The 56,582-nt window shown below is 59.8% G+C and carries 52 protein-coding genes (1 of these 52 only partly in view); 31 read left to right on the top strand and 21 right to left on the bottom strand.

Translation table 11 applies throughout. The features are described from left to right. Positions 1-228: 228 nt before the first annotated feature. Both J1W56_RS13755 and J1W56_RS13750 read right to left on the bottom strand, forming a co-directional pair. Entirely contained in the window at positions 229-2,670 is a 2,442-nt protein-coding gene (locus tag J1W56_RS13755; protein ID WP_223613843.1) for a GcvT family protein, read from the bottom strand. Beyond that, a complete protein-coding gene (locus J1W56_RS13750) occupies positions 2,667-3,563 on the bottom strand; it encodes a phosphotransferase (RefSeq protein ID WP_223613842.1) in 897 nt (298 codons plus the stop codon). Before J1W56_RS13750 ends, J1W56_RS13755 begins: the two co-directional genes overlap by 4 nt. A 175-nt stretch (positions 3,564-3,738) precedes the next feature. Between J1W56_RS13750 and J1W56_RS13745 the strand changes: the two genes are divergently transcribed. Further along, positions 3,739-4,545 (top strand): DeoR/GlpR family DNA-binding transcription regulator, encoded by an 807-nt coding sequence (locus J1W56_RS13745; RefSeq protein WP_223613841.1) that lies wholly within the window; start codon positions 3,739-3,741, stop codon positions 4,543-4,545. 28 nt (positions 4,546-4,573) lie between these two features. Beyond that, a complete protein-coding gene (locus J1W56_RS13740; RefSeq protein ID WP_223613840.1) occupies positions 4,574-5,143 on the top strand; it encodes a methylated-DNA--[protein]-cysteine S-methyltransferase in 570 nt (189 codons plus the stop codon). Here J1W56_RS13740 and J1W56_RS13735 read toward each other — a convergent pair. Continuing rightward, positions 5,140-6,525 carry an aminotransferase-like domain-containing protein gene (locus J1W56_RS13735; protein WP_223613839.1) on the bottom strand — a complete coding sequence of 462 codons (1,386 nt, stop codon included), beginning with the start codon at positions 6,523-6,525 and terminating at the stop codon, positions 5,140-5,142. The genes J1W56_RS13740 and J1W56_RS13735 overlap by 4 nt on opposite strands. A gap of 198 nt (positions 6,526-6,723) precedes the next feature. Between J1W56_RS13735 and J1W56_RS13730 the strand changes: the two genes are divergently transcribed. Beyond that, positions 6,724-7,116: a DUF983 domain-containing protein gene (locus J1W56_RS13730; RefSeq protein WP_223613838.1), complete on the top strand. Its 393-nt coding sequence runs from the start codon at positions 6,724-6,726 to the stop codon at positions 7,114-7,116. A 40-nt stretch (positions 7,117-7,156) separates the two neighbouring features. Here J1W56_RS13730 and J1W56_RS13725 read toward each other — a convergent pair whose 3' ends face one another. Further along, positions 7,157-7,897, bottom strand: coding sequence for an SDR family oxidoreductase (locus tag J1W56_RS13725; protein WP_223613837.1), 741 nt, complete (start codon positions 7,895-7,897; stop codon positions 7,157-7,159). A gap of 99 nt (positions 7,898-7,996) precedes the next feature. On the opposite strand from J1W56_RS13725, the gene J1W56_RS13720 reads away from it, so the two are divergent. Then, a complete protein-coding gene (locus J1W56_RS13720) occupies positions 7,997-8,602 on the top strand; it encodes a TetR/AcrR family transcriptional regulator (RefSeq protein WP_223613836.1) in 606 nt (201 codons plus the stop codon). A 57-nt stretch (positions 8,603-8,659) separates the two neighbouring features. On the opposite strand, the gene rpsP is transcribed toward J1W56_RS13720, so the two are convergent. The 5 genes from rpsP to J1W56_RS13695 form a co-directional block, all read right to left on the bottom strand. Beyond that, the gene (gene rpsP, locus J1W56_RS13715) at positions 8,660-9,100 is read right to left on the bottom strand and encodes a 30S ribosomal protein S16 (RefSeq protein ID WP_105734266.1); all 441 of its coding nucleotides are present in this window, start codon (positions 9,098-9,100) and stop codon (positions 8,660-8,662) included. A gap of 18 nt (positions 9,101-9,118) precedes the next feature. Next, positions 9,119-9,427 carry a chorismate mutase gene (locus J1W56_RS13710; RefSeq protein ID WP_223613835.1) on the bottom strand — a complete coding sequence of 103 codons (309 nt, stop codon included), beginning with the start codon at positions 9,425-9,427 and terminating at the stop codon, positions 9,119-9,121. A gap of 2 nt (positions 9,428-9,429) precedes the next feature. Further along, positions 9,430-11,001 (bottom strand): signal recognition particle protein, encoded by a 1,572-nt coding sequence (gene ffh / locus J1W56_RS13705; RefSeq protein WP_223613834.1) that lies wholly within the window; start codon positions 10,999-11,001, stop codon positions 9,430-9,432. 244 nt (positions 11,002-11,245) lie between these two features. After that, positions 11,246-11,542 carry a BrnA antitoxin family protein gene (locus tag J1W56_RS13700; protein WP_223613833.1) on the bottom strand — a complete coding sequence of 99 codons (297 nt, stop codon included), beginning with the start codon at positions 11,540-11,542 and terminating at the stop codon, positions 11,246-11,248. Continuing rightward, positions 11,535-11,810, bottom strand: a complete 276-nt coding sequence (locus J1W56_RS13695) for a BrnT family toxin (protein WP_223613832.1) — start codon at positions 11,808-11,810, stop codon at positions 11,535-11,537. Before J1W56_RS13695 ends, J1W56_RS13700 begins: the two co-directional genes overlap by 8 nt. A gap of 349 nt (positions 11,811-12,159) precedes the next feature. On the opposite strand from J1W56_RS13695, the gene J1W56_RS13690 reads away from it, so the two are divergent. After that, entirely contained in the window at positions 12,160-12,981 is an 822-nt protein-coding gene (locus tag J1W56_RS13690; protein WP_223613831.1) for a lytic murein transglycosylase, read from the top strand. 60 nt (positions 12,982-13,041) lie between these two features. Here the strand turns inward: J1W56_RS13690 and J1W56_RS13685 are convergent, their stop codons facing one another. The 4 genes from J1W56_RS13685 to J1W56_RS13670 form a co-directional block, all read right to left on the bottom strand. Further along, positions 13,042-13,452 (bottom strand): Cif family virulence factor, encoded by a 411-nt coding sequence (locus J1W56_RS13685; protein ID WP_223613830.1) that lies wholly within the window; start codon positions 13,450-13,452, stop codon positions 13,042-13,044. Between the two features lie 3 nt (positions 13,453-13,455). After that, a complete protein-coding gene (locus tag J1W56_RS13680; RefSeq protein WP_223613829.1) occupies positions 13,456-14,124 on the bottom strand; it encodes a carbonic anhydrase in 669 nt (222 codons plus the stop codon). A gap of 146 nt (positions 14,125-14,270) precedes the next feature. Further along, on the bottom strand, positions 14,271-15,155 hold the full coding sequence (pdxY, locus tag J1W56_RS13675; protein WP_223613828.1) for a pyridoxal kinase PdxY: 885 nt from the start codon (positions 15,153-15,155) through the stop codon (positions 14,271-14,273). 47 nt (positions 15,156-15,202) lie between these two features. After that, positions 15,203-15,463: a hypothetical protein gene (locus tag J1W56_RS13670; RefSeq protein WP_223613827.1), complete on the bottom strand. Its 261-nt coding sequence runs from the start codon at positions 15,461-15,463 to the stop codon at positions 15,203-15,205. 139 nt (positions 15,464-15,602) lie between these two features. On the opposite strand from J1W56_RS13670, the gene J1W56_RS13665 reads away from it, so the two are divergent. The 5 genes from J1W56_RS13665 to J1W56_RS13645 all read left to right on the top strand — a co-directional run bounded on the left by J1W56_RS13665 (position 15,603) and on the right by J1W56_RS13645 (position 24,047). Next, complete coding sequence (locus J1W56_RS13665) at positions 15,603-16,223, top strand: LemA family protein (RefSeq protein WP_374042703.1); 621 nt, start codon at positions 15,603-15,605, stop codon at positions 16,221-16,223. A gap of 60 nt (positions 16,224-16,283) precedes the next feature. Next, positions 16,284-17,099, top strand: coding sequence for a TPM domain-containing protein (locus J1W56_RS13660; RefSeq protein WP_223614130.1), 816 nt, complete (start codon positions 16,284-16,286; stop codon positions 17,097-17,099). Between the two features lie 8 nt (positions 17,100-17,107). Next, positions 17,108-17,740: a TPM domain-containing protein gene (locus J1W56_RS13655; protein ID WP_223613826.1), complete on the top strand. Its 633-nt coding sequence runs from the start codon at positions 17,108-17,110 to the stop codon at positions 17,738-17,740. Between the two features lie 107 nt (positions 17,741-17,847). Then, positions 17,848-22,641 carry an NAD-glutamate dehydrogenase gene (locus tag J1W56_RS13650; protein WP_223613825.1) on the top strand — a complete coding sequence of 1,598 codons (4,794 nt, stop codon included), beginning with the start codon at positions 17,848-17,850 and terminating at the stop codon, positions 22,639-22,641. A gap of 38 nt (positions 22,642-22,679) precedes the next feature. Then, positions 22,680-24,047 carry an MFS transporter gene (locus J1W56_RS13645; RefSeq protein WP_223613824.1) on the top strand — a complete coding sequence of 456 codons (1,368 nt, stop codon included), beginning with the start codon at positions 22,680-22,682 and terminating at the stop codon, positions 24,045-24,047. Here J1W56_RS13645 and purH read toward each other — a convergent pair. The 4 genes from purH to htpX all read right to left on the bottom strand — a co-directional run bounded on the left by purH (position 24,037) and on the right by htpX (position 30,022). After that, entirely contained in the window at positions 24,037-25,653 is a 1,617-nt protein-coding gene (gene purH / locus J1W56_RS13640) for a bifunctional phosphoribosylaminoimidazolecarboxamide formyltransferase/IMP cyclohydrolase (RefSeq protein WP_223613823.1), read from the bottom strand. The genes J1W56_RS13645 and purH overlap by 11 nt on opposite strands. Before the next feature lie 126 nt (positions 25,654-25,779). Further along, entirely contained in the window at positions 25,780-27,489 is a 1,710-nt protein-coding gene (locus J1W56_RS13635; RefSeq protein WP_223613822.1) for a heparinase II/III family protein, read from the bottom strand. 185 nt (positions 27,490-27,674) lie between these two features. Further along, on the bottom strand, positions 27,675-29,054 hold the full coding sequence (locus J1W56_RS13630) for an RsmB/NOP family class I SAM-dependent RNA methyltransferase (protein ID WP_223613821.1): 1,380 nt from the start codon (positions 29,052-29,054) through the stop codon (positions 27,675-27,677). Then, positions 29,051-30,022 (bottom strand): zinc metalloprotease HtpX, encoded by a 972-nt coding sequence (htpX, locus tag J1W56_RS13625; RefSeq protein WP_223613820.1) that lies wholly within the window; start codon positions 30,020-30,022, stop codon positions 29,051-29,053. The genes J1W56_RS13630 and htpX overlap by 4 nt, the downstream gene beginning before the upstream one ends. A 115-nt stretch (positions 30,023-30,137) precedes the next feature. Between htpX and J1W56_RS13620 the strand changes: the two genes are divergently transcribed. Beyond that, positions 30,138-30,371, top strand: coding sequence for a DUF1674 domain-containing protein (locus J1W56_RS13620; RefSeq protein ID WP_223613819.1), 234 nt, complete (start codon positions 30,138-30,140; stop codon positions 30,369-30,371). A 10-nt stretch (positions 30,372-30,381) separates the two neighbouring features. Here the strand turns inward: J1W56_RS13620 and J1W56_RS13615 are convergent, their stop codons facing one another. After that, complete coding sequence (locus J1W56_RS13615; RefSeq protein ID WP_223613818.1) at positions 30,382-31,782, bottom strand: MATE family efflux transporter; 1,401 nt, start codon at positions 31,780-31,782, stop codon at positions 30,382-30,384. 192 nt (positions 31,783-31,974) lie between these two features. Here J1W56_RS13615 and J1W56_RS13610 point away from each other — a divergent pair, with 192 nt between their 5' ends. The 3 genes from J1W56_RS13610 to J1W56_RS13600 all read left to right on the top strand — a co-directional run bounded on the left by J1W56_RS13610 (position 31,975) and on the right by J1W56_RS13600 (position 34,178). After that, positions 31,975-32,289, top strand: a complete 315-nt coding sequence (locus J1W56_RS13610; RefSeq protein ID WP_223613817.1) for a type II toxin-antitoxin system RelE/ParE family toxin — start codon at positions 31,975-31,977, stop codon at positions 32,287-32,289. Beyond that, positions 32,270-32,557, top strand: a complete 288-nt coding sequence (locus J1W56_RS13605; RefSeq protein ID WP_223613816.1) for an addiction module antidote protein — start codon at positions 32,270-32,272, stop codon at positions 32,555-32,557. Before J1W56_RS13610 ends, J1W56_RS13605 begins: the two co-directional genes overlap by 20 nt. A 355-nt stretch (positions 32,558-32,912) precedes the next feature. Next, complete coding sequence (locus J1W56_RS13600; protein ID WP_223613815.1) at positions 32,913-34,178, top strand: SAM-dependent methyltransferase; 1,266 nt, start codon at positions 32,913-32,915, stop codon at positions 34,176-34,178. A gap of 39 nt (positions 34,179-34,217) precedes the next feature. Here J1W56_RS13600 and acs read toward each other — a convergent pair whose 3' ends face one another. Beyond that, positions 34,218-36,170 carry an acetate--CoA ligase gene (gene acs, locus J1W56_RS13595; protein WP_223613814.1) on the bottom strand — a complete coding sequence of 651 codons (1,953 nt, stop codon included), beginning with the start codon at positions 36,168-36,170 and terminating at the stop codon, positions 34,218-34,220. 296 nt (positions 36,171-36,466) lie between these two features. Between acs and J1W56_RS13590 the strand changes: the two genes are divergently transcribed. Further along, positions 36,467-37,009: a YcbK family protein gene (locus tag J1W56_RS13590; RefSeq protein ID WP_223613813.1), complete on the top strand. Its 543-nt coding sequence runs from the start codon at positions 36,467-36,469 to the stop codon at positions 37,007-37,009. Between the two features lie 10 nt (positions 37,010-37,019). Here the strand turns inward: J1W56_RS13590 and J1W56_RS13585 are convergent, their stop codons facing one another. Further along, entirely contained in the window at positions 37,020-37,685 is a 666-nt protein-coding gene (locus tag J1W56_RS13585) for a YggS family pyridoxal phosphate-dependent enzyme (RefSeq protein WP_223613812.1), read from the bottom strand. A 119-nt stretch (positions 37,686-37,804) separates the two neighbouring features. Here J1W56_RS13585 and leuS point away from each other — a divergent pair, with 119 nt between their 5' ends. The 11 genes from leuS (at position 37,805) to J1W56_RS13530 (ending at position 50,128) form a co-directional block, all read left to right on the top strand. Beyond that, positions 37,805-40,435: a leucine--tRNA ligase gene (gene leuS / locus J1W56_RS13580; protein ID WP_223613811.1), complete on the top strand. Its 2,631-nt coding sequence runs from the start codon at positions 37,805-37,807 to the stop codon at positions 40,433-40,435. Then, on the top strand, positions 40,422-41,003 hold the full coding sequence (gene lptE / locus J1W56_RS13575) for an LPS assembly lipoprotein LptE (RefSeq protein ID WP_223613810.1): 582 nt from the start codon (positions 40,422-40,424) through the stop codon (positions 41,001-41,003). Before leuS ends, lptE begins: the two co-directional genes overlap by 14 nt. Positions 41,004-41,024: 21 nt before the next feature. Beyond that, the gene (locus J1W56_RS13570) at positions 41,025-42,185 is read left to right on the top strand and encodes an AAA family ATPase (protein ID WP_223613809.1); all 1,161 of its coding nucleotides are present in this window, start codon (positions 41,025-41,027) and stop codon (positions 42,183-42,185) included. Positions 42,186-42,333: 148 nt separating this feature from the next. Beyond that, entirely contained in the window at positions 42,334-43,341 is a 1,008-nt protein-coding gene (gene tauA, locus J1W56_RS13565; protein WP_223613808.1) for a taurine ABC transporter substrate-binding protein, read from the top strand. Between the two features lie 112 nt (positions 43,342-43,453). Continuing rightward, entirely contained in the window at positions 43,454-44,227 is a 774-nt protein-coding gene (locus J1W56_RS13560; protein WP_223613807.1) for a taurine ABC transporter ATP-binding protein, read from the top strand. Beyond that, a complete protein-coding gene (gene tauC / locus J1W56_RS13555; protein WP_223613806.1) occupies positions 44,224-45,075 on the top strand; it encodes a taurine ABC transporter permease TauC in 852 nt (283 codons plus the stop codon). The genes J1W56_RS13560 and tauC overlap by 4 nt, the downstream gene beginning before the upstream one ends. A 220-nt stretch (positions 45,076-45,295) precedes the next feature. Then, a complete protein-coding gene (locus J1W56_RS13550) occupies positions 45,296-46,252 on the top strand; it encodes an aliphatic sulfonate ABC transporter substrate-binding protein (protein WP_223613805.1) in 957 nt (318 codons plus the stop codon). Positions 46,253-46,311: 59 nt separating this feature from the next. Next, positions 46,312-47,481 carry an FMNH2-dependent alkanesulfonate monooxygenase gene (gene ssuD, locus J1W56_RS13545; protein ID WP_223613804.1) on the top strand — a complete coding sequence of 390 codons (1,170 nt, stop codon included), beginning with the start codon at positions 46,312-46,314 and terminating at the stop codon, positions 47,479-47,481. After that, on the top strand, positions 47,478-48,257 hold the full coding sequence (locus J1W56_RS13540) for an ABC transporter permease subunit (RefSeq protein WP_223613803.1): 780 nt from the start codon (positions 47,478-47,480) through the stop codon (positions 48,255-48,257). The genes ssuD and J1W56_RS13540 overlap by 4 nt, the downstream gene beginning before the upstream one ends. A 9-nt stretch (positions 48,258-48,266) precedes the next feature. Further along, positions 48,267-49,067 carry an ATP-binding cassette domain-containing protein gene (locus tag J1W56_RS13535; RefSeq protein WP_223613802.1) on the top strand — a complete coding sequence of 267 codons (801 nt, stop codon included), beginning with the start codon at positions 48,267-48,269 and terminating at the stop codon, positions 49,065-49,067. Positions 49,068-49,117: 50 nt separating this feature from the next. Beyond that, positions 49,118-50,128, top strand: coding sequence for an isopenicillin N synthase family dioxygenase (locus tag J1W56_RS13530; protein WP_223613801.1), 1,011 nt, complete (start codon positions 49,118-49,120; stop codon positions 50,126-50,128). 107 nt (positions 50,129-50,235) lie between these two features. Here the strand turns inward: J1W56_RS13530 and fsa are convergent, their stop codons facing one another. Further along, positions 50,236-50,889 (bottom strand): fructose-6-phosphate aldolase, encoded by a 654-nt coding sequence (gene fsa, locus J1W56_RS13525; protein WP_223613800.1) that lies wholly within the window; start codon positions 50,887-50,889, stop codon positions 50,236-50,238. Positions 50,890-50,980: 91 nt separating this feature from the next. Between fsa and J1W56_RS13520 the strand changes: the two genes are divergently transcribed. From J1W56_RS13520 to J1W56_RS13500, 5 genes are all read left to right on the top strand, one after another. Next, positions 50,981-53,164, top strand: a complete 2,184-nt coding sequence (locus J1W56_RS13520; protein ID WP_223613799.1) for a primosomal protein N' — start codon at positions 50,981-50,983, stop codon at positions 53,162-53,164. Between the two features lie 42 nt (positions 53,165-53,206). Further along, positions 53,207-53,596 (top strand): AGROH133_08824 family phage infection protein, encoded by a 390-nt coding sequence (locus J1W56_RS13515; RefSeq protein ID WP_223614129.1) that lies wholly within the window; start codon positions 53,207-53,209, stop codon positions 53,594-53,596. Positions 53,597-53,829: 233 nt separating this feature from the next. After that, positions 53,830-54,390 carry a F0F1 ATP synthase subunit delta gene (locus tag J1W56_RS13510; RefSeq protein ID WP_223613798.1) on the top strand — a complete coding sequence of 187 codons (561 nt, stop codon included), beginning with the start codon at positions 53,830-53,832 and terminating at the stop codon, positions 54,388-54,390. Continuing rightward, a complete protein-coding gene (gene atpA / locus J1W56_RS13505) occupies positions 54,390-55,919 on the top strand; it encodes a F0F1 ATP synthase subunit alpha (protein ID WP_182548638.1) in 1,530 nt (509 codons plus the stop codon). Before J1W56_RS13510 ends, atpA begins: the two co-directional genes overlap by 1 nt. A 19-nt stretch (positions 55,920-55,938) precedes the next feature. Further along, a protein-coding gene (locus J1W56_RS13500; protein WP_223613797.1) for a F0F1 ATP synthase subunit gamma crosses the window boundary here: on the top strand, positions 55,939-56,582 show its 5' portion. The gene runs 235 nt beyond the window's last position; only the first 644 of its 879 coding nucleotides appear in the window; its start codon is at positions 55,939-55,941; the stop codon falls past the right edge of the window.

Here is a 56,582-nt window from a genome sequence, read left to right as displayed (position 1 = left end):
CTTGGAATCAGGCCACGATCGCCGATGACGGCGCAAACAATCGACTGTAACTGTCGTCGCTGGGCATAAGAGATAGACTCCGGTTTGGTGATACGCGGTTGAAAATATATCAGCTGCGTGCTGCCATTTGGTCCCCTCTACGGGGAAAGTCAACCCCCCGGAAATTATGCCGCAGGGCGTTGATTTGCTGCTGTTTCAGCGGGCTTGCCTGACGGGGCGCCGGACGCTTCACGCCTTTACTTTTGCGTTGTGCGGATCATAGAGTGGCTCGAGATGGATCGCGGCGGGAAAGCGCTCATTGGCGACGACAAGTTCATAGGTTCCCCCGGTCAGAAAGCCATCCGTGACACCCTCGGCATGGCGCACATAGCCGAAGCCGATGGGCTTGCCGAGCGTATAGCCAAAGCCGCCGCTGGTCAGGTACCCGACCGCCTCGCCGTTGCGCAGGATTGTTTCGCGCCCGAGGAGAACCACGTCCTCGCTCGCGACGGTAAAGCCGACGAAGCGCTTTTTGAGTGGTGCTGCCTGAATGGCCTCGCTGGCCTTCCGGCCGAGAAATTCCGTATCCTTGCGCAGTTTGACGGCCCAGCCCAGTCCCGCCTCGAAAGGCGCGTCATTGGGCGTGATGTCGGCGCCCCAGGCACGGTAACCCTTTTCCAGCCGCAGGGATTCCAATGCCCGGTATCCGACCGGCTTGATACCGAAATCGGCACCGGCCTGCATCAGGGCATCGAAGACGGCGCCGGTCGCGGCAATCGGGATGTGCAGTTCCCAGCCGAGTTCGCCGACATAGGTGACACGCAGGGCGCGGACCGTTGCTCCGGCAATGGTGATTTCCCTGACATGACCGAAGGGGAAGGCGCTGTTGCCAACATCGGTATCCGCGACACGGGCGAGAACATCCCGCGCCTTCGGCCCCATCAGGGAAAGCGTGCCGAAATGCTCGGTGATATCGGTGAGGCGCGCGTCCAGCCCGTCGCCGATATGCTCCCTGATCCAGGCAAAGTCATGGGTGCGGAAACCGGTGCCAGTGACGATATAGAACTTGTCTTCGGCAAGCCGCGCGACCGTGAGATCACACTCAATGCCGCCGCGCGTGTTGAGAAGCTGTGTATAGGTCAGGCGCCCGACAGGCTTGGCGACATCATTGGCGCAGATGTAGTCCAGTGCCTTTAACGCGTCCTTGCCCGTCAGTTCATATTTGGCAAATGACGACTGGTCGAAAATACCGACGTTTTCACGCACCAGCGCATGTTCCTTGCCGACCTGGTCAAACCAGTTCTGCCGGCCCATGGAATAGATATCAACGGGCTCTGTTCCCACCGGGGCAAACCAGTTGGGTCGCTCCCATCCAAGCTTTGAACCAAAGACCGCGCCATGCTCCTGCAGGCGCTTGTAGAGCGGCGAGACGATGGCTGGCCGCCCGGACGTGTATTCCTCGTGCGGGAAGCCGATCGTGTAATGCTTGCCATAGGCCTCCAGCGTGCGGTCCCGGACCCATTCACGGTCGCGATGCAGATTGGAAAAGCGCCTGATGTCGACGGTCCACAGATCGAGAGGCGCTTCGCCATCGATGACCCACTGCGCGAGGACCCAACCGGCACCGCCGCCCGAGGCGATGCCGAAGGCGTTGAAGCCTGCGCCGACGAACATGTTGGAGCATTCCGGAGCCCGGCCAAGGATGAAATTGCCGTCCGGCGTGAAACTCTCGGGGCCATTGATCATCTGTTTGACGCCGACGGTTTCGAGCGCCGGAATGCGTTCGATGGCCTGCAGCATATGCTGCTCGAAATGATCGAAATCGTCGTCGAACAGGCGGAACTGCCAGTCCTCCGGCACATCGCCGGTCACCCAGCCCTGCGGATTGGGCTCATAGCCGCCCATGACCAGCCCACCCACCTCCTCCTTGAAATAGGTGCGCCGATCGGGATCGCGGATTGTCGGCGCGTTGGAGGACAGGCCATCGATCTTTTCCGTGATGATGTATTGGTGCTTGACGGGCTGCAGCGGCACATTGATCCCTGCCATCGCCCCGACCTGGCGTGCCCATTGCCCGGCACAGTTGACCACCTTTTCACAGGCGATATCACCCTGATCCGTCTTGACCTTGACGATGCGTTCGCCGTCCATCTCGAATCCGGTCACGCGGATGTTTTCGATGAGTTTCGCGCCGTTCATGCGGGCGCCGCGCGCCAGCGACTGGGTGATGTCGGACGGGCTTGCCTGTCCGTCTGTCGGCAGCCAGCTTGCGCCGACCAGATCGTCGACCCGCATCAGCGGCCATATGGCCTTGACCTCCCCAGGCGAAAGCAGGTGCATCTCCATGCCGAAGCTGCCGGCGGTCGTCGCCAGCCGGCGGAACTCGGTCCACCGGTCCGGATTGGTGGCAAGGCGCAGGCAGCCGGTCATTTTCCAGCCCGTTGCCAGACCGGTTTCTTCGTCGAGGCGCTTATAGAGATCGACGGAGTATTTCAGGACGCGCGTGATCGATGCGGAGGAGCGCAACTGACCGACCAGGCCTGCCGCGTGCCAGGTGGAGCCTGATGTCAGTTGCCCCTGTTCGAGCAGAACGACATCGGCCTTGTGATCTTTGGCGAGATGATAGGCGGTGGAGCAGCCGATGATGCCGCCGCCGATGACGATGATCTGGGCGTGACTGGGCAGGGTCATGATTTGTTTCCATAGGTGGTTCGAAACCGGTCGAGCGCCTGATCCAGCCGCTCCAGATTTTCGTGGGTATAGGCGACGTAATCGACGCCGGGTGCGTTGAGATACAATTCCGATACCATCGCCCACATCGCCTCGCGCAGCAGCGAGGCACATTGCATGGCGGCATGGGCACGTTTCAGCGCGTCATCCGGCGCAGCCCCGAAATAGGCGGTGAGAAGCACTTCCGATTCGTCGTCGCTCAGGCCCGCATTGGAGGCGATGCCGGCGAGATCGAACATGGCCGTGGAAAATCCGGCATATTCGAAGTCGATCAGCCAGAGGCGTTTGCCGTCATCGAGGATATTGGCGGGCAAAAGGTCATTGTGGCTGAAGATGATCGGCAAGGGCATCTGTGCCGCCTCCATCTCCGTGGCTATGGCGAGGTAGTCGTCCAGGTGGCCGGCCATGCGGCTTCTGCCGTCCTTGAGGGTGCGGGCATAATCGCGGATCACGTGGAACACCCAGAACATGAAAGCGGGGCCGGTGACGTGCTCCGGCATTGCCGTGTGAAACCGTCGGATCAGCTCTGCAACACCCACAATGTTGGTGCGCACGTCCTGGGAATCGTAGGTTTTCGCCCCGAGAAACGCCGATACCATGATGCCGTCATCCGCATGAAACAGTTCCGGCGCGAAACCGGCGCGATGGGCCGCCTTTGCCGTCATCGCTTCGCGGTCACGGAAGACATGGTGGAAGGGATAATCCTTGCCGAAGCGCACCACATATTTGCGGGTGTCATCCTCGACGACATAGCTCTCATTGCTGATCCCGCCCTTGAGCATCGATATCCGGATGTTGCCATGCCAAAGCGGCAAGGCAGCAATTCGAGCTTCACTGGTCTGGGTCTGCGGCATGGGGCAATCCAGAAAACAAGGGCCCGGATTGGGCGCTCAATGCAGCAAATCTCATCCGCATGTCTGGCGTTGTCAATCCAGATTTGTGAGATTTTGTGGTTTTTATGACTGCTTTATAAGATTTATGTGGTATTACTATCGAAGGGCTCGTGAACTTGCGGGATTGAAGAGGTGTTTGATGAGTTCCAAACGGCGTGGCGAGATTGCCAGAGTGCTGCAGGACGAGGGCACAATCTCGATTGCGGATCTCGCACAAAGACTGGGTGTCTCGCTTGAAACGATCCGACGCGACGTCAAACCCCTGACGGATGAAGGGGTGATCGTGCGCACCCACGGCGCCGTGGGATTGCCGCAGCATCTGGGGGAAGCACCGTTCGAGCGGCGCATGCGGGAGAACGCCAGCGCCAAACGGGCAATTGCCCGGCATGTGGCGGGCACGATCCGCAGCGGAGATTCGATCATGCTCGATACGGGGACGACCACCAGCTTTCTGGCGCGCGAACTCCTGCACCACCGTAACCTGACGGTCGTGACCAATTCATCCGACATTGCCCGGACGCTGGCGACCGTCAACGGCAACAAGGTGTTCATGGCGGGAGGCGAATTGCGCAGCGACAACGGAGCGGCGTTCGGTGCTTTTGCCATCGACTTTGTCAGCCGGTTCAACGTTGCCCATGCGATCATCTCCATCGGCGCTATCGACGCGACGCACGGGTTGATGGACTATAATCTGGAGGAGGCCGAGTTCGCGCGTATGGTCCTGTCGCGCGGCGGACGTTCGGTTGTGGTAACCGACGCTTCCAAGTTCGGCCGGCATGGTCTCGTTCAGGTCTGCGATTTCACCGGTTTCGACGAGCTGGTGACGGAAACATCCCCGCCCGCCGATATTCTGCAGGAGCTTGGCCGGGCCGGAGCCAAGGTCAACATCGTCGGTGAAGGCGCTCGGCAAGAAACGGGTGGCGGTCAAGTCGCGGGCGGATAAAATCACCCGGGTGAGTCGGGAGAGGATCGTGACAAAGACCCTGCGCTACAGGCATATACAGACACCCATCGGCCCCATGATAGCCATGGCGAATGATGAGGGGCTGTCTCTGCTGGAATTCGCCGACCGGCCGGCGCTACCCGCGGAGCTCAACGAGCTGGAGCAGCGCTATCGCTACACGATCATACCGGGCGAGCATCGCTATCTCGATCAGATCGACGGGGAAATGACCGCCTATTTCAACGGCGTGCTCACGCGGTTCGAGACGCCGCTGTTTTTGCCTGCCACACCGTTTCAGCGTACGATATGGTCGATGCTTCTCGCCATTCCCTACGGCGAAACGCGGACCTATGGCGGCATGGCGCAGGCGCTTGGCAGGCCGAATTCGAGCCGGGCTGTGGGAGGAGCAAACGGGCAGAACCGCATCGCCGTTGTCGTTCCCTGTCACCGGATCATTGGCGCGGACGGATCGCTGACCGGCTATGGCGGCGGCCAGCCGCGCAAACGCTTCCTTCTCGATCTCGAACATCGGATGGCGGCCCAGACATCCGGACAAACGGTGTTTCACCCGATCACGGCGCAGGGAAGCTTTCTTTAAACAAGGATTCCGGTTGCGAAACGCGGCTCGTGCAGCAGCCGGTCGAGCAGGACCAGTGCCTGCTCCAGTCTCGGCCTGTTCGGCGCTGCGCCCAGTGACAATCGCACCGCTTCGGGGTGGGTGGGTGCTATGCTGAAGGCCGAAGCGGGGACGATGCCAATGCCGGACCGGCGGGCCAATGCGGAGAATTCCGCAGCACTCCACTGAACCGGCACATCGAGCCACAGGTGATGCCCGGCGGGATGGGCGGCAAAATGCCAGTCCTTCAGCACTTTCCGTGCGATTGCCTGCCGGGCGCTGCTTTCCTCACGAATGGCCGCGGCGATCCCGTAAAGACTGCCGTCATTGATCCAGGCGGTGGCGATGGCCATCAGCAGTGGCGATGCGGTGGGGTTGCTGGCGCGCAGGCTGGATGCGAGTTTCAGCACATCCAGCGCGGAAGGGCAGACCACATAGGCGACACGCAACGCCGGCGTGACACATTTCGACAGCGTGGCGATGTGCCAGGTGATGTCGGGCGCTATCGAGGCGATGGCCGGCAGCGACGCATCGAGAAGTTCCGCATACGGGTCATCCTCGATGATCATCACGTCATTGCGCTGGGCAATGCTGACGATTATCTGCCGGCGCGAAAGCGGCATTGTCACTGTCGTCGGATTGTCGATGGACGGGCAGAGGTAGATAGCCTTCGGTTTCAGGGTTCTGCAGCAACTCTCGAACACATCGGGAATAATACCGTTCCTGTCCGTGGCGAGCGGGTGCAGGGGAATATCGAGCGCCGAGCACACGGATTTCAGGCCGGGATAGGTGAGAGTTCCGGTGCAGATGGAGCCGCGCCCGGCCAGAAGACTGCAAATGGCAAAGAGCGCGCTTTGGGCTCCGCCTGCGACCAGCAGCCGGTCGGCCGACGGGGCTGCGCCAAAACGCGGTGCCAGCCATTTTGTCCCGGCGGCCCGCGCCGCTTCCGTCCCGGTGCTTTCCTGGTAGCTGAGAAAATGGCTTGAAGCGCCGTTGAGCACATGACTGACACCGTGGATCAAGTGACTGTGGAGATCCGCTTCCGGGGGCTGCGGCGGAATGATCATGGTGAGGTCGAGATCCGTCAGAAGCGACGCCATGCCCTGGACCGGCGGTGTCAGGGCACCCTTTATGATCGTGCCTGAACCGACTTTCGCTTCAATGAGGTCGAGGCGGCGCGCTTCGGTCATCGCCCGTGTGACTGTGGTCAGATCGATTCCAAGCTCTTTTGCAATCGCGCGCTGCGGCGGCAGCGCATCGCCGGGTTTGAGGATGCCGGAACCAATGTCTGCGACCAGCGCATCGACAATCCCCTGATGCTTGTAGCGGGAACTGGCGGCGATACGGGGTTTCCAGATGGTCATGATGGACTCTTTGTATGGGCTTAAGCCATACAATTACCCATGATCTGCCATTGAGACAAGGACAAATCTTCCGTGTGACAAAGCGTCATGCTTGTTTATCCGCATACAATCCGTATATTTCTCTCAGATAGTATGCTGATTGTATGTGTATTTATAAAGAATAGCATACAATGAGGCTTCACTCGAAAGGCATCAGCCATGTCACAGACAGGCCACTACCACCCGACCGACAATCCGATGAAGACCGGCATTCTCGGCCGCTGTCCGCAATGTCAACAGGGGCGGCTGTTCCACGGATTTCTCAAGCTTGCTCCCTCCTGCGAGGTTTGCGGGCTCGACTATGCCTTCGCCGATCCGGCCGACGGTCCGGCGTTTTTTGCCATGACCATCGTGGCTGTTCCAGCCATGCTGTTCGCGCTCTGGCTGCAGACGACCTACGAAGTCTCAATCTGGGTGCATCTGTTCACCACACTGCCCCTGACCCTGTTCGGCAGCCTTATCCTGCTGCGGCCGCTGAAGGGCTGGCTGGTATGTTCGCAATTCTTCCACAAGGCCGAAGAAGGCCGCCTGGTGCGCAAGGGCGAGCAGTAAGAACGGCCCAGGCAAAGTAGGCCGGGGCCGCTCCCATCGATCAGGTGTTGGCGCCCCCGTCGATTGTCAGCGACGTGCCGTTGATGAAACGGCCTTCCTCGCCGGCAAGAAATGCCACCAGACCGGCGATGTCCTTGGCTTCGCCGAAGCGCGGAATGGCCATGCGGGCGCGCTGGCCTTCGGCATGATCGCCATCGGCAGGATTCATATCGGTATCCGTCGAGCCGGGATGGACGATGTTGGCGGTAATCTCCCGCGGTCCGAGATCGCGCGCCAGTGCCTTGGTCAGGCCGATCAGAGCAGCCTTGCTGGTTGAATAGGCAATCAGACCCGGGAAGGGAACGATTTCAGCCAGGTTGCTGCCGATGCTGATGATGCGTCCGCCAGCAGGCATGAATGCTGCGGCTGCCTTTGCCGCCACAAAACTCGCGCGGACATGAATCGACATCACCCGGTCGAATTCTTCCAGTTCCAGTTTATCGACAGTGTCCATCGTATAGACCCCGGCGCTGTTCACAAGAATGTCCAGCCGCCCAAGTCTGGCGTGGGCTTCATGCACCGCAGTCTCAACAGCCTTCGCATCGAGATTGTCCGCCTTGATGGCGATTGCCCGGCGTCCAAGCTTCTCGATGGCCTTGACCGTCGCGTCCGCCTTGTCCGGGGCGCTGGTGTAGGTGATGGCGATATCGGCACCGTCTTCGGCTAGTTTGAGGGCAATGGCTGCGCCGATACCGCGGCTTCCGCCGGTGATGAAGGCGACTTTAGGAGAGAGGCGAGACATCGATTTTCCTTTATGTAATGATTGATACATAAATAACTGCCACTCTTGCACCGAAGCGTCAAGCGATTTATGTATTGATTGTTACAAAAGGAGATTGCCATGTTGCCGAAGGGCCGGCCCCGCGCCTTTGACCGTGATGCCGCACTGGAACGCGCGATGCGCGTTTTCTGGCAGAAAGGCTATGACAGCGCTTCCATGAGCGATCTGACGGAGGCCATGCAGATCAATGCACCAAGCCTTTACGCGGCTTTCGGCAGCAAGGCTGGCCTGTTCAGGGCGGCGGTGGAACTTTACACGAATCAGGTGGGGCGGCGTATCAAGAACGCTTTGCCGACAGCGGCGACGGCAAAGGAAGGTATTGCCGATTTTCTCAAGCAAACCGCAATTTCGCACACGCATCCTGGCCAGCCGCATGGATGCATGGTCGTGTTGGGGGCGTTGCATGGTGAGGAGGGTGCGGACACACCGTGTTCTCTCTTGCGCGAACGCCGCCTCGAGAATGTAGTGCTTCTGCGCGAGCGGCTGGAACGCGGGGTGCGCGAAGGTGAGCTTTCCCCAAAGGCCGATCTGCAGCAGATCGCCGAGTTCTACGCCACCGTACAGCATGGGATGTCGATCACCGCCCGCGACGGGGCAACGCTGGATCAGCTGGTGAAAACTGCTTATGCGGCTATGGCAGCCTGGGAGGGGCTGACTGCCGGGTAAAACAAAAACGGGCGACCGTGAGCCACCCGCTTTGCAGTCTTGGCGATGCAGTAAAGCTTACTCGCTGGCAGCAGCTTCTTCAGCCGGTGCTTCGGCAGCGGCCTTGGCGGCTTCTTCAGCGGCCTTTGCGGCTTCAGCTTCAGCGGCAATCTTTGCCTTCGCGTCTTCTTCGGCCTGCTTGGCCATGGCAACGCGTTCCTGAGCCTTCTTGCCCGGAAGACCCTTTTCAGGGTTGCTGCGCGTGTCGCGCTTGGCAATGCCAGCCTGATCGAGGAAGCGCAGAACGCGGTCGGTTGGCTGCGCGCCGTGGCCGATCCAATGCTGGATGCGGTCAGCGTCGAGCTTGACGCGATCGCCGTCCTTGGGAAGCATCGGGTTCCATGCGCCAACCGTTTCGATGAAACGGCCATCGCGTGGTGCACGAACGTCAGCAATGACGATGTGGTAGTAAGGGCGCTTCTTGGAGCCGGCACGTGCCAGGCGGATTTTCAGTGACATAGGGTATTCTCCTGTTGGTTAGTTCGCGGCGTTTTCTTTGGCCGCAGTTGTTTCGTGATGTCTGATCACTTCCTTGACGATGAAGTTGAGAAACTTCTCGGCAAAATCCGGGTCGAGGTCGGCCGACTGGGCGAGGGCGCGCAGACGTTCGACCTGTTGTTTTTCGCGCGCGGGATCAGCGGCTGCGAGGCCGTTTTTGGCCTTCAGCACACCCACGGCTTTGGTGCAGCGGAAACGTTCCGCCAGCATGTGGATCAGCGCCGCATCGATGTTGTCGATGGAGGCACGCAGTTCGAGCAATTCTTTTGGCAGAGAGGAAGACGTCATGATTATCCCTTCTTCTTCGGCAGGCCGGGAAGCCCGCCACCAAGGCCGGGCAAGCGCGGGAGGCCGCCGCCCAAACCACCACCGAGGCCACCCGGAAGACCGGGAAGACCACCACCCTTGCCGAAGCCTGCGGCTTCCGCCTGCTTCTGCAAGGCCTCAAGCTGTTTCGGATCCATCTTTGAGAGGTCAGGCATGCCGCCCATACCACCCATGCCGCCGAGACCCATCTTGGCACCAAGACCGCCCATCATCTGTTTCATGATGCCGCCTTTGCCCTTGCCGCCCATCGCCTTCATCATATCCGCCATCTGGCGGTGCATTTTGAGAAGCTTGTTGATGTCGGCGGCATTGGTGCCGGAGCCCTTGGCGATGCGCTGCTTGCGCGAATGTTTGAGCAAATCCGGATTGGTGCGCTCGGCCGCAGTCATGGAGGAAATGATCGCGAGCTGGCGCTTGAAGATGGAATCATCGAGGCCGGCTGCGGCCATCTGATCCTTCATCTTGCCCATACCTGGCATCATGCCCATGATGCCGCCCATGCCGCCAAGCTTCTGCATCTGGCCGATCTGGTCTGCCAGATCGTTGAGATCGAACTTGCCGGATTGCATCTTCTTGGCCATCGCTGCGGCTTTTTCCGCATCGATGTTTTCTGCTGCCTTCTCGACCAGCGAAACGATGTCGCCCATGCCGAGAATGCGGTCGGCGATACGGCGGGGGTAGAATTCCTCCAGCGCATCCATTTTTTCGCCGGTGGCAATCAGCTTGATCGGCTTGCCGGTGACGGCGCGCATCGAAAGCGCGGCGCCGCCGCGGCCGTCACCATCCATGCGCGTCAGGACGAGACCGGTGATGCCGACACGTTCGTCAAAGGAACGGGCGAGGTTGACGGCGTCCTGACCGGTCAGGGCATCGGCGACGAGCAGGATTTCGTGCGGATTGGCCTTCTTCCTGATGTCGGCCATTTCGACCATCAGCGGCTCGTCAATATGCGTGCGGCCCGCAGTATCGAGAATGACGACGTCATGGCCGCCGAGCTTGGCAGCCTGCACGGCGCGCGCGGCGATCTCGACCGGTGTCTGGCCGGCGATGATCGGCAGCGTGTCGACGCCGGTCTGCACGCCTAGCTGGCGCAACTGTTCCTGGGCGGCCGGACGGCGCGTGTCGAGCGACGCCAGCAGCACCTTCTTCTTCGACCGTTCGGTCAGGCGCTTGCCGATCTTGCCGGTGGTTGTGGTTTTACCGGAGCCCTGCAGGCCGACCATCATGATGACGACCGGCGCCGGGGCATTGAGATCGATAGTGACGCCTTCGGCGCCGAGCATGTCGACGAGTTCGTCATGGACGATCTTGACGACCATCTGGCCCGGCTTGATACTTTTCAGGACTTCGGCACCAACCGCCTTGGCGCGAACCTTGTCCGTGAATGAGCGGACAACATCGAGGGCAACGTCAGCTTCGATGAGGGCCCGGCGCACTTCGCGCAAAGCCGCCGCGACGTCGGCATCCGACAACGCGCCACGGCCGGTCAGGCCATTCAAAATCGAACCTAGTCGTTCCTGTAAGCTCTCAAACATCCGTTTTCCTTTATCCTTCCGGGAACCGTTTCCCCGAGAGGTAAGCATCCTCCGCGCCAAAGCCCATAGTTAAAATGCGGCTCAAAGCAAAATTGCACCCGAGGGCGCATCGCGCTGTCGGGTGTTGACCTCCGGGATCGTCGAACCCTTGCGGGGTCCCGGTCGGCTGCTCGGAGTTTGGAACTCGTCGCGGATTGATGGGCGGCTTAAACAGGAAATGCGGCTCAAAGTCAAGACAAGGGCATTAGGCGCGTTTTTTCAATCCTGCCGCTTCGCGCAAGGCCTCGTCGATGCGGCTCTGCCAGCCGGGACCTCCGGAACGGAAATAATCGAGCACATCGGGGCTGAGACGGATGGAAACCGGCGTCTTGGTTGTCTCCGCGACCGGCCTGCCGGGCTTGCGCCCGCTCAATTCGGTAACGAGAACTGTATCGGGATCCTCCAGCGCAGCCTTGGTCAGCGCGGCATCTTCTTCGGGAGTAATCTTATCCAAAGCCGCTTGAATGCGTGCTCTGTGTGCGGCGCGTTGTTTCTCAGTCATATTCGTTTGCATATCTTTTGATCTCGGTGGTTGTCGATCGACGCAAGGAGATAACTCTGATCTGGTCACCACGTTCGGTATAAACAAGCGTAAAAAGGGTATGTCCGATGAAGCCTATCGCCACGATTCGCTCTTCTGCGTAGTTTTCCCGATCGTCCAAGCTTTCCAAAGCCGTGCTGAACTGAAATCGCTTTGCAAGTTCGAAATCCACGCCATGCTTGCGCAAATTGCTCCTGGCCTTTTCGTCATTCCATTCGAATTTACGCATGAAAACCGCTGCGGTCAATAATTAATGTATATACAAAAATATAAACGGCTCGGCCGGAAAATTGCAGCCATTTTACAATGAAAGCGGAGCGATGCTGCTTATCAATACGTCTAAAGCCGGCCGCCGAATCAGGTTGTATGTAGCAATTCTAGGTTGTGACGAGTCCAGTGCTTCTGGGCTCGCTCACGGTCTTCAAAATGCCTTCGAGTAGCGTCAAAAGCCCGAAACCGGGTCAAAATAAACGGAATTGGCGCGGTTTCGCCAAATGTCGCCGGATTCTGCCAGATGACAGCGGATCAGAAAAATGGCAGATAGGTTCAAAGAAGATTCAACTTTTAAGGAGATTTCCATGGCATTTGTTGCCAAAGCCAGGTTTTTTGCAGGAGTCGCCGCAGCGGTTTTTCTGACTGCGGGTGCAGCGCAGGCCGCCGCCCAGTGCGGCAACAACTCCGCCGGATTTCCGGCATGGGTTCAGCAGTTCAAGCAGGAAGCCCAGTCGCAAGGGATCGGCAGCAAAGGCCTTACCGCGCTCAACAACGTGACCTATTCCACGAAGACGATCGCGCTGGATCGCAATCAGAAGAGCTTCAAGTACTCGCTCGAAAAGTTCCTGCAGGTTCGCGGCGGCCAGACCATCGTCTCGCGCGGCAAGAAGCAGAAGGCGCAGAATGCGGCGCTCTTTGCCAGCATCGAAAAGCGTTATGGCGTGCCAGCCGGCCCGATCATTGCCATCTGGGGCATGGAAACGGGCTTTGGCGCCTATATGGGTGACCAGCACACACTGTCCGCCGTATCGACGCTTGCTTATGACTGCCGTCGCAGCGACTACTTCCGCCAGCAGCTTTATGCGGCTTTGAAGCTGATCGATCATGGTGATCTGGCACCTGATGCGCGCGGTGCTTTGCACGGCGAAATCGGCCAGACCCAGTTCATGCCCGCCAACGTGCTGAAGTACGGTGTTGATGGTGATAGCAGCGGTCACATCGACATGGTGCGCTCCAAGGCCGATGCCCTGGCATCCACTGCAAATTTCCTGGTTGGTCATGGCTGGCAGCGGGGCGCCGGCTATCAGCAGGGCGAGCCGAATTTCGCAGCGATTCAGGGTTGGAATGCTGCCACGGTTTACCAGCAGGCGATTGCGATCATGGGTGCGCAGATCGACGGCAAATAAGGCCTTCCTTCCGCTCTATCACGTTCAAGAGGCCGGTGTGTTCGCACCGGCCTTTTGTTTTTAGAAGCCTTCACAGGTCTCGCCGATGGCGCCTTGGGCACTGGCGCTGATCTTGCCATCGCGGAAGCTGAATATCTCGCGTGTATAGGTGGTGTTTTCGGGGAATTCGTAGCAGACGAGCATGGTCATCCTGCCGTTCTCCATCCCCTCAAGCCGATGCTTCACCTTGGTGTCTTTTGCCGCACTCTCCCATTCGGTGAGCGAAGCAAGGAATTCGCTTTTGTTCAGCTCGACTTCCTGGTCTTCCAGCACAATTGTTGCATCATCCGTCAGAAGATCGGCGAATTCGGCCCGGTCAACCGTTGCAAGCGCCTTGTACCAGCGCTCGACAAGAATCTCTGGTGCATCCTCGGCAAGCGAAGGCACCACGAGGCTGAAAAGCAGCGCGACGGCGATCACCAGTTTCCGCATGGGCTACTGTCCCGGCTGCAGGTCGACCAGTTCAGGGTCCGGGCGCAGGAAATCCCCGGTTTCAGGGTTCATCACCCAAAGCTCACCGGTCGAGATATCGAACCAGGCACCATGCAGGGTGAGGCGTCCCTTCTTTTCCAGGATATCGACACAGGGAAAGCTGCGCAGGTTCCTTAGGGAGTAACGGATGGAAATGCGCTCCAGCGCGGTCTGGCGTTCGAACGGGGTCATCAGCTCGTTGGCGGCGACCGCTTCGGCGGCGGGGGCCACGAGGCTCATCCATTTGCCGATGAAGTCACCGGGTGAAAGCGGCTTGCTTTCCGTATCGAGCGCCGCCTTGATGCCGCCGCAACGGCCATGCCCCAGAACGACGATATTTTTCACCTTGAGGCTTTGCACGGCAAATTCGAGCGCGGCCGACGTCGCGTGGTACTCGCCGTCCGGCTCATAGGGCGGCACCAGATTGGCGACATTGCGGATGACGAAAATCTCGCCGGGGCTGGTGTCGAAAATGATTTCGGGGGCGGCGCGGGAGTCGCAGCAGGCGATTACCAGCGTTTCAGGGGTCTGGCCTTGTTCGGCCAATTGGCGGTAGCGCAGGGTTTCATTGGCATAACGCTGCGCCATGAAGGTGCGATAACCGGTGAGCAGTCTCTCAGGAAGCATGGTCATGATGGTGCATTAATCCCGATTGAAGGGAAGATCAATTGGTCTTGTGTCGGTAGACGCAATGCTGAAATGCGAGACCCCAGAATAGGGCCATTTCACGGCATGTCACCGGAATTGCGGAACCACGCCCCGTGTCGAAACGGCGCAGGTCAGGCCCGGATGCCTTTGCTCGGGTGCGTAAGGCGGCGCATCTGGATCATCGCCATCGGACTGGACAGGCTGGAAGCATCCGCTTCCAGCATCAATTCGTCGGCGCCGCGCTTGGCCGAACGCGCCATGATCTCAAAGACCGACGCGGTGGTCCGCTGCAAAATCTGCTCGTGGTCGAGGCCAGCCAGCATGCGCGCCAGGAAGAGTGCCGACGTCAGGTCGCCGAGCCCGTTCGTCGGGCCGGTGACAAGGCGGTGCTCTGCCAGCATGGCGAAGGAATGGGTGACCAGAAGATTGCCCGTGCCGCCAGCCAGCATCGGATGGGCCGAGGTTACCAGCATCGTGCCGGGACCGGCATGCAGCGCCGCCTGCATGATCGACTTGTTGTCGGGAAGGTCGGCTCCGGCGAGCCAGGCCAATTCGAAACGGTTGGGCGTGGAGATATCGGCGAGAGGCATCAGCTCATCGCGAATACCGATGGCCGTGGCTTCGGGAACATAAAGGCCTTTCGTGTCGCCGATCACGGGATCGCAGAGGTAAAGCACATCCTTGTTCTGGCTTTTGACCTTCTTGACGAGGCGGGCGACGGATGCCGCCTGTGCGGCATTGCCGAGATACCCGGTCATGATGGCGCGCACTTCGCCCAACCACGGCGCGCGCTCCAGATCGGCGATCAGATCGTCGAACTGCTGGGGTTCCGGCACAATGCGCTTGGCTGGCCCGTGCCCGGGATGCCATGGCAAGACGACCGTGGGTACTGCCCAGACCGGATGTCCGAGAGTCTCAAGCGCAAACACCGCAGCACGGTTGCCAACGGAACCGCGCACCACGTGGCTTGAAATGACGATGACTGCATTGGAGGAGGGAGCAACAGAACCGGTCATGGGAATACTCGTAAAGGAGTTCGGAAAAGCGGGATGAGTGCGCAGACTCAGCTTTTGCCGGTAACAGAACTGATCAACCAGATAAACATGGCGAGCAATACAAGCAATCCCAGAAACCGGCCGATGCGTGTCCCCCAGATTTCTATCGGATCGCTGGCATCGGCATCTTGCGCGGTGAAATGCCCCTTGGTTCTGGCAACGGTGCGGTCGATCACGGTTCCGCTGCCGGCATTGGACTCGTGGTTGACGCGTTCCAGAATCCGCGCCGATTCTGTTACAGTCTGACGTTCTTTGTCATTGGCAGCCATGGCGATTCCGCTTGATCCCTGTTGCAAGGCAGCATAGCGCTTTGCCAGTTCCTTTTGCAGCAAAAAATGGCTACGCTCGGCCTGCTTCGTTCCAAAACGGCCAACCGGTCAGGAAAATGAGTGTTGAGGAGAGGGTTTTATGCAGAAAATGGCGTCGTCGTCCGGCTTTTTGCCACGCAATGTTTTTTCGGTTCTTGCGCTTGCCATCCTCATGCCGCTGCTTTCCGCATGCGGCTTCAATACGATTCCAACCAATGAAGAGCAGGCCAAGGCCGCATGGAGCGAGGTGCTCAACCAGTATCAGCGCCGTGCGGACCTGATCCCGAATCTGGTCGAAACCGTCAAAGGTTATGCGGCTCAGGAAAAGGACGTGTTGACATCCGTGGTCGAGGCACGCGCCAAGGCAACGTCGGTGCAGGTGACACCCGATACGCTGAAGGACCCCAATGCCTTCAAGGCGTTCCAGGACAATCAGGCCAATCTCACCGGTGCCCTGTCGCGGCTTCTGGCGGTTGTCGAAAACTATCCCGACCTCAAATCCAACCAGAACTTCCTGGCATTGCAATCGCAGCTGGAAGGCACGGAAAACCGCATAGCCGTTGCCCGCCGTGATTATATCGAGGCGGTGCGCGTTTATAACACCTCGCTGAGAACCATGCCGACGATCATCTGGACGTGGATCTGGTACACCGGCAGCCAGCCCTATCAAACCTTCACCATCGACGATTCCGCCAAGCAGACGCCTCAAGTCAAATTCTAGGCTTTCAGAATGCGCACCATGCGCCAAAGCGCGGTCAATACGATGCGACGTCCCATCTTGATGCGGATTTCGCATGGTCTGCTGTTGATTCCGGTTCTGCTTGGGCTGTTGCTGGGCGGCGCCTTTGCGGCTGCGCTGCCAGCCCTGACGGGACGCGTGGTCGACGGCGCAAATGTCATCGATGCGGCAACGCGGGATGCCATTACCCAGAAGCTGGCGGCATTCGAGGCGAAGTCATCCGACCAGGTCGTCGTCGTGACGGTTCCAAGCCTTGATGGAGAGGCGATCGAGCCCTATTCCAACAGGCTTTATCGCGCCTGGACGCTTGGCCAGAAGCAGGAAAACAACGGTGTCCTCCTGGTCGTTGCTCCCAGTGACCGCAAGGTGCGTATCGAGGTCGGTTATGGGCTGGAAGGAACGCTGACGGATCTGTTGTCCAGGCTGATCATCGAGAACGCCATTATTCCGGGCTTCCGTTCGGGCGACTATTCCGGCGGCATAGCGCGCGGGGTCGACGATATACTGACCGTGCTCTCCGGCGATTCAGCCGAACTCCAGGCACGGGCCAAGCGGAATATCCAGAAGGAGTCCTCCAACATCGACTGGTTCGGGGTGATTTTCATCTCGATCTGGGTGCTGATCTTCTTCGGTGGTTTCGGCATGGCGATCATGGCTTCGGTTTTCGGCCAGAAGATCGGGCCCGGTCGTTACAAATGGCTTGGCATGACCATCGATACACGATCCTCCTCGGGCGGCGGTTCCGGTGGAGGATGGTCATCGGGTGGTGGCGGTTGGTCTTCCGGCGGTGGCGGTGGCGGCGGCTTTTCCGGCGGCGGCGGTTCGTCGGGCGGCGGCGGCGCTTCGGGAAGTTGGTAGGAGAGAGCATGTCAATGATGAGCGACGAGGATCACGCCCGCATTGCCGAGGCGATCCGTGATGCGGAAAGCCGGACAAGTGGCGAAATCTACGCGGTGCTCGCCCGCCGCAGCGACAGCTATTTCTTCGTCGCCGGTTTTGTGGTCACCGTTGCCATCCTCATTGCAGCCGTCGTGGTTGCACTGGCGGCACACTGGTACTGGTTCACGATTTCACTGCCGCTGTTCGGTCTGGCCATTCTCGCAGCGTTTCTCACCGCTATCCTGCTGATCCGGCTGGTGCCGGGCCTTGGCATGCTGTTCGTGCCCAAGCGCATCCTCTATCAGCGCGCGCACCTCAATGCGGTTCAGCAATTCCTGGCGCGCAATGTTCACCTGACGGAAAAGCGCACCGGCATTCTGCTCTTCGTGTCCCTGGCCGAACACTATGCGGAAGTCGTGGCAGATGCGGGCATCAATGCGCGTGTGCCACAGGAGGAATGGAACGGTATTGTCGCAATCCTGACAAACCATGCGGCGCTGGATGATCATGCCTCCGGCTTTCTCAAGGCCATTCGGCATGCGGGGCAATTGCTTGAAACACACTTTCCGGCAGGTCCCGACAACGTCAACGAGCTCGATGACCATCTGGTGGAACTGTAGCCTGTCCAAATGTCATGCGAATTTTACGTCCGACGTGCAGTTTGCAGTCGAAAATGCAATTTCAGTGGCTATGATGAGCCAAAATGCCTGTTCAGGGAGAGAATCTGATGGCTTCAACAACAAAATCGGGCGCGAAAGCCGCTCTGAAATCAAAAACAGCAAAAGCCACGAAAGAAAAGAAGCAAGCACCCGGTTTGTTTGAAGAACTGCTGTTTGCGCGGGCGCCGGCAGAAGACCTTGCTGACTACGATGCAGGGGCGCTGAGAACGTCTGCCAGGCTTGCCGAGGATGCACTGAGCCGGTTCAAATCGGGAAAGCCCCTGATCGACCTTTCCGATGGCAGCACGGTTTCCCGTGATGGCAGGCCGGTTACGGTCGTCACCCTGATCAACGATAACATGCCCTTCCTGCTCGACTCGGTTCTGGGCGAGATCAGCGAACGGGTTAGCTCGGTCTATCTGGTGCTGCATCCGGTGATGGACGTGGACCGGAAAAGCGGCGCGGTTATCGGTGCTGCAGGACCCGACAAACCGGGCAAGGATGAAGCCCGCGTCTCCGTGATGCAGATTCATGTGCCGGCACTGGATGCACCCGTACGTGAAATCATGGTTGAAGCGCTCAATCTCGTGCTCAAGCAGGTGCGCGAAGCGGTGAATGACCGTGCCGCCATGGTTGCGCGTCTCGGCGATGCGATCGAAGCCTACAAGACCGGCAAGACGCCGATGAAGAAAGCCGCCGCCGAAGAGGCGGTCGAATTCCTCGAATGGCTGCGCGACAACAATTTCACCTTCCTCGGCGTGCGCGAATACGATTATCAGGGCGACGGCAGCCAGGGCGAACTGGAGCGTTCGGGCAAACCCGGGCTTGGTATTCTGCGTGATCCCGATGTGCGCGTGCTCAAGCGCGGCAACCAGGGCGTGACGACCACGCCGCAGATCATCGCGTTCCTCACCGGTCCCGAGCCGCTGATCGTCACCAAGGCGAACACCAAGTCGCTGGTGCATCGCCGCGGCTACATGGATTACATCGGCGTCAAGACCTATGACGCCGATGGCAAGGTGAGCGGCGAATTGCGCTTCGTCGGCCTTTTCACCTCCGGGGCCTATACCCGTTCCGTGCTGAAGATCCCCTATCTGCGTTCGAAGACGGAAAGTGTCATCAGCCGCCTCGGATTCAACCGCGAGGATCACTCGGGCAAGCAGCTGATCAAGGTACTTGAGAGCTATCCGCGCGACGATCTTTTCCAGATCGACGTCAAGACACTGACCCGCAATGCCGAGATCATTCTGGCCCTGGGCGAGCGCCCGCGTGTGCGTGTCCTGCCGCGTATCGATCCTTTCGGCCGGTTTGCTTCCATCATCGTCTACGTGCCGCGCGAACGTTACGATTCCATCGTGCGCGAAAAGGTTGGTTCCTATCTCGCGGCAACCTATGAGGGACATGTTTCCGCCTATTATCCGGCATTTCCGGAAGGCAATCTGGCGCGTGTCCATTTCATCATCGGCCATGCGGAGAATGACTTCCCCAAGGTCAAGCGCGAGGCTTTGGAAGAAACCGTCCGGTCGATTGTCCGCACCTGGGAAGACGCAGTCGCCGAAGTTGGCGACCGCAGCGGCCTGGCGGAGTTCTCGTCGCTCGCCGCGGTATTCCCCGATTCCTACCGCGAAAACTTTTCGCCGGATGAAGCGCTGATCGATGCCAGCCGGATTGCCGGACTGTCGCGGACCAATCCGCTGTTTGTTGATTTCTACCGTCACCGGACCGATGGCGCCAATGCGGCGTCGCTGAAAATCTATCACTACGGCTCGGCCGTCGCCCTGTCCCAGCGCGTGCCGCTGCTCGAGAACATGGGCTTCCGCGTGATCAGCGAGCAGACGTTTGCCTTGCCTGCTGCCGATGGCAGCCCGCTTTTCGTGCATGACATGGAATTGGTCAGCACATCCGGGTCCTCCATCGATCTCAGAGACAATGGCGACCTGTTCGAAGATGTGTTCCGCAACATATGGGGCGGCGCTTCCGACAATGACGGCTACAATGCGCTCGCATTGACCGGGCAGTTGACGGCACGCCAGATCATCATCCTGCGCGCCTATGGCCGTTATCTGCAACAGGCCGGTATTCCCTATTCGCAGGATTACATCGCCATTGCGCTCAACCGCTACCCGGCGATTGCCAAGCAATTGTTCGATCTGTTCGAGCAGCGGCTCAATCCGAAAAAGGGTGCGGCGACGCAATCGCACCGCAAACAGGCAACGATTCGCGCTGCCATCGAAGAGGCACTGCAGGGTGTGCCGAGCCTTGACGATGACCGCATCCTGCGCCGTTTCCTCAATCTGATCGAATCGACATTGCGCACCAATGCCTTTGCGCCGGAAGAGGATGGCAGCGAACGTGTGACGCTGGCCTTCAAGCTCGACCCGCGCGCGCTCGATGATCTGCCGGAGCCACGGCCCTATCGCGAAATCTTTGTCTATGGCCCCGAAGTCGAGGGTGTCCACCTGCGCTTTGGTCCGGTCGCCCGCGGCGGGCTGCGCTGGTCGGACCGGGCACAGGACTACCGCACGGAAGTGCTGGGCCTCGTCAAGGCACAGCAGGTCAAGAATGCCGTCATCGTGCCGGTTGGCGCCAAGGGCGGGTTCTATCCGAAGCGCCTGCCGACGGGCGGCGACCGCAATGTGATCTTCGAAGCGGGGCGTTCGGCCTACATCACCTTCATCGCGACACTGTTGTCGGTGACCGACAACCTGCACGGTGAAACCGTTGTGCCGCCGGAAAATATCCTGCGGCTGGACGGGGACGATCCCTATTTCGTCGTGGCTGCCGACAAGGGCACGGCGACGTTCTCCGACACCGCCAATGCCATCAGCCAGGCGCATGATTTCTGGCTGGACGATGCCTTTGCGTCGGGCGGTTCGGCCGGCTACGACCACAAGAAGATGGGCATTACCGCTCGCGGTGCCTGGGAAGCCGTGAAACGGCATTTCCGCGAAATCGGCACGGATATCCAGAAAGTACCGTTTGTGGCGGTTGGCGTCGGCGACATGTCCGGCGACGTCTTCGGCAATGGCATGCTGCTGTCACCGCAGACGAAACTCGTTGCTGCGTTCGACCACCGCGATATCTTCATTGATCCGGAGCCTGACGTCAAAGCCAGCCTGAAGGAGCGGCAGCGCCTGTTCAACCTGCCGCGTTCGAGCTGGCAGGACTATGACAAGTCGAAGATTTCGGCTGGCGGCGGCGTGTTCTCCCGTTCGCAGAAGTCGATTACCCTGTCGAAGGAAGCCGCCAAGGTGATCGGCCTTGCCAAGACCACGGCAACGCCGTTCGAAATCATGACGGCCATCCTGAAAGCACCGGTCGATCTCCTGTGGTTCGGTGGCATCGGCACCTATATCCGCTCCAGCTTCGAGACGGATGCCGAAGTGGGCGACCGCGCCAATGACGCCATCCGCATCACCGGGCTTGATGTGCGGGCCAAGGTGATCGGTGAGGGTGCCAATCTTGGCGTGACGCAGAAGGCGCGCATCGAGTTCGGTCTCGCCGGTGGGCGCTGCAATTCCGACGCCATCGACAATTCGGCCGGTGTGAACACCTCTGACGTCGAGGTCAACATCAAGATTGCCCTTGCGCAGGCCATGCGTTCGGGAAAACTGCAGCGCGACAAGCGCGACACGCTGCTCGAATCGATGACGGACGAAGTAGGGCATCTCGTCCTGCGCAACAATTATCTGCAGACGCTGGCACTGTCGCTGGCGCAGCGGCGCGGGTTGACCGATCTTGCCTATCAGTCGCGGTTCATGAGCGAGCTGGAAGCCCGGAAGCTGTTGAACCGCAAGGTGGAAACCCTGCCGGATGACAAGGCGTTGGCCGAAAGGCAGGCTGATGGCATAGCACTCAGCCGCGCCGAACTCGGTGTCCTGCTCGCCTATGCCAAGATCGTGCTGTCCGACCAACTGCTGGCCAGCAACCTGCCGGATGATCCCTATCTGGAACGGGGATTGCTCGATTACTTCCCGAAGCAGATGAAGGAAGGCTACGGCGAGGAAATCCGCACGCATCGTCTGCGCCGGGAAATCATTGCGACCCAACTCGCCAATGATGCCATCAACCGCGGCGGCCCGACCTTTGTCAGCCGTCTTGCCGATCTGACGGGGCAGTCGGCACCGGATATCGTCCGGGCCTATGTGATCGTGCGTGACGGTTTTGAGGTCGATGGGCTGTTCGCCGATATCGATGCGCTCGACAATGCTTTGCCGGGTGATGTGCAGAACGGGTTCTATGCCAAGGTGGCGCAGATGCTCAACTGGACAACGGCGTGGGTCCTGCGCAACCGGACCGGCGGTATCGGCCTGGAGGCGGCAATCAAGGAAATCAAGTCGGCCCGCAGCACGCTGCAGCCCAAACTGGAGAAGCTGCTGCCGCTGTCCATGAGCAGCCAGCTGCGCGACGATACGGCCTATTACGCCGGGCAAGGTGCACCTGCGGCCTTGGCGGCTCAGCTCGCCCGGCTGGAAATCGCGCCGATCATTCCGGATATCGCTGCCGTCGCCCAACAGGCCGGTACCGACATTGCCAGTGCGGCCAAGGCGTATTTCGATATTTCCGAAGCGTTCCGCATCGGCCGTATCGTCGAAGCGGCGCGGGGTGTTTCCGTCGCGGACTACTATGACGGCATCGCGTTGGCGCGTGCATCCGACCTGATTTCGCAGGCGCGGCGCGGTATTGCCGTGGCGGCACTCAGCGAGCACGGCAAGAAGTCCGATCCGGCCAAGGAATGGCTGGCCGGACGCGGCACGCAGGTCGATGAAGTGCGTCAGCGTATGGCGAATATCGTCGAGGGCGGGGACCTCACGGTCTCGCGTCTCGCCGTTGCCGCCGGATTGCTTTCCGACCTGTCCTAAAACAGGCTGGGGGGACCGGATCAGGGGAAGGAAACGTCATGGCTGCGTCTAAACGGGGCATCTGGGGATGGATGCTCTTCGACTGGGCGGCGCAGCCATTCTTCACCGTCGTCACGACCTTCATCTTCGGTCCCTATTTTGTTGCGCGGATGGCGAGTGATCCCGCCATCGGCCAGGCGGCCTGGGGCTATGGCATAGCCATATCAGGCCTCGTCATTGCTGTGCTGTCACCCGTCCTCGGGTCGATTGCCGATCAGACCGGCGCGCGCAAGCCGTGGATCGGCTTCTTTGCCGTCATCCAGATCATTGCCCTGTCGATGCTGTGGTTCGCCGCGCCGGGTTCAAGTCTCATTGCTCCGCTGATCTTCTTTTCCCTGGCATCGATTGCTGCGGAATTCTCCATTGTTTTCAACGACTCCATGATGCCGCGGCTGGTGCCGGAAAAGGATATCGGGCGCATTTCCAACATGGCGTGGGGACTCGGTTATCTCGGCGGCATGATTGTGCTGATCTTTGTCGTCGCCTTCATGGCCGGCTCGCCGGAAACCGGAAAAACCATGCTGGGATGGCAGCCGATCCTGGGGCTTGATCCCGCTGCAGGCGAGGGCGACCGCGCAACCGGACCGCTGTCAGCACTGTGGTATCTGGTTTTCGTGCTGCCGATGTTCCTGTTCACGCCCGACAGCGCAAAAGGGCTGCCCATCGGCAAGGCGGTGCGCGGGGGGCTTGCGGAGTTGAAATCCACCATTGGCGAGGTGCGCCGGCGCCCGGGCATCTTCCGCTTTCTGATCGCCCGCATGATTTACCAGGATGGCGTCAACGCCCTGATCGCCCTTGGCGGGGCATTTGCCGCGATCATGTTCGGTTGGGCAACCGTGGAGATCGGCATCTACGGCATCATCCTGAATGTCGTTGCGATTTTCGGCTGCCTTGCAGCGAGCTGGCTCGATACGCGGATCGGCTCGAAGGCGGTGGTGGTGATCTCGCTGCTGCTATTGACCATCGCGGCCATCGGCATCGTGTCGACTGGGCCCGGCTACACGCTGTTTGGATTGTTGCCGCTGACCGGCGCCGATACGGGCGGGCTGTTCAAGACACCCGCCGAGAAGGCCTTCATCGTGTTCGGGCTTCTCATCGGGCTTGCCTTCGGCCCGGTGCAGGCATCGTCGCGGTCCTACATGGCCCGCAGCGTGTCGATCGACGAAGCCGGCCGCTATTTCGGCATCTATGCCCTGTCGGGGCGGGCTACGAGTTTTCTCGCGCCATTTATGGTTGCCACTGTGACAGCGCTGAGCGGATCGCCACGCCTCGGCATGGCGATGATCATCGTCTTCCTGCTGGCCGGACTGGCTGTCCTGTTGCGAACACCCTATCCGGCCGCAATTCCGGCAAGGCTTAGTGCCTGAAATGGCGCATGCCGGTGAATACCATGGCAATGCCGTGTTCATCGGCCGCAGCGATAACGTCCTCGTCCCGCATGGAACCACCGGGCTGGATGACGGCCGTGGCCCCGGCGGCGACCGCTGACAGCAATCCGTCGGCGAAGGGGAAGAACGCGTCGGAGGCGACGACCGAGCCTTTGGTCAGGGGTGTCGCCAATCCGGCGGCTTCAGCAGCATCTTCCGCCTTGCGGGCGGCAATGCGTGCGGAATCAACGCGGCTCATCTGACCGGCGCCGATGCCGACCGCCGCTCCATCCTTCACATAGACGATGGCATTGGATTTGACGTGTTTGGCGATACGGAAGGCAAGCTTCAGGTCGGTCATTTCCTGTTCGGTTGGCGCGCGTTTGGTCACGACCTTCAGATCGAGATCGTCGACCACGCCGCTGTCGCGTGACTGGACGAGAATGCCGCCGGCAACAGTCTTTGCGGTGATACCGGATGCACGCGGATCGGGCAGGCCGCCGGTGACGAGCAGGCGAAGGTTTTTCTTGGCGGCAACGATTGCCTGGGCTTCCGGTGTTGCATCCGGCGCGATGATCACCTCGGTGAACGTCTTGACGATTTCTTCTGCCGCATCCGCATCGAGTGTCTTGTTGAGTGCGACAATGCCGCCGAAGGCCGAAACGGGATCGCAGGCCAGCGCCTTGAGATAGGCTTCCTTCAGTGTCGCGCCCTCGGCCACGCCGCAGGGGTTGGCATGCTTGATGATAGCGACGGCCGAGGTGCGGGCCGGATCGAACTCGGCAACCAGTTCGAAAGCTGCGTCGGTATCGTTGATGTTGTTGTAGGAAAGCTGCTTGCCCTGCAGCTGGGTTGCCGTTGCAACGCCGGGACGCTTTTCGCCGGTGAGATAAAAGCCGGCGGACTGATGCGGGTTTTCACCGTAGCGCATGACGGAATGCAGGTGGCCGCCGATGGCCCGGCGCGATGGCGTCTCGGTCATCAGCGCTTCGGCAAACCATCCGGAAATGGCCGCATCATAGGTTGCCGTGCGGGCATAGGCCTTGGCAGCCAGACTCTGGCGGAAAGAATAGGGCAGTGATCCCTCGTGCTTGTCGAGCATGGCAATCACCATTTCGTAGTCGCCGGTATCAGTGACCACGCCGACATAGGCATGGTTCTTTGCTGCGGCGCGGATCATGGCCGGTCCGCCAATGTCGATGTTCTCGACGATATTGGCGTAGTCGGCACCGGAATGGCGAACCTCTTCAAAGGGGTAGAGATTGATGACAGCCAGATCGATGGCACCGATGCCGTGCGCCTGCATGGCATCAGCATGTTCCGGATCGTCGCGCACCGCCAAAAGGCCGCCATGCACCTTGGGGTGCAGGGTCTTGACGCGGCCATCCATGATCTCGGGAAAATTGGTAACCTCGGAAACATCAATGACCGGAATGCCTTCCGCCGCAATGGTCTTGGATGTACCGCCCGTCGACAGTATTTCGATACCGTGCCGGTGCAGCGCATGGGCGAGGGCTGTCAGGCCCGCCTTGTCGGAAACCGAAATGAGCGCACGCTTGACGGGATGAAGGTTCGGAGCGGGAATGGATTTTGCAGTGACGGCCATGGGAGAATTCGTCCTCAGCGGGAAAGTTTGGGGGATTTGGACAGCCGGTTAGCACAGGCAGCCAAGGAATCCTACTTCCGATCGCATATTCAGACGAATTGGGGCGGTTTTCCCCACCACAAGGGGTCAGCCATAGGCGCCGAGGGATGTCCGGGTGAATTGCCATTCCACTTCCGGCAGTTGCGCCGCACTCAGCGAAAGCGTGATCTGGCGCGTTTTGACCGGCCCGCGGAACCCGGCGAAGAACAGCGAGTCTTCGATGAAGGGCTGAACGGTGGCGGAAAACATCCAGATATCGTCATTGTCCACCTGCAGGATGATCAGGCCGTTATCATCGACACTGACATTGACCGCCGGATGGAGATGAAAGCGGATGACCACATTTTCGCGGCCGGTCCCGCGCAGCGGATTGCGGCCGGCGGCAAAGAAACTGTCGATGCCCTCGATGACACTGCCATTGTGCGACAGGACGATCTGGCGTTCGTGGTAGATGCCGAATGGCCGGACATAGCCATTATGGTTGGCGACGAAACCAACCGCACCGGGCCGTTCGATCCGCTCCACATTCACTTTTGTCGGCCCGGCGATGATCGGCGTGCCGATCATGGTGGAAAGCCCGGAGGTCGCGCTGAAACGGCATGACGAGGTGTCATTGATCGTCGCGGTGGAATGCGCAGCGGTGGAGCGCGCCAGCGGGCGGAATTCTTCCGGACCGTAGCGGTCGACACCGGCATTGACGATGTAGCGATTGCGCCCGGATGACATTTCGAAAGACAGGCACCCGGCATGGGCGTCGCGCGACGCGGTGACCGGCGGCGCAAGGCCGGTATCGGCAATGATGGTGGTCGAATCCATCGAGAGCCGCTCATAACCCGAATGCAGCGCATGGGTCAGGGGCAGGCCGCCAATATCGTCGTGGCGCAGAACGGCGATGACGCGTTCGGGCATCGTCGCGCCGACGCCGTTGAAGAGGGCCAGGTTGCCGTCGTGATGGCGGAAGAAACGCAACGCGGGCAGCATGCGCTCGATGGCTTCCATCAGCGCCTTCGGCGGTGCCTCGGTGCCGCTGGCATAGGTCTGGCGCAGGGGAAGAAGGTCGGCCAGAAGCTCGAGCACCGTCAGCGGATTGCGGGAGATATGCCCGCCATCCGGCAGGATCTGGTGAATGAGCTCAAACTCGAGATTGCGACGGGCCGAGCGCGCCGTATTGGATGAAACGGGCAGCGCCAGCGCGGCAAAGGCAAGCGCAATGCGGGCGCGCAGTTTCTCTTCGCCATCGTCCATTACGGCGGCCATGGTCCTCAGATAACGCACCTGGGTGGCGAGCGAACGCATGAATTGCCGGTATGCGCGCAGGTCTGCACCCGCCAGGATGAGGCTGGAATGCTGGAGCCAGGCGATAATGCGCTGGGCTGTGACCTCGGGAGCCCAGGCAGGGCCGCCGATCGAGCGTCCGTGGGTCGCTATCCAGTCGCTGAGCAGCGCGCGGGCATTGGCTGTTGCAAGTTCGGTGCCGGAAGCACGCATATGGCGCAGCCAGCCGAAATTGTGCAGCGCCGCCTGCCAGGCGGCATTGGGTGGCTCGACGATGAAGGGCGAGCGCCCGCCGGTTTCAACCACCCGGCCGGCAAGGGCAAAGCGACCGTGGTAAAACTCTTCTGCAAGCTGCGGGTCGGCTGGGCGCAAATCCTGCGGTGCAATCAGCACGCGTTCGGGGGTGAACCCGGTGAAACGCCAGCGAAACAGTGGCCCCATGCGCAAGCGCCTGCGAAAACGGCGCCACAATTGCGCAGTCGCAAGTCCCCAAAGTTGCGGTGTTTCGCTAAAAGCGACCATCTCGCGGCATTTCCTCGCTTCGCCGCATTCCGGCGCACTTCAGTCTGCTGTTACGCATGTTCGCGAAACATGTCCCGCATGGCGGAATCCTGTCCCGGCTCCCTGAAATCATTGCTTTGGTTTCAACCCATCGACGACAAATCGGGACTATGCAACCAAAACAGTTAAAATTTTAGTATTTGATTTTAATCTTTCCGGCGAAAACGTGCAGCGAAGAAACCATCCATGCCTGAGAGGGCCGGATCATCGTTGGCAAGGTCAGCCGGTGTGGAACGCACATAGCCCTCCGGGGTGATCAGTTCGGCAAGCCCGCCCACCTCGTCCTTGCTTACGGGCAGCAATTCGATGGACGGATTCTTGGCCAGAAGATCGTTGGCAACCTTTTCGCCTTCCAGCGGATCGAGCGAGCAGTTGGAAAAGACCACGACGCCGCCGGGTTTCACCAGTGTAACAGCATGATCGAGCAGCTTGGCCTGAAGCGTTGCCAGCTTCTGGATATCGGCCGGCGACTTCGTCCACGGAACGTCGGGATGGCGCCGCACGGTGCCGGTGGAGGAGCAGGGCGCATCGAGCAGAACCGCGTCGAACGGCTCGGCTGGAGTATAGGCGGCGAGATTGGCTTCCACGGTTTCCGCCGCGAGCTGCAGGCGCTCAAGGTTTGATCGCAGGCGTTTCAACCGATTGGCCGACAGGTCAAGCGCCGTGACATGCGCGCCGGCCTGCGCCAATTGCGCCGTCTTACCGCCGGGAGCGGCACAAAGGTCGGCAACACGCTTTCCCTTGATGTCGCCGAAGAGTTTTGCAGGAAGGCTAGCTGCCGTATCCTGCACCCACCAGTCGCCTTCCGCAAAGCCTGCAAGGCTGGTCAGCGCACCATCGACCTGGGCGATGCGCACCGACCCGGTCGGGAGGGCAATGCCGCCAAGGCGCTCCGCCCATTCCTGCGGATCACCCTTGACGGTGAGGTCAATGGGCGGTTCCTTGCTCTGAATATCCAGAATAGCCTTGGCTTTTTCCTTGCCATAGGCGGCGATCAGGCCATCTTCGAACCACGCCGGTACGTTGCTCGCATTCGAAACGAGAGTGTCTCGCTCGCGCGACAGGCGGCGCAGCACGGCATTGACCATCGAAGCGAAACGGCGGTTGCGTGGATCGTTGTTGGCGGCGGTCACCGCCAGATCGACAGCGGCGCGATCGGGGATATCGAGATAGAGAATCTGTGCGGCGGCCACGTGCAGCAAGTGACGCAGGGCAACGGCGTTTTCGGGCAGCGGCCGGTCGATCAGCTGACCGATGGCTGCTTCAATGGCGCCGCGATTGCGCAGGGCAGCACCGAGAATAGCGCGAACCAGCGACCGGTCGCGGTCGTCAAGCGCCATGTATTGCGGATGACCGTTGCTGTTGTCGGTAAGGCCGTCCAGCGAGGTCTGCTTTTCAATGACGGCACCCAGCAGCCGGGTTGCACATTGGCGCGCCGCCAGCCCCGGCCGGTCTTCGGCCTCGTGGTAATTTGAGGTGCTGTTCTTCTTGCCGAATGGCCGCTTTCTCTCCTGTCCCGCGCTCATGCCCATGGGCCTTTGCGCGAGGAACCGTCACGGCCCCAGGGGGACGGCGTCTCGTCCTGAGGCTCCTCCTGTGCGGGAGCAGCCGGCGTTGCCATTGGCTGTGGTGCGGCAGGACGCTGGCGAAACTCTTCCACCATGGCCTGCAAGGCCGCGACACGGTTTTCGGTGCTCGGATGGGTGGAGAACAAATTGTCAGCTCCTTGGCCGCTCAATGGATTGATGATGAAGAGCGACGCGGAGGCCGGGTTGCGCTCGGCCTCCTCGTTGACGATCTCCTTGGCGCCGCGGGCAATCTTGTTGAGTGCGGAGGCGAGCCACAGCGGGTTGCCGCAAATCTCAGCGCCGCGCCGGTCCGCCGAGTATTCCCGCGTCCGGCTGATGGCCATCTGCACGATCATGGCGGCGAACGGCGCAACGATCATGGCAACGAGAACGCCGATGAAACCGAGGGGATTGTTGTTGTTGCGATTGCCACCGCCAAAGAACATGGCAAAATTGCCAAGCATGGAGATTGCTCCGGCGAGGGTGGCTGTGACGGTCATGGTCAGGGTATCGCGGTGCTCGACATGCGCCAGCTCGTGCGCCATGACAGCTGCAACCTCGTTCGGTGACAGTCGATGCAGCAGTCCGGTAGACGCGGCCACCGCGGCGTTCTGCGGATTGCGTCCCGTGGCGAAAGCATTCGGCTGATCATTTTCGATGAGATAGACCCGTGGCATGGGCAAGCCAGCGCGCGCGGCGAGATCGCGCACGATGCCGTAATATTCCGGGGCATTGTTCCGGTCGACTTCGACGGCATTGTACATCCGCAGGACCATCTTGTCGGAGTTCCAGTAGCTGAAGAGATTCATGCCTGTCGCAACGACGAGGGCAATCAGCATGCCGCCGGTGCCGCCAATGAGAAAACCGACGCCCATGAACAAGGCGGTCATGAAGGCGAGCAGCATTCCAGTGCGCATTACATTCATGGTGTCATTCCCCGCATTGTGAACATTTCACGTATCAAGATCATTCCTTTTGTTCGACATCTTCCGGTATATGATGGTGTTTCACACAGCAAGCTTCAATGATGGACAGACCAGAATGACCAGCGACCAGACATCGGAGACGCCGCAGGCCGAGACCGGCGAGCAGCCGTCAGGTAAGCCTTTCGATCAACTGCCGCCTGCCGCACAGCGCGCATTGCTGGAAGCTGAGGCGCGCCGCAAGGCCGAGGAACAACAAGCCGGCCAGCCGCGGGAGATCGGTGGGCGCGGCGGCAAGGATCCCGCCCGCTTCGGCGATTGGGAAATCAAGGGCCGCACCATCGATTTCTGATCCCGCCGGCCTAGTGCCGGATGATTTCGATGCCCAGTTTTTCCCGCCGCAGCCAACGGCTCATCAGCAGAATGGCGGCGGCAGCCAGGCCGGACAGCAGGCCGAGCCAGATGCCTGCACCTTCCAGCTTCAGCCAGAAACCGAAGGCGACCGAGAGCGGCAGGCCGATGCCCCAATAGGCAATGGCCGCATAGATCATCGGTATCGTCGTGTCATGCAGGCCGCGCAGCATGCCGCTGGCAACGGCCTGCCCGCCGTCAAATATCTGAAAAAGCGCGGCAAAAGCCAGAAACGACACTGCGAGGGATACGACCGGCGCATTGGCCGGATCGCTGACGTCGATGAATGCGCGGATGAGCTGGTGGGGCGCCAGGAGCATGAGCAGCGCTGTCAGAACCATGAAGCCTGTGCCGGCTGCAAATGCCACCCAGCCCGCCCGCTTGATACCATCCCGGTCCTGTGCGCCGTAGGCCCTGCCAATGCGCACCGTGGCGGCCTGGCCAAAGCCCATGGGCACCATGAAGCTGATCGACGCGATCTGGATGGCAATAGCATGGGCGGCAAGGGAATCGGGCCCGATAATGCCCATCAGAAAGGCGGCCGCGTTGAAAATGGTCACTTCAAAGCTGAGGATCGCTGCAATGGGAAGGCCGAGGCGCAGGAGTTCGCGATAGCGGGCCCAGTCGGCGCGCCAGAACCGGCCAAACAGGCGGTAGCGGCGAAACTGCCGGTCGCGCAAAACGACAATGACAAGACCGATGAACATCAGCGCGGAGGACAGCGTCGTGGCAATGCCCGAGCCGACGATGCCGAGTTTGGGGAAACCGAAATGGCCGAAGATCAGGCACCAGTTTGCCAGGGCATTGAACATCACGGCGAGGACGGCGATCACCAGCGCCCAGCCGGGACGCTCGAGTGCTGCGAGGAATGAACGGACGACGATGTAGCAATAGAACGGCAGGGCTGCCCATTGCAGGGCCCTGACATAGGCGCCTGCTTCGGCTGCAAGCGCCGGATCCTGCCCCATGGCCGTCAGGATCGACTGGGTGTTCCACAGGACAAGCCAGATGGGAATGGAGATCGTCACCGCAATCCACAGGCCCTGGCGCACGGTGCGGCGGATTTCCCGGACGGTGTGTTTGTTGCGGCCAAGCTCGCGCGCCATCATCGGTGATGTCGCCAGCATGAGACCAAGGCCAAAGATCATCGGAACATAATAGAGGTTGGTACCAAGCGCCCCTGCGGCCAGCGTGTGCGCGCTGACCCAGCCCATCATCATGACGTCGGTTGCCGTCATGGCGGTCTGAGCCAGGTTGGTGAGAATCATCGGCCAGCTCAAGGACAGCATTGCAACGATTTCGTCACGCCATGCACGCTTCGGTGCTGCGTTTGGGGTCGAGAGGGCGGACATCGTGGGTCTTTCCGAGGGAATTGCCTCGTATAGAGGCAGAGTGCACCATTTTCAGGCAGAAATCTTGGTATCATCAATTTTGGAAAGAGCAAAGTGCATCACGGATACAATCTGGCGTTGGTTTCATTTGGAATGTCATCCGATTAATACTTGGAGGAATTGACATATTGTAATTTAAAAAATACATTTTTAATGCAGATCAAACAGACGGACACCTATCGGAGATGGGAGCGGACGCTTAGAGACGACAGGGCAAGAGCTGCGATTGCTGCCCGGCTGTTCCGTTTGGCCAATGGTCTGGTTGGTGATGTTTTGTCAGTCGGACAGGGCGTCTGCGAGTTGCGCATTCACTACGGACCCGGCTATCGCGTTTATTTCAAACGGCACAATTCCGAGATTGTCATTCTCTTGTGCGGTGGGAACAAGAGCACGCAACAGCAGGACATACGCAATGCAAAACTGTTGGCTGCAGAATGGAAAGACGACAATGGCGACAAAGCTTTATGATTATGATCCAGCAGAGGCTTTGAAATCGGACGATGCAATCGAAGTGTTCCTGGCCGATGCGTTTGAAACCGGCGATGCAGGTCATATTGCAAAAGCGCTGGGTGTCGTGGCGCGCGCCAAGGGGATGACGAGCATTGCCCGTGCAACCGGCTTGGCGCGTGAACAACTGTACAGGTCTTTGAGCGAGGACGGGAATCCGACGCTTGAGACGACCATTGCCGTCATGAAGGCGATCGGTTTCCGGATTACAGGAAAACGTGCTGCCTGAACGGAAAGGGCCACTCCGAAGAGTGGCCCCGCAATTCCGTCTGGCACAAAGCTGTCGTTTGGCCTTCTTACCCCTGGACTAGCCAGGGTTGCTTATTCAACGGAGAGACGATCCCCGATGGAAAGCATCAGACGCCTTGTGGCAGTTTGCGAAATCACGAGACATCGGATCACCTCCTTTTCTATCGTTGAACACAAATTGAGAATGGGGTCTGCCGCGTCAGGTTTCAAGGGAAAATTTTCAATCGCCGTTTTCAGCTGCCCGTGAAAGTGCGTTGCCAGCCGGAAACGAAGCGCATAGGTTCTGCCGGACCTCCGGCAGCAGTGTGCTGGAGCCTATGATTTGGAGTTGTTGCATGGCGGCACAAGAAAGCGCGGCGCGGATCATCCGCACAGTCCTACACATGCTGGAGCCGCAATTTGCCGTCGAGCTATGGAATGGCGAGCGTATCGGCGACATGGACGGCCCGGTGCTTGCGATCAACGATCCGATGGCCGTGCGCCGTCTGGCGCTGAAACCCAACATCGGATCGATCGTCGAGCTGTGGATTTCGGGCCAGATCGACGTGAAGAACGGCACGCTGTTCGACCTGGTCGAGCGTGGGCCCAAGGGCAGGTTCAAGCAGAAGCTCAAGACCCTGCCCAAATGGCAATTGCTGAAGGACGTGCCGGCTTTGCTGCTCGGCGGCCGCGGGACGGATGCTTCGGGCGTCGATGGACAGAAGCCTTTCGTCAGCGGCTCCGACAAGGCGGCCATTACCCACCACTATGATGTCTCGAATGAATTCTACCAGCTCTTCCTCGACGAGCGCATGGTCTATACCTGTGCCTACTTCACCGATTGGGCCAACAGCCTCGATCAGGCGCAGGAAGCCAAGCTAGACCTGATCTGCCGCAAGTTGCGCTTGAAGCCCGGCGAAAAACTGCTGGATATCGGCTGCGGCTGGGGTGCGATGCTGATCCATGCGGCCAAGCATTACGGCATCACCGGAACCGGCGTGTCGCTTTCGGAAGCCCAGACTGCGCTTGCCCGCGAACGGATCAAGGCAGAGGGTCTGGAAGACAAGATCACCATTCACGTGAAATCCTACGAACACCTCGACGAGGAGTTCGACAAGATTTCATCGATCGGCATGTTCGAACATGTCGGCATCGCCAATTACGATACGTATTTTTCCAGCGTACATCGTCTGCTGCGACCGGGTGGCCTTTACCTTCATCACGCCATCACCCGGCGCATGAAGCGCAACAAGAAGACGTTCGGCCGCAAGAGTGCCGAGCATCTGGCGTTGGTGAAATATATCTTCCCGGGCGGTGAACTCGACCATCTCGGCATGACCATTGAAAATCTCGAGGGTTATGGTTTCGAGGTTCACGATGTGGAAAACCTGCGCGAGCACTATGGCCGGACCTGCCGTCTCTGGGCCGATCGCCTGCATGCCCGCTTTGACGAGGCGATTGCCGAAGTCGGTGCGCCAAAAGCCCGGCTCTGGCTGCTCTACCTGACCGGCTGCGCGCTGGCGTTCGAGCGCGGGACCGTGCAGATCAACCAGACGCTCGCATCCAAACGCAAGCGCGGGATTTCCGCCGTGCCGCAGACAAGGGCCGATCTCTATCGCTAGAGACCGGCTCTTGTTCGGGTTTTTGTAGCGGCTTGCCGCTCAGCCCTTCTTGTTCTGCCGGTTGGCGATCAGGTCATCGACAACAGCCGGATCGGCCAGTGTCGACGTATCGCCCAGCGAGCCGAAATCGTCCTCGGCGATCTTGCGCAGGATGCGGCGCATGATCTTGCCCGAGCGCGTCTTGGGCAGGCCCGGTGCAAACTGGATCTTGTCCGGGGAGGCAATCGGCCCGATTTCCTTGCGCACATGCGCAACAAGTTCCTTGCGCAGCTCATCAGTGCCTTCTAGTCCGGCCATCAGCGTGACATAGCAATAGATGCCCTGTCCCTTCAGGTCATGGGGATAACCGACAACGGCCGCTTCCGAAACCGTGTCATGGGAGACCAGAGCCGATTCCACTTCGGCGGTGCCCATGCGGTGACCCGACACGTTGAGCACGTCATCGACACGGCCGGTGATCCAGTAATAGCCATCCTTGTCGCGGCGGCAGCCATCCCCGGTGAAATACTTGCCCTTGTAGGTGGAGAAGTAAGCCTCGATGAAGCGCTTGTGATCGCCGTAAAGCGTGCGCATCTGCCCCGGCCACGAGTCGGTGATGCAGAGATTGCCGTCGGCTGCACCTTCCAGCACATCACCTTCATTGTCGACCAGCTGTGGCTGCACGCCGAAGAACGGGCGCGTGGCGGAACCCGGTTTCAAGTCGGTGGCACCCGGCAGCGGCGTGATGAGAATACCGCCGGTTTCCGTCTGCCACCAGGTATCGACGATGGGCGAGCGCTTGTCGCCGACCACCTGATAGTACCATTCCCAGGCTTCCGGATTGATCGGTTCGCCAACCGAACCAAGGATGCGCAGCGATTTGCGCGAGGTCTTCTTGACCGGCTCATCGCCGGCGCTCATCAGCGCACGAATGGCCGTGGGGGCGGTGTAGAAGATGTTGACCTTGTGCTTGTCGATGACTTCCCAGAAGCGCGAATTGGTGGGGTAGTTGGGAACACCTTCGAACATCAGGGTTGTAGCGCCGTTGGCAAGCGGGCCGTAGACGATATAGGAGTGGCCGGTGACCCAGCCCACATCGGCCGTGCACCAGTAGATATCACCATCGTGATAGTCGAAGACATACTGGTGCGTCATCGAGGCATAGACGAGATAGCCGCCTGTCGTGTGCAGCACACCTTTCGGCTTGCCGGTGGAGCCCGATGTGTAAAGGATGAACAGCGGATCTTCAGCCTTCATCTTTTCCGGCTTGCACTCGGGCTTCACGCTGAGAATTTCCTCGTGATACCAGAGGTCGCGGTTGGGCGCCCAGCTGGTCTTGCCACCCGTGCGGCGGACAACCAGCACGTTCTTCACCATCACATAATTCTTGGCAGCGATGTCGATGGCCTTGTCTGTATTGTCCTTCAGCGGGATCGGCTTGCCGCCGCGCATGCCTTCATCGGCCGTGATGACGAAGGTGGATTCGCAATCGATGATGCGGCCGGCAAGTGCATCGGGCGAGAAACCGCCGAAAACGACGGAGTGGACAGCGCCGATACGCGCGCAGGCCAGCATGGCGTAGGTGGCTTCGACGATCATCGGCATATAGATCGTCACGCGGTCGCCCTTCTTGACGCCGTGCTTCTTCAGCACATTGGCAAGACGGCAGACCTGCTCATACAACTCGTTGTAGGTGACTTTCTTGTCGAGATAGGGATTGTCGCCCTCCCAGATGATGGCGACCTGGTCGCCGCGCTTCTTCAGGTGCCGGTCGATGCAATTGTAAGAGACATTAGTCTGGCCGTCTTCGAACCATTTGATCGCGACCTTGCCCTCGAAGGAGGTGTTCTTGACCTTGGTATAGGGTTTGAACCAGTCGATGCGCTTGCCGTGCTTGGCCCAGAACTTCTCCGGATCCTTGATGCTCTGCTTGTACCAGGCGAGATATGTTTCATTGTCGATAAGCGCGTTCTTCTTCGCGCTTGGCAGCACGGGGTAGACCTTCTCGGACATCAATTTCCTCCAAACCTGAGCTGACGGGCCTCCACCCGGATGCCTCCCGGGGAGAGAGGCGCATGGCGTTCATTATCACCATGCAAATCGATGCGTAAATACAACAAATGCCCCGGAGGGAACGGCGTTCCGTCGCACACAAACCGCTACGCGTCGTAATATTACGTTACATTTTGTTATGGGGCGCGATCCATTTTGGACACATTTTACCTTAGACCGTCTCTGCCTTGACTTGGGAGGATAATGTCGGCGCGCCGTATGGACTGAAGAGCGTGCGCCCAATCAAGGACTGATGGATGACGATGTTACCCTTGCGCGGCGTTGTGTTTCGCGCAAAATCCGCCTCTCTGGCGATTGCCCTGTTCGGGCTGAGTTTTGCCAATCCCGCCACTGCCGGCACGCTGCCGGAACCGGCCAATCCCTGGAAACGGCTTGGTGCACACCTCTTTGACGAAGAGCATGCGCATCTGCTCGGCGATTCCCTGTTCGACAAGATCAATCCGCTCGTGCTTGCGGCCATGCCGCGCGGCAAATCCTATATTCAGTACAAGGCCCCGGCCAATTGCGTGCCGGAACGGCTCAAGCATGTCTTGAACCGAGTTTCGGCGGCCTATGGTCCGATCACCGTCAATTCGACCGTGCGGTCACGCAATGCCAACCGCAAGGCAGGCGGGCGGGAAAAGTCCTACCATCTGAGCTGCCAGGCCGTTGATTTCCGCGTGCATGGAAGCGCGTCCGGCCTGCTGCAGCATCTGTCAGGCAGCAAGGAAGTCGGTGGTTTCAAGCGTTATCCCGCTGGCTATTATCACATCGATACCGGACCGCGCCGCAGCTGGTGAGCGCAAGTTTTCAGGTCCGGCTGCCGAAAATGGCCGAGCCGACGCGCACGGATGTCGCGCCAAAGCCGACGGCGGTCTCGTAGTCGCCCGACATGCCCATGGAGAGCTTTTCCACGCCGGCTTCCTGCGCGATCTTTTCCAGAAGGGCAAAGTGCGGGCCAGGGTTCTCATCCGCCGGAGGGATACACATCAGGCCTTCTATGGCCAGCCCGTGCACCATGCGGCAGCGCTCGACAAAGGCGACGGCTTCCTTCGGCTCGATCCCGGCTTTCTGCGGTTCGGAGCCGGTATTGACCTGAACGTAGAGCTTGGGAAACCGGTTCTGCTTCTTCATTTCGCCGGCAAGGGCTGCGGCGATCTTTTCTCGGTCAACCGTTTCGATGACATCAAACAGCGCAACGGCGTCTTCACTCTTGTTTGATTGCAGCGGCCCGATGAGATGAAGGTCTATACCCGCATAGTCCTCGCGCAAACCGGGCCACTTTGATTGCGCTTCCTGAACCCGGTTTTCCCCGAAAACACGCTGTCCGGCGTCCAGAACAGGGCGAATCTCTGCTGCGTCAAAGGTTTTCGATACGGCAACGAGTGTCACCGAGTCTTCCCTACGGTTGGCTTCCGCTTCGGCTTTCGCAATGGCTTTGCGAACGGCAAGAAGGTTTTCAACGGCGGTCGACATGGTCAAGCGTGTCCTTTTTGATGCAGTTTCGGCCAAACCCTCATTGTCAATGGTTGACGCTCTGGTCAATCCATGGTGAAGGTCCGCCCATCACTATCCTTTGCAAGAGAATCCCGTTCATGGCAACCGAACGATACAATCCCCGCGTAGCCGAGAAGCATTGGCAAAAGGTTTGGGACGAAGCCAAGCTCTTCGAAACCGACAATGACGATCCGCGCGACCCCTACTACGTGCTTGAGATGTTCCCCTATCCGTCGGGACGCATCCACATGGGGCATGTGCGCAACTATGCCATGGGTGACGTCGTAGCCCGCTACAAACGCGCCAAGGGATTCAATGTTCTCCACCCGATGGGATGGGACGCCTTCGGCATGCCGGCAGAAAACGCGGCGATGCAGAACAAGGTTCATCCCAAGGAATGGACCTACCAGAACATCGCGACAATGCGCAGCCAGCTGAAGTCCATGGGTCTTTCGCTGGACTGGTCGCGCGAATTCGCCACCTGCGATGTCGAATATTACCACCGCCAGCAGATGCTGTTCCTCGACTTTGTCGAGAAGGGGCTGGTGACGCGCAAGTCTTCCAAGGTCAACTGGGATCCCGAGGACATGACGGTGCTTGCCAACGAGCAGGTCATCGATGGCCGCGGATGGCGCTCCGGCGCGCTGGTGGAGCAGCGCGAACTGACGCAGTGGTTCTTCAAAATCACCGATTTCAATGAAGAGTTGCTGAGCGCTCTGGATGGTCTCGATCAGTGGCCGGACAAGGTGCGGCTGATGCAGCGCAACTGGATTGGCAAGTCCGAAGGCATGCTGATCCGCTGGGCGCTGGACACCCAATCGCAGATCGGTGGCGAGACCGAGGTCGAGGTCTATACGACGCGGCCCGATACGCTGTTCGGTGCATCGTTCCTGGCCATTGCGGCGGATCATCCGCTGGCGAAAAAAGCGGCAGAGAACAATCCCGCCCTTGCTGAATTCAACGATGAATGCCGCCGTGCGGGTACATCTCTGGCTGCGCTGGAAACCGCGGAAAAGCGGGGTTTCGATACGGGCCTGCGCGTCAAACATCCTCTTGATGAGAACTGGACGCTGCCGGTCTTTGTCGCGAATTTCGTGTTGATGGATTACGGCACGGGCGCGATTTTCGGCTGCCCGTCCGGCGATCAGCGCGATCTGGATTTTGCCAACAAGTATGGCCTGCCTGTCGTGGCTGTTGTCATGCCGGAGGGCGGCGATGCGGCCACATTCCAGATCACCGAAACCGCCTACGTTGATGATGGCGTGATGATCAATTCGCGCTTCCTCGATGGGCTGTCGCCCGCAGCGGCCTTTGACGCGGTTGCCAAACTTCTGGAAGAACAAACAATCGGCGGCCGTCCGCAGGGCGAGCGCAAGGTGAATTTCCGCCTGCGCGACTGGGGCATCTCGCGCCAGCGCTACTGGGGTTGCCCGATCCCGATGATCCATTGCGATGATTGCGGCGTCGTTCCGGTTCCCAAGGCCGACCTGCCGGTGAAACTGCCGGATGACGTGGAATTCGATCGTCCGGGTAACCCGCTCGACCGGCACCCGACGTGGCGGCATGTCAATTGCCCGCAATGCGGCAAGGCGGCCCGGCGCGAAACCGACACGATGGATACATTTGTCGATTCGTCCTGGTATTTTGCCCGCTTCACCGCGCCGTGGGAGAACGAGCCGACCGATCCGAAAGTGGCCAATCACTGGCTGCCGGTCGATCAGTATATCGGTGGCATCGAGCATGCGATCCTGCATCTGCTCTATTCGCGTTTCTTTACCCGCGCGATGAAAGTTGCGGGGCATCTCGATATCAGCGAGCCGTTCAAGGGACTGTTCACGCAAGGCATGGTCGTGCACGAGACGTACCGGCTTGGCACGGGCGCCAATGGCAACTGGGTCACGCCGGCCGAGGTGCGGCTGGAGGAAAGCAATGGCAAGCGCCGGGCGGTTCTGATCGCCACCGGCGACGAGGTCGAAATCGGCTCCATCGAGAAAATGTCGAAGTCGAAGAAGAACGTTGTCGATCCGGACGACATCATCGCTTCCTATGGCGCCGATACCGCGCGCTGGTTCATGCTGTCGGATTCGCCGCCCGAGCGCGACGTGATCTGGACCGAAGCGGGAGCCGAGGGTGCGCATCGCTTTGTCCAGCGTGTCTGGCGCCTGATCTCCGAAGCAGCGCCGGTCCTGCAGGGAGCGACGGCCGCACCTGCCTTCGACGGCGATGCGGCGGCGATTTCCAAGGCTGCCCACCGGACAGTCAAGGCTGTCGGCGAAGACATCGAAAAACTCGCTTTCAACAAGGCCGTTGCGCGTCTCTATGAACTCGTCAATGTGCTGGCTGCTCCCTTGCAGAAGATCGCCGCAGGGGAAGCCGATGCGACAACCATCGCTGCCTGCCGCGAAGCGACGGATATGCTGATTGCCATGATCGCGCCGATGATGCCGCATCTGGCCGAGGAATGCTGGAAAGCCCTCAACGGCAGCGGTTTCGTTGCTGACAAGGCCTGGCCGCATCACAACGAAGCGCTGATCGTCGAGAACACCGTCACGATGCCGGTACAGATAAACGGCAAGAAGCGGGGTGATTTGACAATTGCCCGCGATGCGGATCAATTGACGGTCGAAAAGGCCGCTCTCGAACTTGATTTTGTCAAGGTGGTGTTGAACGGTAATCCGCCGAAGAAAGTCATTATCGTACCGCAGAGGATCATCAATGTCGTTGCCTGATCGTTTCCAGCCGGTGTCCGGCTCCAAGCGCTTGCTGTCCGTATGCGTTCTCGGCATGGCTCTGATCGCCGGCGGTTGCCAGGTTCGCCCGCTCTATTCCAATCCGGGTCCCGTGGCCGGGGCAGGCGCTGGCGTGAGCGGCAGCGTGCAGTCGAAACTCGCCACCATCGCCATTGCGGAAGTGGGCAGCCGTGAAGCACAGCAGGTGCGCAACAATCTGATCTTCATGTTCAATCATGGAGCCGGGCAGCCTGCGAATGCCGCCTATACGCTGCAACTCGGTGTCAGCTACCAGGATCTGTCGCTTGCGCTCATCCAGAATGCAACAAACGACAAATCCGGTCAGCCGACCGCCGGTTCGATGCGCATGACAGGCAGCTATACGTTGACGCGCATTGCGGACGGTAAGGTCGTCGGCAAGGGCACCCGTCTTGTGACCGCCGACTACGATGCGCCAAGACAGCGCTACGCCGTTCTCCGGGCGCAGCGCGATGCGATCAACCGGGCGGCACGGGAAGTTGCGGAGGCTTTGAACCTCAGCGTTGCGCAGGACATGTCCAAGCTCTAAGAGCATAACGGGGCGCCCCCCATGCGTCTGATTTCCCTCTCGGCGACCGGTTACCGGTCGCTGCAGTCGATCCGGTTGGATATCCGCCAGCTTGCGGTGTTCGTTGGCGAGAACGGTGTCGGCAAATCCAACCTTTACCGCGCCATGCAGATGATCAAGGCGGCGGCCGAGGGCACGCTTTCCTATGAGATAGCCCGCGAGGGCGGTATGCAATCGGCGCTGTGGACCGGCAAACGCAAACCCGGGCCGGTGCGTATGATCTTCAGCGCTTCCTTCGACGATGACGAGGAAGCGATTCGGACCGGGCATGCGGTGCGCACGGGATTTGCGCCGAGTTACAGCATTGAGATCGGATTGCGGCCTCCGGTTGCGGCAGGCTTTGCCTTTGAACCGCAGATCAAGGAAGAAAGTCTGACAATCGATTCCGGCCGCCGCCCGGTCGAGATGATGGGCCGCAAGGGTCCTGCGGTGTTTGCCCGCGACGATGGCGGCCGGAGAATCGAGCATCCGGTACGCCTGCTTGATTCGGAAACAGCATTGGCGGCGCTCGGCAATGCGGGACGATATCCCGAAATCGGTGATTTGCGTGCCACCATTCTGGGATGGCGATTCTACCACGGCTTCCGGACCGACCGCGATTCGCCGGTCAGGCAGCCTGCTCTGGCAATCACCGCGCCGATGCTGGATGAGGACGGCCGCAATCTGGCTGCCGTTTTCGCCACATTGGTGCATATCCGCGGGGATACCGCTGATCTCGACCATTGCATTGCATCGGCTCTTGGCGGTGCGGTGCTTGATGTGCCTGTTCCCAGTGAAACCGCGACGTTCGGTTTGCAGATGCCGGAATTCCCGCAGCGGATTTTCCGGCCCGAAGAGCTTTCGGACGGGCAGATTCGGTTTCTCGCCCTGGCCGGCGCACTGTTGTCCTATCGCCTGCCCCGGCTTATCGCGCTGAACGAGCCGGAGACCAGCCTGCACCCGTCCATGCTTCCCGCCCTGGCGGAAATGATCGCCAATGCCGCGGAACGGACGCAGGTTTGGGTCGTCACCCATTCGCGCATCCTCGCCGATGAAATTGAAGCGCGAACCGGGGCGCGGGCCCTGACGGTGGTGCGCGACCATGGTGCTACCACCATCAAGGGAGTGCGCGTGTCGGGTAGCCATGCCGACGATGACGATTGAGCATCGTTCACCCCCGGATTCTCCGCGAATGCGCCGCCGGGGAAATAATTTTCTCCGTGGGATGGAAACTTGGCAGATCGTAACTCTACAATTCTGGTAGAGATGACCAGAGTTGGAACAGGATTGTTTCAACAGGTCAGGATCACCGATGTTCACCCGCCGTCATTTCCTTGCTGCGACCACTGTTCTTTTCAGTCTCGGAGCGTTTGCTTCCGCTCAGGCGGAGGATCTGAAGATCACCATCGGCTATCAGACCGTGGTCGAACCATCCAAGGTTCCGCAGGCCGATGGTGCCTATGAAAAGGCTGCATCCGCCAAAATCGACTGGCGGAAGTTTGATTCCGGTGCGGATGTCATCGCCGCTGTTGCTTCCGGCTCAGTTGACATCGGTTATGTCGGATCCAGTCCGCTGGCGGCTGCCGCCAGCCGCGAGTTGCCGATCCAGACTATTCTCGTCGTGGGTCTCATCGGGGAATCGGAAGCACTTGTCGCCCGTAATGGCTCCAATGTCAGCAAGATTGCCGATCTGGCCGGCAAGAAAGTGGCTGTGCCCTTCGTTTCAACGACCCACTACAGTCTGCTTGCCGCATTGAAGCATGAAGGCGTCGATTCAAAATCCGTTAATGTCCTCAACCTGCGTCCGCCGGAAATTGCTGCGGCCTGGGAGCGCGGTGATATCGATGCGGCCTATGTGTGGGATCCGGCGCTTGGCCAGATCAGGACCAGCGGCAAAATCATCGTGGATTCCTCGAAAGTGGCGCAGTGGGGTGCGCCGACATTTGACGCATGGATCGTCCGTACAGAATTTGCCGAAAAACACCCGGATGCCGTCCGTGATTTCGTCAAGGTGACCGGGGCGGCCTATGCCGACTATCTGGCGAAGCCGGAAGCATGGTCAGTGACATCGCCGCAAGCCGAAAAGATCAGCCGTCTGACGGGAGCAAAGGCTGACGACGTGCCGCTTCTGTTGAAGGGTTATGTTTTCCCGACCCTGACGGAGCAGGCATCCTCCAGGTTCCTTGGCGGCGATACGGTCAAGGCCATTGCCGCTACGTCTGAATTCCTGAAAGAGCAGGGGAAGATTGACGCTGTCCTTCCTGATTACTCGAAATATGCAACGGCAAAATTCGTGGAGGCGGCACTCGCATCGAACTGAGTTCGAAACCTTGTAGCGCGGGGGTGTTCATGTGTTCTTTCCGGTCTTCGGGGTTCCCTCTCCCTCGAAGACCGGGAAGGCCGTGAACGCCGCCGTTCAACCGGTAGACCCCATGGCACATCTCTTTCTCGATCATGTCTCCGTGCACTATGATGGTCAGGCGCAGCCTGCTGTCACGCAGGCAAGCATTTCCGTCCAGTCAGGCGATTTCGTCGTCCTGGTTGGCCGGTCCGGTTGCGGCAAGACCACCTTGCTCAATGTCGCGGCCGGACTGGTGCCGCCGACCGGAGGAACCGTGACCGTGGATGGGAAGACCATCACGTCGCCCGGTGCCGATCGCGCCGTTGTCTTCCAGAATGACGCGCTGTTTCCATGGTTGAGCGTGCGGGACAATGTCAGCTTCGCCCTGAAACTGCGCGGTCTACCTCAACAGGAGAGGGATGCCGCTGCAACGCGTCTGCTCGAACGGGTCAAGCTCGATGGCATCGGCGGCAAGGCGATCTGGGAATTGTCGGGTGGTATGCGCCAGCGCGTCGGTCTTGCCCGCGCGCTGGCGGCAGAGCCGGATTTTCTGCTGATGGACGAGCCGCTGGGTGCGCTTGATGCCTTGACGCGAGAACGCATGCAGACTTTGCTTCTCGATATCTGGGCCGCCAACTCGGTCGGCGTTCTGATGGTGACCCACGGTATTGACGAGGCGCTGCTGCTGGCGACGCGGATCGTGGTGCTTGCCCCTGGTCCCGGCCGGGTCGTCTGGGAGATTGAGGCTGGTTTCGGCCGCCGCTATGTCGGCGGCGAACCTGTCCGGTCGATCAAGGCAGACCCGGCATTCAATCAAGCGCGTGCCGAGCTCGAAGATTCCATTTTCGAAGGAGAGGCGGCATGACGCTCTCCGTTGAAATCGGCCGGGATATTCCTGTTGAAAGCGCCACGGAGCGACCAGACGGCAAAAGGGCAAAGCCTTCGGCGAAAAGGACGGCCCGCATTGCCAGCGCGGCAACCATTGCCAGCCTGGTGCTTGTCTGGATCGTTGCGGCGCATTTCAAATTGGTTTCTCCGGTTTTTCTGCCAGCGCCCTCGGCGGTGCTGTGGAAGTTCTATTCCGTCGCAACCAATGGCTTTGTCGACGCCACGCTGTGGCAGCACCTGCTTGCAAGCCTGCTGCGGGTGTTCGCGGCCCTGCTGCTTGCACTGATAGTCGCTGTTCCCGCAGGCATCGCCATCGGTGTCAGCGCCATCGGGCGCGGTATTTTCGATCCCATTATCGAATTCATCCGGCCCATTCCGCCACTGGCCTATCTGCCGCTGGTCATCATCTGGTTCGGTATAGGCGAGCCGTCAAAAATCCTGGTGATTGCCATTGCCATGCTGGCACCGATTGCCATTTCCACCGCCGCCGGTGTCAAAGGCGCTTCGCTTGACCGGGTCAACGCGGCGCGCGCCCTCGGTGCCACGCGGTCGCAGGTCGTCCGCCACGTGATTTTGCCCAGTGCACTGCCCTCCATCCTGACCGGATTGCGCATTGCGCTTGGGGCGGGATGGTCGACGCTGGTTGCAGCGGAACTGGTGGCTGCCACGCGCGGTCTTGGGTTCATGATCCAGTCTGCCGCACAATTCCTGGTCACTGACGTGGTCATCATGGGCATTTTCGTCATCGCCATTGTCGCTTTCATCCTGGAAATCGGGATCAGGCGGCTGGAATGTAAATTGGCACCCTGGGCTGGCCGGGAATAGATAACTCCCGCCGGCGGAAAGGTGTTGCGGGAAACCGCTTGGCCTTTGCTTCGGCTTGCGCGACGCCAAGAAAACCAATCCGCATGCGGCTCATTAAACGAAATATATTTTCTCTATAGAAATAGTCGAGTTGAATAGCATTGGGGCCATTCCTGATCACGGGAGGGCCATTGGTATAATCCTGACGATGCTCTCCCAAACCAAAGAATTGCGAGAGCCCATGCCCAACCTGACGCGCAGACTATTCGGTGCCCTTGTCCTTGCAGCAACGGCTATCGCGGCAACGGCATCCCATGCAGCCGAATCGCTGCAGGAGTACAAGATCGGCTTCCAGAAGACGAGCCTGCCGGTTATTGCCCAGCAACAGAAGGTGATTGAAAAAGTTCTGGAGCCCAAAGGTATCAAGGTCAAATGGGTCGAGTTTACCGCTGGCCCGCCCCTGGTCGAGGCGCTGAATGTCGGCAGCATCAATGTCGGATGGGTCGGCGATGCCCCGCCGATCTTCGGGCAGTCCGCAGGCTCGGCCATTGTCTATGTCGCTGCCCTGCCATCCAATGGCAAAGGCGAAGCGATCTTCGTCAAGCCGGCTTCCCCGATCCAGTCCCTGGCCGATCTGAAAGGCAAGAAAGTCGGGGTCGGCAAGGGAACCAGCGCGCATAATCTGCTCGTGGCTGCGCTTGAGAAAGCACACGTCAGCTACGACGAGATTACCCCGGTTTATTTGAGCCCTGCGGATGCCGCAGCGGCCTTTGCCAGCGACAAGATCGATGCCTGGGCGGTCTGGGATCCGTTCTTTGCCATTGCCGAGACCCGCTATCAGCCGCGTATTCTCGCGCGTTCCAGCGAGGTGCTCGACGTCAACACCTATTTTCTGGCCAATCGCGACTTTGCCGCCGCGCATCCCGATGTCGTGACCACGACCGTTGCCGCCCTGAAGGAAGCCGCTGCATGGGCCGAGGCGAACAAGGACAAGGTGGCAGCGGCACTGCATGAGGTCACCGGCGTTCCGCTCGAAGCCCAAACCATCGCCGCAAACCGGTCGGTGTTCGGCATCTTCCCGATCACGCCTGAGATCATCGTGCATCAGCAGGAAACGGCCGACCGCTTCTTCAAGCTGAAGCTGATCCCCAAAGCCATCAAGATTTCCGATGCCGTCTGGGCGGCCCCCGGCAACTGAACGGAACAACTGGGGATGCGGAAATCGCCCCGTACCATGGAAAGAACTGGAACCACGCCATGACGCAGCCAGCAAATACCACACCAGCCCCGCTTGATTTCTTCTGGTTCATTCCCACCCATGGGGACGGAACCTATCTCGGTTCGGAAACGCAGCAGCGGCCGCCCGAGTTTGCCTATTTCAAGGAGATCGCCCAGGCCGTGGACCGGCTGGGTTTCCCCGGCGTGCTGTTGCCGACGGGGCAAAGCTGCGAGGATTCATGGATTACCGCCACGGGTCTTGCCGCCCATACGGAGCGGCTGAAGTTCCTGGTGGCGCTGCGCCCCGGCATTGTCTCGCCTGTTTTTGCCGCCCGGCAGACCGCTGCGCTCGACCGGCTCAGCAATGGGCGTCTGCTGCTCAACGTCGTCGTCGGCGGCAACCCGACGGAGCTGGCCGGTGATGGCGTTTTCCTGCCGCATGACCAGCGTTACGAACAGGCAGCCGAGTTCCTGAAAATCTGGCAGGGCTTGGTGACCGGCGAGACCGTCGATTTTGAAGGCAGGCATTACCGGGTTCAGGGCGGGCGGCTCGATCTGCTTCCCGTCCAGAGCCCGCCGCCGCTTTACTTCGGCGGCTCGTCCGATGCCGGTCAGGATCTCGCGGCTGAGCAGGTGGACATGTACCTCACCTGGGGTGAGCCTGTGGCGCAGGTCGCAGAAAAGATCGAGCGCGCGCGCAGGAAGGCCGCGCTCAAGGGCCGCACGCTGCGGTTCGGCATAAGGCTGCATTTCATCGTGCGCGAAACCGAAGACGAGGCCTGGGCCGCGGCTGACAGGCTGATCAGCCGCGTGACCGACGCCCAGATCGAGATTGCACAGCAGCGCTTCCTCAAGGAAATGGATTCCGTCGGCCAGCGCCGCATGGCGGAGCTGCATGGCGGACGCCGTGACAGGCTGCTTGTCGGCCCCAATCTGTGGGCAGGCGTCGGACTGGTTCGCGGCGGGGCGGGTACCGCCCTTGTCGGCAGTCCCGAAAGCATTGCCGCACGCATCCGCGAATATCAGGACGTGGGTATCGATACGGTGATCGGCTCCGGTTATCCGCATCTTGAAGAAGCCTACCGCGTTGCCGAGTTGCTGTTCCCGAAACTGGGATTGGGCGAGCGCAGAAACACGCCCCGGCAGGAGATCGCCAACGAATTTGCCGTTGGTTTCCACGGTGCCAAACGGCTGCAGGCGGCCTCATGAGCAGGGCGCTTCAGTCCATCGGCCGCAGCGCCGTAGGCTGGCTGCTTCCCGCCCTTCTGTTTGTCGGGTGGGAAATTGCGTCGCGTGCCGGTGTCATCTCGGCCAATGTCCTGCCGGCACCTTCAGCCGTGGGCGCCGCCTTCTGGAAGCTGCTTCTGTCAGGTGAACTGCTGGAAAATATCCGCATATCCACGCTGCGCGCCTTGAGCGGCTTCGTTGTGGGCGGCGCCATCGGTTTTGGCCTTGGCCTTGCCAACGGGCTTTCCGCGCTCAGCCGCGGGCTCACCGATACGACCATCCAGATGATCCGCAATATCCCGCATCTGGCCCTTATCCCGCTGGTGATTTTGTGGTTCGGCATCGACGAGGAAGCAAAATTGTTTCTGGTCGCGCTTGGCGTTTTCTTTCCGATCTATATCAACACGCTCCTTGGCATTCAGGGCGTCGACCCGCAACTGGTTGAAATGGGCCGCATTTACGGCATGTCCCGTTCGCAGCTGTTCATGCGGGTTATCCTGCCGGGCGCCCTGCCGTCGATTTTCGTCGGGCTGCGCTATGCGCTGGGAATCATGTGGCTGACGCTGATCGTGGCCGAGACGATCTCCGCATCCTCCGGCCTCGGCTATATGGCCATGCAGGCGCGGGAATTTCTGCTGATCGATGTGGTTGTCCTGTCGATCCTGATCTATGCGCTCCTCGGAAAACTCGCCGATGTCTTGGCGCGGTCCCTCGAGCGGCTTTCCCTGCAATGGCACCCGGCCTTTCAAAACGTGTAAGGAACGACGATGACCGCAGCAACCATCACCGCCCGCCAATCCTTTGCTGAAACCACGGCCCGCGCCACCGTAACGGCCCGCAGGATCGCGTTTTCGTTCCGTAACGTTACCAAACGCTTTGGCGACAAGACCGTGCTGCAGGGGATCGATCTTGACGTGCATGACGGCCAGTTCGTTGCCGTTATCGGCAAAAGCGGCTGCGGAAAGAGCACATTGCTGCGGTTGCTGGCCGGGCTCGACAAGCCGACAGCCGGCGAGCTGGTTCATGCCGGTGAAACGAAGGATCAGAAGCGCACGCGCATCATGTTCCAGGAGCCGCGGCTGCTGCCGTGGGCGCGGGTTGGTGCCAATGTGGATGTCGGATTGACCGGCATTGCCCGCGGCTCGGAGGTTCGGCAGAAAAGTCTCGATATTCTTGCGGAAGTGGGACTTGCCGATCGCAGCGAAGAGTGGCCCTCTGTGCTGTCGGGTGGCCAACGCCAGCGCGTGGCCCTGGCGCGTGCATTGGTCGGGCACCCCCGCATTCTGGCTCTGGACGAGCCGCTCGGTGCGCTGGATGCCCTGACCCGCATTGAAATGCAGCAATTGCTTGAACGCATCTGGCTCACCAAGAAATTCACGGCGGTGCTGGTGACGCACGATGTGGCGGAAGCCGTTGCGCTGGCAGATCGTGTCGTCGTCATCGATAGCGGCCGGATCGCCCTTGATCTGGCCATTCCGGTGGAGCGGCCGCGGCGGCATGCCTCGCCGGAACTCGCCTTTTTCGAGCGCCAGATTCTGGACCAGCTTTACACGCAAAGAACATCTTGAAGTTGAATGCATCGGGATAGACAATCGGATTGCATGCGGAGACCTGAACGATGAGCGCCCTACCCAAAACCGACACCTTACCAACACTCGATTTCGGGCGTTATCGCGATCCCGAGGAACGGGAAGCCTTCTTCGAGGACTTGCGCCATGCAGCACGAATCTATGGCTTTTTCTATCTGAGCGGCCATGGCGTCGCCGAACAGCTGCAAAGGGATATCGTTGCTGTTTCCAAGCGGTTCTTTGCCTTGCCGAAGGAGGACAAGATTGCCGTGGAAATGGTCAATTCACCGCATTTCCGCGGTTATACCCGTGCGGGTTGGGAACGGACCAGGGGACAGGCGGACTGGCGCGAACAGTTTGACGTGGGCGCGGAGCGGGCCGTTATCCAGCAGGATCCGACAACACCTTCGTGGTCGCGGTTGCAGGGCCCCAATCAATGGCCGGATAGCCTGCCCGACCTGAAATCCATTGTGCTGGAGTGGCAGAGCGAGCTGACGCGGGTTGCCATCGAGCTGCTGCAGGCCTTTGCAACGGCACTTGGGCAGGAAAAGGATGTTTTCGGGCCCATCTACGAAAAGGCGCCCAATCAGCACCTGAAGATCATCCGCTATCCCGGCCGCGATGCAACCGGCAGCGATCAAGGTGTTGGCGCGCACAAGGACAGCGGGTTTCTGACCCTGCTGCTGCAGGATGTGCAGGGCGGCCTGCAGGTGGAAAAGGATGGCGGCTGGATCGATGCCACACCGGTTCCCGGGACGTTCGTCATCAATATCGGCGAAATTCTCGAACTGGCATCGAATGGCTATCTCAAGGCGACCGTGCACCGCGTCGTCTCACCGCCGTCGGGCAAGGACCGGCTGTCGGTGGCGTTCTTCTTCGGCGCCGATCTCAACGCCAATGTGCCGTTGCTGACACTGCCGGACGATCTTGCGCGGGAGGCGGGCGGTGCCGATACGGACCCGGACAATCCCTTGTTCCGGGAAGTCGGACGCAATTATCTCAAGGGACGCCTGCGTTCGCATCCCGATGTCGCGCAGCGCCATCACGCCGATCTGCTGTAGTCCCGCAGTACAGGCGGGAAGGACCGGATTTCCCAGCCTTCACCAAATCAAAACGCCCGCAGGTTCGTCACCGGCGGGCGTTCCATTTTGAAAGCTATCTGCCTTGATCAGGCGATCTTCTGACCGGTCTTGGCCCAGTCGGCGAGGAAGGTCTCGAGACCCTTGTCCGTCAGCGGATGCTTGACCAGCGCCTTCAGTGTTGCCGGTGGGATGGTGGCAACGTCGGCACCGATCAGTGCGGCTTCCTTGACATGGTTGATCGTGCGGATCGAAGCCGCCAGGATTTCCGTCTTGTAGTCGTAGTTGTCATAGATCGTGCGGATTTCGGCGATCAGATCCATGCCGTTGATGCCGATGTCATCGATGCGGCCGATGAACGGCGAGATGAATGTTGCACCGGCCTTGGCGGCAAGCAGCGCCTGGGTGGCGGAGAAGCACAGCGTGACGTTGACCATATGGCCATCGGAGGTGAGCGCCTTGCAAGCCTTCAAACCATCGAGTGTCAGCGGAACCTTGATGCAGATATTGTTGGCGATCTTGGAAAGAACCGCCGCTTCCTTCATCATCTGCTCATATTCGACAGCAGTAACCTCTGCGGAAACCGGGCCATCGACGATGCTGCAGATTTCCTTGGTGACGTCGAGGATACTGCGACCGGATTTGAGGATCAGCGACGGATTGGTGGTCACGCCGTCGAGCAATCCGAGATCATTCAGTTCGCGGATATCCTTCACATCGGCAGTATCGACAAAAAATTTCATTGGAGCAGTCCTCCTTAAATGGGGCTAAAGGGATGGTGTCCCGGAAAAGTGGCTTTTCTTTAAACGAAAGCCGCGCCAAGGTCACGAGGTTATGAAGCAAGATTCGCCTTCCGCGCAAAAAATTGTTCCGGTGCTCGTGCCTTTGCCGGCAGCGAAACCTTACAGCTATTCCGTGCCTGATGGAATGGTCGTGAAAGCCGGCTCAATTGTTCGTGTTCCCCTTGGTCCCCGCGAGGTTGCAGGCATTGTAACCGAGGGCGCGACCGATTCGGTTGATGCGAAAAAGCTGCGGCCGATCTCGGAGCTTTTCGATTGTCCTCCGGTCGATGATGGCATGATGCGCTTCATGCGCTGGGCCGCCGATTATACGATCTCGCCGCCGGGCATGGTGGCCCGGATGATCCTGCGGGTGCCTGCGGCCTTCGATCCCGAGCCGCCGGTGCCGGGGTTGCGTTTTTCCGGCCAACAGCCTGAACGGATGACCGGTGCACGCTCGCGCGTGCTTGAACTGGCCGGGGATGGTCTTGCCTGGACGCGCACTGGCCTTGCCCACGCGGCCGGGGTTTCCGCAACGGTGATTGACGGGCTTTCGGCGCAGGGGGTGTTCGAGGACGTCATGATCCCGGCGCGTCCCGTCGTTGCGCCGCCCGATCCGGATTATGCGCCCGCCGAACTCTCCGGTGATCAGGCCGATGCCGCAAGGCTGCTCGTGGATGCGGTTTCGGCGCGCGGGTTCTCTGTGTCCCTGCTGGATGGCGTGACCGGTTCCGGCAAGACGGAAGTTTATTTCGAAGCGGTGGCAAAAGCGATCGAGCAGGGAAAGCAGGTGCTGATTCTTTTGCCCGAAATCGCCCTGACGCAGCAGTTTCTCGAGCGTTTCCACGATCGATTCGGCTCAAAGCCGGCGGAATGGCATTCCGATCTCGCCCCGAAAACGCGCGAGCGGGTCTGGCGGCAGGTGATGGAAGGGCAGGTGCGGGTTGTCGCGGGCGCGCGCTCGGCGCTGTTCCTGCCCTTCCAGGATCTGGGTCTTATCATTGTCGATGAAGAGCATGACCCTGCCTACAAGCAGGAGGACCGTGTTTTTTACAATGCCCGCGACATGGCGGTGGTTCGCGGCCATATCGGCAGCTTTCCCGTCATCCTGGCTTCCGCCACACCATCCGTCGAGAGCCAGGTCAATGCGCTGCAGGGGCGCTATACCCGCATCCGCCTGACCGGGCGTTACGCGGAAGCGGCGATGCCGGATCTGAAAGCCATCGACATGCGCCGCTCGCCGCCGCGTCCCGGTGGTTTCCTGTCCCCCGCGCTGGTCGAGGCGATGAACCAGACCTTGCAGCGCAAGGAACAGTCACTGCTGTTTCTCAACCGCCGCGGCTATGCGCCCCTGACGCTGTGCCGGGTGTGCGGGCATCGTTTTCAATGCCCCTGCTGCTCAAGCTGGCTGGTCGAGCACCGGTTTCGCGGCCAGCTTGTCTGCCATCAATGCGGCCATCACGAAGCGCGACCGGAGGCTTGCCCCTCCTGCGGCACATTGGATCATCTCGTCGCTTGCGGGCCGGGTGTCGAACGTATTGCGGAGGAGGCGGAAAAAACCTTTCCCGATGCGCGGATCATTGTCCTGTCATCCGATCTGATGGGTGTGAAACGGCTGCGCCTCGAATTGGATGCCATTGCACGCGGCGAGGCGGATATTGTTATTGGTACGCAGCTCGTCGCCAAGGGGCACAACTTTCCCAATATGACGCTGGTGGGCGTCGTCGATGCGGATCTGGGCCTTGCCAATGGCGACCCCCGGGCGGCGGAGCGGACATTCCAGTTGCTGAGCCAGGTGACGGGCCGTGCCGGACGCACCGGCAAGAAAAGCCTGGGATTGCTGCAAACCTACCAGCCGGATCATCCGGTCATGCGCGCCATTGTCTCCGGCGATGCGGAGGCCTTCTACGCGCGCGAAATCGAGGAGCGGGAACGGTCCGGCCTGCCGCCCTATGGCCGGCTTGGCGCGCTTATCATTTCAGCGGGAACGCGGGCGGAAGCGGAAAACCATGCGCGCGCGCTACGCCGTGCAGCGCCGCACTCGCCCGAGATCAATGTTCTGGGGCCCGCCGAAGCGCCGCTTGCCCTTATCCGCGGGCGGCATCGTTTCCGGCTGCTGATTCACGGAACGCGCAAGGCTGATATCCAGAACTTCATTCGCGCCATTCTGAGTGCCGGACCAAAAGAGCGTGGATCAGTGCGCGTGCAGATTGATATCGACCCGCAAAGCTTTCTATAAGCAAACAGCGGAAATGGTTAACGCAGCGGGGACGCGGAAATGATGGAATTGTATTGGCCAGCCAGTCAGGGCGAATGGATCGCCTGGAGTTCTGCCGCCGTTACGGTTGTCTTCGGCCTGATCCTGTTCTTTGCGCCGCGCATTGCATTCAGGATTCTGCGCCTGCAACCTGTTCCGGCGCATCCGGAAGCGCTGTCCGAGGCGCGTGCGACAATGGCCGGCTTCTATCTGGGGCTTGGGCTTTGCGCCCTTGTCTTTGCACAGCCTTTCCTCTGGATCGCGCTCGGCGTCTCCTGGGGCTTCACGGTTTTCGGCCGGCTGATCTCGATGATGTCGGACCGCGGCAATACGCTTTACAACTGGATTTCCGTTCTGATCGAACTGGCGCTGGCAGCCGGCCCATTGCTGTTCGCCTTCGGCTTTATCGCCTAGATATAGTTGAGTAGGTCATTCATAAAATTGCTGCTGCGGCAATTCTGACGCCAGTTTTCGCGGATTCGCGTGTTGCGACTCCTGCTTCTCTATGCTAGACGGCATTCAAATCTCGTCGGGGGCAGTTTCAGGGTTGTTTCCAAGGCGATAAAAAATCAATAATGCCAAAGATTTGACCGAAAATTCCTTTTGGTTTCCCGATTTTTGGCTTCAACGCAGAGAGCTTGTCGTTCGTGGCAGAAACTTCGTCGCTCATATCCGGTGTTGCCCAGCGTTATGCGGGTTCGCTGTTCGACCTCGCGCTGGAAGCAAAATCAGTCGCTGATGTGGAAAAGAATCTGGGCCAGTTTGAGGCGCTCGTCAATGGCAGCGCCGATTTGAGGCGTCTCATTCAGAGCCCTGTTTTCTCCGCGGAAGATCAGGTCAAGGCTATTTCGGCGATCCTCGCCAAAGCCAAGATCGGCGGCCTCGTCGCCAACTTCCTGCGTGTCGTGGCGACGAACCGCCGTCTGTTCGCGGTGCCTTCCATGATCCAGGCTTTCCGCAACATCGCTGCGGAGAATCGCGGCGAGGTTTCGGCCGATGTTACTTCTGCGCATGCCCTGACGGCAGCGCAGCAAACTGAATTGAAGGCCACGCTGAAAAGCGTCGCCGGCAAGGACGTGACAATCAATGTCACTGTTGATCCGTCGATCCTTGGTGGTCTCATCGTCAAGTTGGGGTCCCGCCAGATCGACACTTCACTTCGCACAAAACTTTCTTCGCTTAAGCTTGCACTGAAAGAGGTCGGCTGATGGACATCCGCGCCGCGGAAATTTCCGCAATCCTGAAAGAGCAAATCAAGAATTTCGGCAAGGAGGCAGAAGTCTCCGAAGTCGGTCAGGTTCTGTCCGTCGGTGACGGTATTGCTCGTGTATACGGTCTGGACAATGTTCAGGCTGGTGAAATGGTCGAGTTCCCGGACGGTACCCGTGGCATGGCCCTGAACCTTGAAAGCGACAACGTTGGTGTTGTTATTTTCGGTTCGGACCGTGACATCAAGGAAGGTGACATCGTCAAGCGCACAGGCGCTATCGTTGACGTTCCCGTCGGCAAGGAATTGCTTGGCCGCGTCGTTGACGCTCTCGGCAATCCGATTGACGGCAAGGGCCCGATCAAGGCGAAGCAGCGCTCGCGCGTTGACGTCAAGGCACCCGGCATCATCCCGCGCAAGTCGGTGCATGAGCCTATGTCGACAGGCCTCAAGGCCATCGATGCCCTGATCCCGGTCGGCCGCGGCCAGCGCGAGCTGGTCATTGGCGATCGTCAGACCGGCAAGACAGCGATCATTCTCGATACGTTCCTCAACCAGAAGCCGGCGCACGATGCCGGTAATGAGAGCGAGCGTCTGTATTGCGTTTACGTGGCTATCGGCCAGAAGCGTTCCACCGTTGCCCAGTTCGTCAAGATCCTTGAAGAACGCGGCGCGCTCGAATACTCGATCGTTGTGGCTGCAACCGCTTCCGATCCGGCACCCATGCAGTATCTCGCACCGTTTGCCGGTTGCGCGATGGGCGAATACTTCCGCGACAACGGTATGCATGCACTGATCGGTTATGACGATCTGTCGAAGCAGGCCGTGGCTTACCGCCAGATGTCGCTGCTGCTGCGCCGCCCGCCAGGCCGCGAAGCCTATCCTGGCGACGTTTTCTACCTGCATTCCCGCCTTCTCGAGCGTTCGGCAAAGCTGAACGACGAAAACGGTGCCGGTTCGCTGACTGCTTTGCCGGTTATCGAAACGCAGGCGAACGACGTTTCCGCCTATATTCCGACCAACGTGATCTCGATCACCGACGGTCAGATCTTCCTCGAAACCAATCTGTTCTATCAGGGTATCCGTCCTGCCGTTAACGTCGGTCTGTCGGTGTCCCGCGTCGGTTCCGCCGCGCAGATCAAGGCGATGAAGCAGGTTGCCGGTTCGATCAAGGGCGAGCTGTCGCAGTATCGTGAAATGGCTGCCTTCGCGCAGTTCGGTTCCGATCTCGATGCGTCGACCCAGCGTCTCCTCAACCGCGGTGCACGCCTTACTGAACTTCTGAAGCAGCCGCAGTTCTCGCCGCTGAAGACCGAAGAGCAGGTTGCCGTGATTTTCGCCGGTGTGAACGGCTATCTCGATAAGCTGGCCGTCAATCAGGTCAGCAAGTTCGAGCAGGGCCTGCTCACATGGCTGCGCACCGAGAACAAGGATGTTCTCGATGCAATCGCCAAGGAAAAGCAGCTGAGCGACGACATCAAGGGCAAGCTGAAGGCTGCAGTTGACGCCTTCGCCAAGTCTTTCGCGTAACCACTGACGGGATGAACGGATGCCTTCGTTAAAGGATCTGAGAAACCGGATCGCCTCGGTCAAGGCGACGCAGAAAATCACCAAGGCGATGCAGATGGTCGCCGCGGCGAAGCTGCGTCGTGCGCAGGAAGCTGCGGAAGCCGCGCGTCCCTACTCACAGCGCATGGCTGCAGTGCTGGCCAATATCGCCGCCAATGTGGACGGCGATGACGCGCCCGTGCTGATGAGCGGAACCGGCAAGGACGATGTGCATCTGCTCATCGTCTGCACGTCGGAGCGCGGTCTCTGCGGTGGTTTCAATTCGCAGATCGCCCGTCTGGCCCGTGAGCATGCGCGTCGCCTGCTTGCAGATGGCAAGACGGTCAAGATCATCACTGTCGGCAAGAAGGGCGCGGATATCCTGCGCCGTGATCTCGGCAAGCATATCATCGACCACGTTGATCTGCGCGATGTGAAGCAGCTTGGCTTTGTCAACGCCGATGCGATCGGTCACAAGATCATCGCCCTTTATAACGAAGGTGCGTTTGACGTTGCGACGCTGTTCTATTCGGAATTCAAGTCGGTGATTTCGCAGATACCGACTGCCCAGCAGCTGATCCCCGCAAGCGCTGTCGGCGATGCCGAACCGGAAACGGCAGGCGATGCGGTTTATGAATATGAGCC

Origin of the sequence: Phyllobacterium calauticae (genome assembly GCF_019991125.1) — a bacterium.
Classification (GTDB): Bacteria; Pseudomonadota; Alphaproteobacteria; order Rhizobiales; family Rhizobiaceae; genus Phyllobacterium; species Phyllobacterium calauticae.
Note: the sequence above shows the minus strand (reverse complement) of the source record. Positions and strands in the feature narration are given on the sequence as shown.

Excerpts from the sequence above, each read along its gene's own strand:
- J1W56_RS13645 (WP_223613824.1), top strand. The coding sequence starts at position 22,680 with ATGGCTGCGTCTAAACGGGGCATCTGGGGATGGATGCTCTTCGACTGG.
- J1W56_RS13515 (WP_223614129.1), top strand. The coding sequence starts at position 53,207 with ATGGAATTGTATTGGCCAGCCAGTCAGGGCGAATGGATCGCCTGGAGT.
- J1W56_RS13530 (WP_223613801.1), top strand. The coding sequence starts at position 49,118 with ATGAGCGCCCTACCCAAAACCGACACCTTACCAACACTCGATTTCGGG.
- J1W56_RS13725 (WP_223613837.1), bottom strand. The coding sequence starts at position 7,897 with ATGTCTCGCCTCTCTCCTAAAGTCGCCTTCATCACCGGCGGAAGCCGC.
- J1W56_RS13560 (WP_223613807.1), top strand. The coding sequence starts at position 43,454 with ATGGCACATCTCTTTCTCGATCATGTCTCCGTGCACTATGATGGTCAG.
- J1W56_RS13680 (WP_223613829.1), bottom strand. The coding sequence starts at position 14,124 with ATGACCATGCTTCCTGAGAGACTGCTCACCGGTTATCGCACCTTCATG.
- J1W56_RS13655 (WP_223613826.1), top strand. The coding sequence starts at position 17,108 with ATGTCAATGATGAGCGACGAGGATCACGCCCGCATTGCCGAGGCGATC.
- J1W56_RS13635 (WP_223613822.1), bottom strand. The coding sequence starts at position 27,489 with ATGGTCGCTTTTAGCGAAACACCGCAACTTTGGGGACTTGCGACTGCG.
- tauC (WP_223613806.1), top strand. The coding sequence starts at position 44,224 with ATGACGCTCTCCGTTGAAATCGGCCGGGATATTCCTGTTGAAAGCGCC.
- rpsP (WP_105734266.1), bottom strand. The coding sequence starts at position 9,100 with ATGTCACTGAAAATCCGCCTGGCACGTGCCGGCTCCAAGAAGCGCCCT.
- J1W56_RS13650 (WP_223613825.1), top strand. The coding sequence starts at position 17,848 with ATGGCTTCAACAACAAAATCGGGCGCGAAAGCCGCTCTGAAATCAAAA.
- tauA (WP_223613808.1), top strand. The coding sequence starts at position 42,334 with ATGTTCACCCGCCGTCATTTCCTTGCTGCGACCACTGTTCTTTTCAGT.
- J1W56_RS13685 (WP_223613830.1), bottom strand. The coding sequence starts at position 13,452 with ATGCGGAAACTGGTGATCGCCGTCGCGCTGCTTTTCAGCCTCGTGGTG.
- J1W56_RS13585 (WP_223613812.1), bottom strand. The coding sequence starts at position 37,685 with ATGTCGACCGCCGTTGAAAACCTTCTTGCCGTTCGCAAAGCCATTGCG.
- J1W56_RS13535 (WP_223613802.1), top strand. The coding sequence starts at position 48,267 with ATGACCGCAGCAACCATCACCGCCCGCCAATCCTTTGCTGAAACCACG.
- J1W56_RS13605 (WP_223613816.1), top strand. The coding sequence starts at position 32,270 with ATGGCGACAAAGCTTTATGATTATGATCCAGCAGAGGCTTTGAAATCG.
- J1W56_RS13750 (WP_223613842.1), bottom strand. The coding sequence starts at position 3,563 with ATGCCGCAGACCCAGACCAGTGAAGCTCGAATTGCTGCCTTGCCGCTT.
- pdxY (WP_223613828.1), bottom strand. The coding sequence starts at position 15,155 with ATGACCGGTTCTGTTGCTCCCTCCTCCAATGCAGTCATCGTCATTTCA.
- ffh (WP_223613834.1), bottom strand. The coding sequence starts at position 11,001 with ATGTTTGAGAGCTTACAGGAACGACTAGGTTCGATTTTGAATGGCCTG.
- J1W56_RS13730 (WP_223613838.1), top strand. The coding sequence starts at position 6,724 with ATGTCACAGACAGGCCACTACCACCCGACCGACAATCCGATGAAGACC.
- htpX (WP_223613820.1), bottom strand. The coding sequence starts at position 30,022 with ATGAATGTAATGCGCACTGGAATGCTGCTCGCCTTCATGACCGCCTTG.
- J1W56_RS13610 (WP_223613817.1), top strand. The coding sequence starts at position 31,975 with ATGCAGATCAAACAGACGGACACCTATCGGAGATGGGAGCGGACGCTT.
- J1W56_RS13735 (WP_223613839.1), bottom strand. The coding sequence starts at position 6,525 with ATGACCATCTGGAAACCCCGTATCGCCGCCAGTTCCCGCTACAAGCAT.
- purH (WP_223613823.1), bottom strand. The coding sequence starts at position 25,653 with ATGGCCGTCACTGCAAAATCCATTCCCGCTCCGAACCTTCATCCCGTC.
- ssuD (WP_223613804.1), top strand. The coding sequence starts at position 46,312 with ATGACGCAGCCAGCAAATACCACACCAGCCCCGCTTGATTTCTTCTGG.
- J1W56_RS13590 (WP_223613813.1), top strand. The coding sequence starts at position 36,467 with ATGACGATGTTACCCTTGCGCGGCGTTGTGTTTCGCGCAAAATCCGCC.
- leuS (WP_223613811.1), top strand. The coding sequence starts at position 37,805 with ATGGCAACCGAACGATACAATCCCCGCGTAGCCGAGAAGCATTGGCAA.
- J1W56_RS13700 (WP_223613833.1), bottom strand. The coding sequence starts at position 11,542 with ATGACTGAGAAACAACGCGCCGCACACAGAGCACGCATTCAAGCGGCT.
- J1W56_RS13755 (WP_223613843.1), bottom strand. The coding sequence starts at position 2,670 with ATGACCCTGCCCAGTCACGCCCAGATCATCGTCATCGGCGGCGGCATC.
- J1W56_RS13670 (WP_223613827.1), bottom strand. The coding sequence starts at position 15,463 with ATGGCTGCCAATGACAAAGAACGTCAGACTGTAACAGAATCGGCGCGG.
- J1W56_RS13520 (WP_223613799.1), top strand. The coding sequence starts at position 50,981 with ATGAAGCAAGATTCGCCTTCCGCGCAAAAAATTGTTCCGGTGCTCGTG.
- J1W56_RS13710 (WP_223613835.1), bottom strand. The coding sequence starts at position 9,427 with ATGACGTCTTCCTCTCTGCCAAAAGAATTGCTCGAACTGCGTGCCTCC.
- J1W56_RS13720 (WP_223613836.1), top strand. The coding sequence starts at position 7,997 with ATGTTGCCGAAGGGCCGGCCCCGCGCCTTTGACCGTGATGCCGCACTG.
- acs (WP_223613814.1), bottom strand. The coding sequence starts at position 36,170 with ATGTCCGAGAAGGTCTACCCCGTGCTGCCAAGCGCGAAGAAGAACGCG.
- J1W56_RS13570 (WP_223613809.1), top strand. The coding sequence starts at position 41,025 with ATGCGTCTGATTTCCCTCTCGGCGACCGGTTACCGGTCGCTGCAGTCG.
- J1W56_RS13690 (WP_223613831.1), top strand. The coding sequence starts at position 12,160 with ATGGCATTTGTTGCCAAAGCCAGGTTTTTTGCAGGAGTCGCCGCAGCG.
- J1W56_RS13550 (WP_223613805.1), top strand. The coding sequence starts at position 45,296 with ATGCCCAACCTGACGCGCAGACTATTCGGTGCCCTTGTCCTTGCAGCA.
- lptE (WP_223613810.1), top strand. The coding sequence starts at position 40,422 with ATGTCGTTGCCTGATCGTTTCCAGCCGGTGTCCGGCTCCAAGCGCTTG.
- fsa (WP_223613800.1), bottom strand. The coding sequence starts at position 50,889 with ATGAAATTTTTTGTCGATACTGCCGATGTGAAGGATATCCGCGAACTG.
- J1W56_RS13540 (WP_223613803.1), top strand. The coding sequence starts at position 47,478 with ATGAGCAGGGCGCTTCAGTCCATCGGCCGCAGCGCCGTAGGCTGGCTG.
- J1W56_RS13630 (WP_223613821.1), bottom strand. The coding sequence starts at position 29,054 with ATGAGCGCGGGACAGGAGAGAAAGCGGCCATTCGGCAAGAAGAACAGC.
- atpA (WP_182548638.1), top strand. The coding sequence starts at position 54,390 with ATGGACATCCGCGCCGCGGAAATTTCCGCAATCCTGAAAGAGCAAATC.
- J1W56_RS13615 (WP_223613818.1), bottom strand. The coding sequence starts at position 31,782 with ATGTCCGCCCTCTCGACCCCAAACGCAGCACCGAAGCGTGCATGGCGT.
- J1W56_RS13660 (WP_223614130.1), top strand. The coding sequence starts at position 16,284 with ATGCGGATTTCGCATGGTCTGCTGTTGATTCCGGTTCTGCTTGGGCTG.
- J1W56_RS13695 (WP_223613832.1), bottom strand. The coding sequence starts at position 11,810 with ATGCGTAAATTCGAATGGAATGACGAAAAGGCCAGGAGCAATTTGCGC.
- J1W56_RS13665 (WP_374042703.1), top strand. The coding sequence starts at position 15,603 with ATGCAGAAAATGGCGTCGTCGTCCGGCTTTTTGCCACGCAATGTTTTT.
- J1W56_RS13600 (WP_223613815.1), top strand. The coding sequence starts at position 32,913 with ATGGCGGCACAAGAAAGCGCGGCGCGGATCATCCGCACAGTCCTACAC.
- J1W56_RS13620 (WP_223613819.1), top strand. The coding sequence starts at position 30,138 with ATGACCAGCGACCAGACATCGGAGACGCCGCAGGCCGAGACCGGCGAG.